Origin of the sequence: Acinetobacter sp. YH12142 (genome assembly GCF_013418435.1) — a bacterium.
Classification (GTDB): Bacteria; Pseudomonadota; Gammaproteobacteria; order Pseudomonadales; family Moraxellaceae; genus Acinetobacter; species Acinetobacter amyesii.
The window spans coordinates 288357-346027 of sequence record NZ_VPCB01000001.1 but is presented as its reverse complement, the minus strand read 5'-3'; the positions used below and the strand labels follow the sequence as shown (position 1 = coordinate 346027).

The following is a 57671-nucleotide window of genomic DNA, read 5'->3' as shown; positions in this document are numbered from 1 at the left end:
AGAGCGATATTCGGGAAATATTTATTTTGTTTTAATTAAGAGATTTTATGGATTATTACGGTAGATTTTTTTTATGGCATTTTTTTTAAATTGCCGAGAACACCATTTATTTCGTGAATGGTAAAATAATCCTCACGCAATAGTTGTTTATAGATTATACTGAACGGACTTCTAAGTAAGACATTTTTTGGATTACTCCACGGGTTGATTATATGGAATTACGACACTTACGCTACTTTATTACTGTCGCTGAAGAACTCAATTTCAGTAAAGCTGCGTTAAAACTTTATACTGCTCAACCTTCTTTAAGCCAACAAATTAAAGATCTTGAAGAAGATGTCGGCGTAAAACTGTTGCACCGTACTAAACGTAAAGTTGAGCTCACAGAAGAAGGTGCCGTATTTCTAGAACAAGCACGTTTGACACTAGCTCAAGCAGACAAGGCCGTGGCGATGGCACGTCAGGTTTCACAAGCCAAACAGCAGATGCTGCGCATTGGTTTTGTCCCTGTCGCAGAGATGAAAATCTTCCCTTATGTGCTGCCAAATTTACGTGTTCAGAACCCAGAACTCAAGATTGAATTACTCAGTTTAAATAACCGTGATCAGATGAAATTGCTGCAAAAAGGTGAACTGGACATCACTTTTACCCGCAATAACTTCCACAGCGACGAAATTGAAAGTCAGTTTGTACTGCGTGAACCGCTGATCTTTATTTTACCCAAAGATCACCCTTTAGCGAAGTACGAGCGCATTCCAGTTAAAGCATTGAATGGGATTGATTTTATCATTCCTGCACGTGAACAATCTGGCACGTTGCATGAAGCCATTTTGGACTTTGCTTCGACCCATGATATTCAATTTAATATCGTGCAAAAAGCCGACAATATCCTGTTTAACATTAACTCCATCGGCATGGGCTTAGGCTGCACGATCCTACCGGGATACATCGCGCCATTGACCATGAACAATACGGTGATTCGTCCTTTAGATGTCGAATTACCGTATCTAGACTTGTATGTAAGTTACCGAAAAACGGCGAGTTCTGTGGCTGTAGATAAATTCCTTGAACTGCTAACCAAAGTTTTTTATCTCGATATTAATCGCGAACAGCGTTAATTTTCGCCAAGTCATAATTTATAGATATAGCACCATTATTTTTAAAATGAATAATGGTGCTTTTTTTATGGCTAAAAAGTCGCTTTTTTAATCGTTTAAATGTTTTAATCGACGCATTTTATCTATCATGCATATCGACTTGATGGAAAATAACTTATAAATTTTAGTTTAGACATTGATAAAAATTGCTAAAAATTGCCGATTTACAACTTAAGTCTAATAAATAATTCCCCTTCCCCAACCATTCAGATAAGCTTATTTTATGCCTTTTTACTGATTTAGACCGTACACTGTCGACCCATTAATGAGAATAATACTCATTTAAAGTATTTCTTTCAAAAGATTTATATAAAAAAAAGGATGGCAAAACCATCCTTTTTTTGAATTTCATGTCAGTGACAAGAAATTACACACCACGCGCTTTTAAATAATCTTTAATCACGGTGTTGAATTCTTCTGCTTTTTCAACTTGTGACCAGTGACCACATTGGCTAAAGATATGCGCATCCGCATTTGGAACTGTGTTCAAAATATCCCACGTACGAGATACTGGAATCACCACGTCTTGTACACCGTGAATCAACAATACTGGCACAGTAATGTCTTTCATTTTTTCAAAGTCGAGTGGGAATTCGAAACGGTCACGGTCGCGTGCGCCAACAACATCCATCAAACGATTTGATGCATAGTCATTTGCAGCAGAAGCGAAACGTACTTTTACTAATTCATCAGTAATCAAGTCTTTGTTTACAACAAACATAGACAAGGTTTTCTTGATGCCTTCTTCGGTTAATACAGGGTTTGCATGTGCTTTAAGTGCTGCAGTTTGTTTAGCACCGCCTGTACCCATAGACACGATACCCAATACACGTTCTGGATAGTCCAAAGCCATTTGGAATGCTAACCAGCCACCGAGTGAGTTACCCACTAACCAAGTTTTTTCAATACCTAGGGCATCTAACGTACGTACAGCGTGATCAACCCAAGCACGGATACCATAAGCAGTATTCGGTGCAACAACAGTTTGACCATAGCCAATCGTATCGATAGCGATACAACGTGCTTGTTCACCAATTTGAGGTAGGTTCAACCACCAGTTAGCAGCAGCAGATACACCTGTACCTGAACCGTGTAAAAATAGAATTGGTGTGCCTTCACCCACTTCGTGGTAATGCGTTAATTCGCCTTCAGCAGTTTCAATCCATTTATCTTCTAAACCAAAGAATGAATCAGTTGTATAGTCAGGAATCTGAACAGTGCTCATACATGCTCCTCGTATTGCGTAGAGCTTATGTTTCAATCCATAACGGATTTAAACACAAGGGGGACTCTTTTGGATTTTGTGGTTTTTACAGTCTCATATTACCTGTTCAGCCACTGCTAACTGATACATATTTACGATCATAAACAACAAATAGACTATAATTTAAGTTATTGTTTTTAAATACATAACTCAAAAATATATCCATAAAGTCTTTGAGGTATTTCTTTTTTAAATAAACCAGCGAATAAAAAGGGAAGCAATGAATCCACTTCCCTTTTTTTTATCCTGAGAAATTAGAACTTATAGGTATAAGTTGTCGCGACACGGTACTCTTGCAAGTCAGATTTGTAATCGAAATCGGCATCGATATACATTGCCTGGAAGCCTAAGCCCTTCAACTTACCTTCAGGCACGGTGTAGTTCACGATTAAGTTCAATTCATCTGACTTCTGATCTTTAAGACCAGCAATTTCTGCATCTGAACCTGTGAAATAAACAGCAGTTGTATTTAAGCCTTTCACACCCATTTCTGAGAAATCATAGCCATAAGTAAAGCCCCATGATTTTTCATTTTTTGCAGTAAATGTTGCTATACCCCAGTTGACTAAGTACGGCTGCGGCACCCATCCACCCAGTGTTGGGAATGCATTATCACCAAACATTTGTTGATAACCCAAACCAAAGGTATGCGAACCGTAATTCACTTTCGCACCAACCGATAACGCTTGGTTATCAATTTCGCCATACAGTTTGTCACCCGAATCTGAGTTGTCAAAATAACGGATATGGCTATCCAGTTTGGCTTTGTCACCTAACTTAGTTTTATAGTTCGCGCCGACATATTGCTGTGTGTAAATGTCTTGAACATCGGCATACCAATAGCTACCACCAATTTCAGGTGTAAATTGATGGTCAATACCCGCAATATACATACCATCAGAAGTTGGCCCAAGATCATAATGACCTATGGTGCCATCTGGTAATCTTTTACCTGGAGCGAACATTGATAAATCACGGAATTGGTTGTCATAACGGTTATTGATCCCGTCAATGTATGCCAAAGTTAACTTAGTATCTTTAATCTCTTTCGATTCTAACCATGCACCGCTATAAGTCGTCATTAACTGACGTGATGGATCGAAAACCAACACTGGAGACACTGGTAATAACTCACCCACTTTCAACTCAGTTTCAGATACTTTGGCTTTAAAGGTCACGCCCACTTTACCAAAGTTATCTTTTGATTCTTTACCATCGTGCGGCAAGATCCAGTCTGGGTTTTTATCACGTGCATTAAGTTTAAATGCATGTTGAACCAAAAGGTCAGCACCCACTTGAATACCTGCACCAATATCTTGATACCCTGACTTGGCATCCAAAGTCACACCCTGTGACCATGAACCCCAGTTACCCGCCGGATTTTCTTTAATTTGACGGTCTAAGTAGAAGTTTTTAAATTTCAATTGTACTTGGCTGTCGTCAACAAAGTCCGCATAAGTTGCAGATGTTCCTAATGTTGCTGTCGCAGCAAGAATTGCTATCCATAAATTTTGACGACGCATGGCTTATTCCCAGTGATCAAATTAAGCTATGACATCATCATGCTCAACAATACCTTGGAAAAAAATCCGACTACAGTATTAAGGTTTATCAGGCTTTTGTACGACTTGAACTTTGGAAGCTATTTCTGGTTATTTTCCTTAGAGATTAAAACAATAACTCTTTTTTATCATTTAGAACAACTGATTAAATTAACCTCATGTTTTATTAACATAAAATTTAAAGTTTTTTATTTTTTGCAATTACATGCGCTGTATTAATTGCTTTTAAGTTTAAACAAAGTTTTTTACTGAGATTTATCCTTATTTGAGTTATAAAATTTAGCTATGACATGATATTTAATTTATATAATCATCAATAACTTAAAGTTAAATTTTACTACTATGGCTGCTCGAAATCAGCCATTGGTTCGTAAGACATTTCTTATTTCAATCCACTTTTCATGCCTCAAATCAATCTCAACGTAATCTCAAGCCCATCTCAAACCAACACAGCCACTTCAGACATAAAAAAAGCGCCCATTTCGGGCGCTTTTTGATTTAAAGCAAATTAAGCATTGGCTTCTTTTGCTTTAGACATGGTCAATGCCAAATCTTCGATCATATCTTCTTGACCACCAACAGTACCACGACGACCAAGCTCAAGAAGAATTTCACGCGCAGAAACGCCATATTTCGCTTCAGCACGTTTCGCGAATAACAAGAATGATGAGTAAACACCGGCATAACCTAAAGTTGCTGCATCACGGTCAGCACGGATCTGATGTGTCATCATTGGAATGATTAAATCTTCCGCAACATCTTGAACTTTAAACAAGTCCACACCTGTCTCCATTTGCATACGGTTGGCAACCGCAACAAACAATTCAAGTGGAGTATTACCTGCACCTGCACCTAAACCTGCAGAAGCTAAATCGACACGCGTTGCACCAGCTTGAACCGCTGAAACAGAGTTCGCAACACCCATACCTAAGTTATGGTGACCGTGGAAACCGATTTCGATCTCTGAAGCCAGGTTGGCACGTAAAATACCCACGCGGTCAGTCACGTCTTGAGGCAACATATAACCAGCAGAGTCAGTCACATAAATACAGTTTGCACCGTATGACACCATTTTGCTGGCTTCTTCCAAAAGTTTTTCAGGAGTTGCCATGTGCGCCATCATCAAGAAGCCCACAGTGTCCATGCCAAGTTTACGTGCAGCAGTAATGTGCTGTTCAGAAACGTCAGCTTCAGTTGAGTGCGTTGCAACACGAATGGTTGCTACACCAACATCATGTGCCATTTTCAAATGGTCAACCGTACCAATACCAGGAAGTAAAAGTGCAGATACTTTCGCCTGTTTCAGGTTTGGAATCACCGCTTTTAGGTATTCTTCATCGGTTGCTGCTGCAAAACCGTAGTTCACAGAGTTACCGCCTAAGCCGTCACCATGCGTAACTTCGATTAAAGGTACACCTGCATCATCCAAAGCAGTTGCAATGGCAACCATTTGTTCAGGTGTAGTTTGATGGCGCATAGGATGCATACCATCACGTAAAGTCATATCATTAATAATAATCTTAGACATTTTGGTATTCCTTAAGCTTCAGCAGTGTTTAATACGCGTTCTGCAAACATTTCTGCAGTACGTGCAGCTGCCGCAGTCATAATGTCGAGGTTACCTGCATATTTAGGAAGATAATCACCTAAACCTTCAACTTCTAAGAAGATTGAAACACGGTTACCGTCAAATACAGGACCATTTACAAGTTTGTAACCTGGTACATATTTTTGAACTTCAAGAATCATCGCATGTACAGATTCAGTGATTGCTGCTTGATCTGGTTCACCTTCAACAAGACAGTGAACAGTATCACGCATCATCAGTGGTGGCTCAGCAGGGTTAATGATGATGATCGCTTTACCTTGTTTCGCACCGCCCACTTTTTCAATAGCGCCAGCAGTCGTACGAGTAAATTCATCAATGTTTTTACGTGTACCTGGACCCACAGATTTTGTTGATACTGTTGCAATGATTTCGCCATATTCAACAGGCTGAACTCGTGAAATCGCAGCAACCATAGGAATCGTTGCCTGACCACCACATGTCACCATATTGACGTTCGGAACTTCACCGGCATCCAATAACGCTTCTAAGTTTACTGGTGGTACGCAGAATGGACCGATTGCAGCAGGTGTTAAGTCAATCATTAACACGCCAAGTTCATTCAATTTACGGCTGTTTTCAGCATGAACATAGGCAGAAGTTGCATCAAATGCGATTTTAATGTCGTCTTCAATTACGTGTGCAAGTAAACCATCTACGCCTTCAGCAGTGGTTTTTAAACCCATTTTAGCAGCGCGAGCCAAACCTTCAGACGTCGGGTCAATACCAACCATCCATACTGGTTCTAAAAATTCGCTGCGTTGAAGTTTGTAAAGCAAGTCAGTACCAATGTTCCCTGGACCGATCAATGCACATTTAATCTTTTTCATGAATGTGTACTCTTAAAAATTCCGTAAAACCCAAGCTTATTTCGCTGCAAATGCTGCAGTCACAGAACCAAAGCCTTCAATTTCAACTTTGAATTCATCACCAGGATTTGCCACAACCATTGGGCCTAAGGCACCGGTCAATACGATGTCACCTGCAAGCAATGGACGACCACGACGAACCATTTCGTCAGCCAACCACACTGCTGCATTTAATGGGTTAGAAAGACACGCTTTACCCACACCTTGTGAAACCACTTCTTCACCACGAGTCATGACCATTTTGCAATTTACAAGGTCAAGATCTGCAAGTTTTACAGGCTTAGAACCCAGCACAAAACCTGCTGAAGATGCGTTATCTGCCACAGTATCAATCAACGAGATTTTCCAGTTTTCGATACGGCTATCGACCACTTCAATTGCAGGCAGTGCATATTCTGTTGCACTAATAATGTCTGCATAGGTGTGTTTTTCTTTGGTCAAGTCTTGGTTAATCACCAAAGCAATTTCTGCTTCAACTTTTGGCTGAATCAATAAACCAGCAGGGATTTCTTCACCATCGCCATACGCCATGTCAGCAAACAACATACCGAAGTCAGGTTGATCAACGCCTAACTGCGCTTGTACAACTTTTGAAGTTAAGCCAATTTTACGACCTACAAGGCGACGACCTTCTGCCACCGCACGTTTGGTATTCACTTCTTGAACGGCATAAGCAATATCTACATCAGCACTTTCACCACCAAGTTGTGGACGGATCGGTGCAATCGCAGCCTGATTTACTTCCGCATCGCGTAATGCTTGCGCAACTGATTCAACAACAGCAGAATTCGACATCAATGTTTCCTTAAACTGCAAAAATTGGATGCACAACGTGTTTCATCCCGATCACCATCAAAATCAAAGTGATGAAAGTCATGTCAGGATTCGCCTAAAGCATTTCACTTGACATACTACACGTTATGTTTAGATGCATTTAGCATCGAGATTTTAGAAAGTGAATACCAATACTTATTTTATTTATGACTATAGCTATTAGCTATAAATTAATCATTATTTATTATTAATATTCAAAAACTTAAGTCAAAATAATTAAATAAAATGCACTATTTTTTTCGCCCTTAAATCTGAATCTCTACTAAAAAACTTGGCTTATACGACTAAAAGATAAGATTAAAAGATTATTTTAGCGTCAGGCCAACTTTTACGCATAGGTGTTCAATTTCATCTGATTTAGTTTAATAAATTGAAAATTTAAAAATAAATCAATAAACAACAATAAGATAAAACCAAAAATTCAAACAAAAAATCTATTCCAGCTTGTGGTAAAAGGCCAAATAGTTGCACTCAACTTTTTAAGGTAAATTTGCTAGAAGACTGCTTGTTATTGTAGAAAAATCTAGTGTTATTACTTTTTTAAATAATTGAATTTACTCATTTCATCAAGTAGAGCTTGCGTTACTATTCATTTGGTAACAAAAAAGGTGAAAACAAATTTCACCCTTTTTACTCGTTTGTATCTAAAACTATACAGCTAGACGTAATTTCACGTGTTCTAGTAGAAATTCAGTCAAATCACCTACGCTATGTGCAATATGTAAGGGTTGAAAATACTGGAGTGTTTCTACAGTATGCACTCCATAGCTCACGCCTACACGTGGCATCTGAATATTGAGGGCCATTTCTAAATCATACGACGTATCACCAACCATAATGGCTTGATCGGCACGTAGTCCTGTTTCCGCCAAAATTTCTGCCAACATTAATGGATCTGGCTTAGATTTGGTTTCACTGGCTGCACGTGTCGCACGAAACAACTCATGACTTTGCGTTTGAGCCAAGACACGGTCTAGACCTTTACGACTTTTTCCTGTTGCAACAGCCAATTGTAGACCGGCATCGCGTAATTCCTGCAACATATCCGCGACACCATCAAACCACATATCCCCTTTGGAATGGGCCACATAGTGATCGGCATAACTTTGCAAAATGTCGCTGTGCAATTCAGGAACCGTCGGAAATAACCGCTGTGCGACTTCCGGCAGACCTAAACCAATAATACTTTTCGCATCAGCATCGGTCAGCGGCTGTGAATATTGATCTGCTGCAAATTTTAAACTCGCTACAATTTGACCCACAGAATCAAATAAAGTGCCATCCCAATCGAAAATGACTAGTTTTACAGCTGAGTTCATACGTTTTCCTAGATTTGATTCAGTGTTTGGTAATTCAGATTCTGGAGTGCATCAATTTATTTACCTCACCCCGGCCCTCTCCTTAAAGGAGAGGGAGAAAGAAAACTTACGAAGCAGTCCTGCTCAGGGAGAGAAGTCTCGTATTTAAAACTTACTCGTCATCTTCCGAAGACTTCACCACTTTGTCAGCTTTTTGCGCGCGTAGCTGCGCCACAAGGCTTTGCATATCTTCTGGCAATGGCGCTTCAATGGTTTGGTAACCCGGAATTTCTAAACGCATAGCATGCAGACATAAACGACGTGGCTTTGGACCACGGTATTCAGTTTCATGACCATATTTTTCATCGCCCACCAATGGATGACCAATACTTAAACCATGTACACGGATCTGATGTGTACGGCCCGAAAGTGGAGACGCATACACCAATGTGGCATGCATAAAACGCTCTTTCACGTTCCACAGCGTCTTCGACTCTTTACCTTCTTTAGGTGATACACGAACACGACGCTCGCCATTTGCCAGTTCGTAACGATGCAAAGGCTGATCAATCAGCTGCTTATCCAAACTCACCACGCCTTTCACCACAGCAGCATAAGTTTTTTGGATTTTGTGCTCACGTAACATGTCTTGCAGGCTTTTTAACACACTACGTTTTTTCGAAATCATCACCAACCCAGAAGTGTCGCGGTCAATTCGGTGAATCAGCTCTAGGTATTTCTTCCCTGTTGCGGCACGTAAACCTTCGATCAAGCCATACGCCACACCACTACCGCCGTGAACAGCAATACCAGAAGGTTTGTTTACCACCATTAAGCCTTCATCTTCATACACCACACGGCTCAGTAAGCTTTGCGCGACTTTATCCGATACAGGAACCGCAGACTCATCTTTTTGCTCATAACGAATTGGAGCAACTCGAACTTGGTCACCAATATTGAGTTTGGTTTCCGCTTTGACGCGTTTTTTATTGACGCGGACTTGGCTTTCACGAATCAGACGATAAATGCGACTTTTAGGCACACCTTTCAGACGACTAAACAGGAAATTATCAATACGTTGACCCGCCTGATGCTCGTCCACTTCAAACCAGGTGACGCTTTGCCATTCTTGCGTAGAATTCATACAGTTACTGTAACCTAAAAAAATACTAAAATTGATTAAAAATTGATCATTTAAGCTATACTTTTCGCAAGAAACATAAGCTTAGCCCATAGGCAGATGATGCAAGGTTTGATATAGTCAGCGCACGGAAACCACCGTAACTGAGTAAAAGTTGATTCATTTCAGTATTTACTGTCATTGAGCTTTCAAGCAATTACTCATTTAGCTCGGAAAGGTCCCAAAAGAATTATGCCGACGCCGAAGGCTTATTATATCGGCAAAACTGCAAACTGTTGCGTTTAATTGTGCCGTAGGTACATAAAACAGTTTGCCCCAAAAAAATATGTGCCAACCAAGGTTGGTTTTTAAACGTAAACTGATACACATCAGACCAGTCGCTCCCTGGAAATCGTGTTCAGGCCACAACGTTTGATGCATTGGATCTGCACAGTTTGTAAAGGTACGATGATAATTCCGTATCAAGACGCTCTATCAGATATGAATGGATGCTCTTCGAGCAATGTGACAGTGAAAGTTACTCACATCCAATGCACCGTTTGTCCGCCAGTGAAACGCGTTCAGGTGACTTTAATCGTTTAAAAGATTGAAGCCGTATTGCCATCATCAATACGTGAATCAAAAATCGTTGCCCACCCAAAGAAGGTCGGTACACATGCACAGATGATGTTTTTCGATCTGTGCAACTTGATCCATGCTATCTGATGCTCGCTACGAGTCAGGCGATGTTCTTCTGTGTATCACTATTAGGTGTTACACCCATGAAACGTATGTTGATTAATGCAACACATGCCGAAGAAATTCGCGTTGCACTTGTCACTGGTCAGCGTCTTTACGATTTTGACTTAGAGAATCGTACCCGTGAACAAAAAAAATCGAATATCTATAAAGGTCATGTGACTCGCGTAGAGCCATCTTTAGAAGCTGTATTTGTTGAATACGGTGCAGGTCGTCAAGGCTTCTTGTCGATGCGCGAAATTGCTAACTCTTATTACAAAGCTGATCCTCGCCAAACTTCAAACATCCGCGAATTGATCACTGAAGGCACTGAGCTTTTAGTTCAAGTGGAAAAAGAAGAACGTGGTAATAAAGGTGCTGCCCTTTCTACATTTATCTCACTTGCTGGTCGTTATTTGGTCTTAATGCCAAACAACCCGAAAGGTGGCGGTATTAGCCGTCAAATTTCAGGTTCAGTTCGTGAAGAATTGAAAGAAATGTTGGCGTCTTTAAATGTCCCTCGTGGAATGAGCGTAATTGTACGTACTGCAGGTATTGGTCGTTCTCAAGAAGAACTGCAACTTGACCTTCAACACTTGCTTGACCTTTGGGCACAAATCCAAAGCACATCAAGTTCAGGTCCATCACCAATGTTGGTTCACCAAGAAGCTGGTGTGGTTACACGTGCGATTCGTGACTATTTACGTGATGATGTTGCTGAAATTCTGATTGACTCTGAGCAAGCGTATAACGAAGCGTATAACTTTGTTAAAGCAGTGATGCCACGTCAAATCGACAAATTAAAAACCTATACGTTAAATGAACCGTTATTCGCTCATTTTGGTATCGAAAGTCAAATCCAAACTGCCTATGAACGTGAAGTAAAACTTCCTTCTGGTGGTTCAATTGTGATTGACCAAACTGAAGCATTGGTTTCAATTGATATTAACTCTGCAAAATCAACACGTGGTAGCGACGTAGAAGATACAGCGCTCAATACCAACCTTGAAGCTGCTGAAGAAATCGCTCGCCAATTACGTTTACGTGATATCGGTGGTTTGGTTGTGATCGACTTCATCGACATGACCAAAGACCGTAACCAACGTATGGTTGAAGCTAAACTTCGTGAAGCAACACAAAGTGACCGTGCACGTATCCAATTCGGTCAATTGTCACGCTTTGGTTTGATGGAAATGAGCCGTCAACGCTTACGTCCATCGCTTGAAGAAGCCACTGGTTATGTGTGCCCACGCTGTCATGGTACAGGTATGGTACGTGACTTACGTTCTTTATCACTTTCAATTATGCGTAAAGTGGAAGAAATTGCGCTACGCGAACGCCATGGTGAAGTTCAAGTTGAAGTGCCTGTTGAAATTGCTGCATTCTTATTGAATGAAAAGCGTCACAGCCTTGTATATCTTGAACAAACTTCAAATGTTCGTGTGACTGTACTTCCACACCCTCACCTAGAAACACCACATTACGAAATTTCGTATAACCCTGAAGGTTTTGCACCTACTAGCTATGAACGCACTGAAGCGACACGTTCTAGCGAAAAAGAATTGGGTTACGAAGCATCTGAATGGCATTTAGGTGAAGAACAGGCCGCTGCTGCTCAGCAACAAGCACCTGTACAACAACAAGAAAAAGGCCACAAAAAGAATAAGCAACAACCCGTTGCTGCTCAACAAGCACCTGCACAAGTTGCCGCTCCTGCAGCATCATCTAGTCCATGTGCATGGTTAGAAAACTTATTTGTTCAAAAACAAGCTGCAACCGTTGACCAGTCGCGTACTGCAAACAATGCCGCTGCTGCAATTGAACAAATGGTAAATAGCGGTGCTGCAAGCCGTGGCCAGTTTGGTCAAATTACGCCTGCATCGGCAGCGCCTGTTGTTGTCGTAGACAATAATGCTTACCTTGCGCCTTCTTCTGTTGTGCACAAACAAGAACGTGACAGCCATTCAGAAAAAGCTGACCGTGAAGAAAAACGTCACAACAAAAAGCGTACTAAGCATAAAGAACCACGTGAACAAGAAGCTCAACCGCATCAAGTTCATGAAGAAGTGTTACAACCTTCACGTCAAGATCGTCAAGAGCAGCGCAATAACGAAGCACGTCAAAACGAACGCCAAGAGCAACGTTCTGAACGTCTAGAACCGCGCCAAGACAACCGTCAAGACCAACGTGAAAACCGTCGTAACTCACGCCGTCAACATAACAATGAACAAGTACAGCACGATGTTCAAAACAATGAACAACCGCAGTCTGTTCCACGTCGTGACCGCAACAACCAACAACGTCCAAATCGCCCAAATCGCCACCGCGATCAAAGCGTATTGAACGAGCAAGTGATTGCTCAGGAAGTTGCAACTGAGCAACAATCTGAAAACCGCAATCAACGTCAACCTAAAGTTGAAGTTGTTGATGCACCACGTCAAGACGTGATGCCAACAGCACTTGTAGTAAATGTTGATCAAGCTCAAAGCGAAATCGTAGCGCTAAATACTGCTCCAGCAGTTGAAAAACCTGTAGAAACCCCAGTGGTCGAAAAGGCCGCTGTCGTTGAAGCAGTAAAAGTGGAAAAACCTGCGACTGAAACAAAAGAAGCAGCGCATAAACCACAGCATGCGCAGCAAAAACCGTCTCGTGCAAGCAATGACCCTCGTCAGCGCCGCCGCGAACAGCGTGAAGCTCGTGCTCAACAAGCACAGGCTCCGAAAATTTCGCCATCTCAAGTGCCGACACTAGGTCAATACACTATAAGCAGCTTGATTAAGCATGTATACGGTGAAGACTGCTCAGTACTGATTGAGCAATTTGGCTTAATTCCAACATTCAACCGTGCATTGCAAAAATTCACGGAAGAATATGCCGCGACTTTGACTGCACCTGCAGCTGAAGCAGCTGTAGAGAAAAAGCCTGTCACTCGTGATGTTCAAGTTACAAAAGCTGCACCTGAAGCTGAACCAGCGCCAATGTTGGATTTGACACCACCAAAGCCTGTGTCAGATAAACGTGTTGCTAATGACCCACGTGAGCGTCGTCGCCTTGCTAAACTTGCCGCTGAACAAGCGAAACAAGACCAAGCAAAAGCACATGCTGAGGTGGAAGCTACGCCTGTCGCAGACACTGCTATTGAGGCGCCTGTAGTTGCAGAAGCTAAAGCTGCTACAGTTGAAGCCAATGTATCCGACGTTGCAGGTCAAACTGAAGCACCTGAACACGTTCAAGCTGAAGTACCGACACCCGTTCAAGCTGAACTCGATGTGAGTGCGCAGCCTGAAAAGACGGAAGAAGTGTCTGAAGCTCCTACTAAACCAGTAGAAGAAAAAGCTCAAGCCGTTGAAGCGGAAAAGAAAGTTGAGGTTCCTGTAGACGAGAACTCGGCCGCTGAAGGTGAAAAACCTGCACGCCCTCGTCGTCCTCGCGGTCGTCCACCGAAAAAAGCAAACACCGCAACTGAGCAGTAATTTGCTATTTTGCAGGTGAATAAAAAAATCCAGTCATTTCGGTGACTGGTTTTTTTTTGATACTTTTGTCAAATTAGGTTGATTGCACTAGATCTAAACGATTAAAAGACAATTGTAGAATTTGCTGCAAATTTCATTGCAAAGAAATAGACCGTATCGGATTACGAAAAATAAATAGGATTCACATGAGCCAAACTACACAACACGACCTTATTGGGATTGCTGATGTTGCAGCAAAAATTCCCGCGTTCATTAGCAAAGTACCCAACCTGTTGAGTGGTCTAAAGCAAGCCTATTTACGTACCCCAAATACTTCCGCAGGCTTAGGGATTGCATTTGAAAAAGCCGTAAAGCGTAATCCCAAAGGCTATGCGCTATATTTTGAAGAGCAAAAATATACCTATAACGAACTCAATGAATGGGCCAATCAAATTGGTCACTATTACCTAGCACTCGGTGCAAAAAAAGGTGATGTGATTGCGGTGATGATCGAGAACCGATCTGAACTCGTGGCAACCATCGTGGCACTAGCCAAAATTGGCGTCACCAGTGCCTTGGTCAACACCTCACAAGTTGGCAAAGTCCTGACACACAGCATCAACTTAGTAAACCCAATTGCGGTGATTGTGGGCGAAGAATGCCGTCAAGCCGTAGAAGAGATTCGTAATGATCTCAGTGTGGCTACAGATCGTTTACATTGGTTCGCAGATCAAGCCACTCGTGTAGATGCTGGTCAAGCACCGAAAGGCTTCTTAAACCTTGCAGAAGCGATTGATGAATTTCCAAAGTTCAACACACCCACCACTGCAAGTGTTAAAGGCAAAGACGGCCTATTTTATATCTACACCTCTGGGACAACAGGCTTACCTAAAGCGGTGATTTTCACCAACAGCCGTTGGACTTTGGCTTATGGAACTTATGGTCACGTTCTCAATCTAAATAAAGATGATGTGATGTATGTAACTTTGCCGCTCTATCACGCTACAGGCACTGTGGTTTGTTGGTGTGGGGTGATTGCAGGTAGCGCCACCCTTGCCCTGCGTCGCAAGTTTTCAACTTCTTCATTTTGGAAAGATGTACAAAAATTTGATGCATCAGCCATTGGCTATGTGGGTGAACTTTGCCGCTATTTGATGGATGCTCCACATTCAGACCTTGAAAAAGGCCATCGTGTGAAAAAAATGATTGGTAACGGCATGCGACCAAACATTTGGGATAAGTTTAAAGAACGCTTTGGGGTTGAAGAAGTCCTTGAACTTTATGCTTCAAGTGAAGGCAACGTCGGCTTTAGTAATGTGTTTAACTTTGACAACACTGTTGGTTTTTCACCAACGCCTTATGCGATTATTCAGTTTGATAAAGAAAAAAATGAAGCTGTACATGATGCTAAAGGTCGCTGCATTAAAGTTAAAAAAGGCGAAGTTGGCTTACTCATCGGTAAAATTACCCGTCGCTCACCTTTTGATGGCTATACCGACACGGAAAAAAACAAATCCGTCATTATGAAAGATGTATTTAAGCATGGTGATTCATACTTCAACACTGGTGACTTGGTTCGTGACATTGGCTTCCGCCATGCACAATTTGTCGACCGTCTAGGTGATACTTTCCGCTGGAAAGGTGAAAACGTTTCAACCACTGAAGTTGAAAACATGGTGAGTGAGTACGATAAAATTGCTGAAGCTGTGGTTTATGGCGTAGAAATTCCAGATACCAATGGCCGTGCAGGCATGGCTGCCATCACGCTCACCGATGGTGCCGAACTCAACGAACAAGATTGTAGTGAAATGGTTCTGCAATTTAAAAAATGCTTACCAGCTTATGCCGTGCCAGTATTTTTACGTGTACAGAAAAAAGTCGAAACCACAGGCACATTTAAATACCAAAAAAACAAGCTGAAAGAACAAGCTTTTGATCCTAAGCAAACTGATGAACGTTTATTGGTATTGCTGCCAAATGCAACTGCTTACTGTGATTTAACTCCTGAAATTTATGCCAATATTCAGGCATATAAATACCGTTTTTAAGCAAATAGCGCTCATTTTAGCGACAGATATCCGCTAAAATGAGCTACTTTGTTGTATTTATAATCAAACACAAGCAAGTTTATGAATTTTTACTTGCGCTTGAAGCAGATCTTGCTACAATACGCACCATCAAGCGAAATGGGTCGTTAGCTCAGTTGGTAGAGCAGTAGACTTTTAATCTATTGGTCCCGCGTTCGAGTCGCGGACGACCCACCATTTCCTTCGATACCACAAGATGGGTCGTTAGCTCAGTTGGTAGAGCAGTAGACTTTTAATCTATTGGTCCCGCGTTCGAGTCGCGGACGACCCACCATCTTTCTAAAATGCCAGTTTTAGATTACAATCTTGTGCATACCCCCTAAGGGTCGTTAGCTCAGTTGGTAGAGCAGTAGACTTTTAATCTATTGGTCCCGCGTTCGAGTCGCGGACGACCCACCATTCTTTCTTAGGGCTTCTTTCTTCCGGCAGTTGAAGAAAAAGAAACCTGCAGGTTCCGACCAAGACAAACCATTACCATTATTGGTTTTGATTCGCCATTCTCGAAATTTTGCTATAGCGATGTTGCGAAGTATCATTCTTGTCTTGCTAGATGAAGTATTTGACCTGAAAAATTTTAGATAACAAATATTCCCTAGTATTCAAAACTACGCGCTTCGTTTATCTTGCTAAAATTTTAAAATGCTCTTTTAAAATTTTCTCAGGGTTGTTAGCTCAGTTGGTAGAGCAGTAGACTCTTAATCTATTGGTCGTGGGTTCGAACCCCACACAACCCACCAATTCTGTTTAGTCTTAACTATGTCGTATTAATAATTCAATTTTTTATTTGCTAGTAACATTTGATCCACCAAGATATGCGAATTTCACGCCGACACTCAAACGCAATTTATAATTTTATTTACTTCATTCGCAGTATTTAATTTGGATCTTTCACCAAGGTATAGGCATGTTGCGGCTGAGGATAACCCTTGGAAAATAATTCCTGATTTCGGTCGACTTCACCTTGACGAATTTTGTCTAAATCCATGGTGATTTTATTTTCGTTAATCACGTGATAATAAAAATTCACGCCTTCTTTTCGATGAACCACCAGCTCGGTATGTGCTTCATTAACACTCCACGTATCCTTACGGTATTTCACATTAATGCCTGGCGTATTGGTTTTTTCAGCAAACACTTTACCAATTTGAATAATACTGCGGTGTACCGTGCCATCTGGCAATAAGTTAAGAATGAACTCCGCATCGCCTTCTGGGCATGGAATAAAACTGTCATCGCATTTTACTTTGGCATGAAAACGTCCAATAAAAATTTTGGCATGCTCAGGAACAGGAGCTGACTTTATGTCCTCGTCATTCGGCAATGTCGCCTGCCCTGCCACTTGGGTTAATTTTTTTCCATGATCTTGCTTCGCTTGAACTTCCGATGCGACAGTTGATGCTGAACTTTCACCCTTTTCCGCTGCGGGTTGATGCGTTGGACTACAACCAATAAAAGAGAGGCTGAACACTCCTGCAAACACTGAAAGATATGCAAATTTCATCAAAAAAGGTGAAGCCGATGTTTTCATATAATGTGCCAAGACCAATCATTCATTGGTTTTTTCAGTTCTTGCTGACTTAATATTGTAATCAAAAAATCAACGCTGTATACATATATTTGCGATATATGTTAATCATATCTCATTGTTATCGTTGTTATTTAATTAATACTCAAGCTATTTTAAAGGCAAACTAATCAAACTAATTCTTCAAATTACATAACTTTACTTATTTTTTTTTCTGCACCCTTTAAATCGTAAAGCTTGTCACCATTTCTATAATATGAATTTGGAAATATTCAAATTTATTCTTTTTTGAAGGAGACCTGAATGGCCAATGTTGGTTTATATCGCTCAAACCGCTCTAACATGATTGCTGGTGTGATGGGGGGGTATTGCTGAACGTTTTGGTTGGAACGCAAATTTACTGCGTATTATTTTTATCTTTGTATCATGCTTAAGCGCAGCCTTTCCCGGTATTTTGGTGTACTTGGTTTTATGGTTAGTCATGCCTAAAGCACAAGATAACTTTTTCCGTACCAATGGCTATTCAGACCCTATTCGTACTGTGAATGATGACAGACGTTAAAATCCTTTGACCCAGTTTGGTCGCTACGGTTTCTCCCCCAAGATTCCGTAGCTTTTTTTTGCCTACATATTGGCAAAACCATATTTAAGTCTAATGAATTTAAATCAAAGTTTAAGGCTTAAGATTTTGTTTGCTGATTTAGCTGTTGATATAAGGCAGCAATCATATCGGCACGGCTAATCATTCCCACCAACCGTTTTTGTTCGACGACTGGAATATAATTAAAAGATCTTTCCACAAAATAGGGCACCAAGTCTTCAATCGGCTGATCCGGCTGCACGGTCACCACTTTGGGATTCATAATTTGATAAACGTGATTTTCCCAACTGGCTTTGGGGTCTGCGGCACGTTTAAACCATTCCACTACATCATATAAAGCCAAATTTCCCACCAAGCGATCTAAATCACTCACCACAGGCAAACTCATCAAATTGACTTGTTTAAACTTTTCCAATGCTGACTGAATATCATCTTCTGCACGCAGGGTAATCACTTGCTGACTCATGATGTCACGACAATGAAACTGGCTTAGGCCACGACGACTGGCTAATTGCTGTGCTTCTAAAATAATTTTTTGTAAGTCATATTCACTAATATCAAGCAACTGACTTTGCTGTTCTAAGACTTGCTGAATATCCGCTGGCTGAATCGACACTTTTTGTGTCGGTGTTGGATCTGTCGTCCGAGTATTGACTTGTGCTTTTTGTGGATACTGCTTGCCTAGTAATCGGTTATAAATGATAGCAACCACCATCAAGAGGACCGAATTTAAAAGGACTGGATAAAAAAGAAAGGCATAGCCTAAATCATGGACTGCCTCTCCGCCCAATACCGCTGTAATCGCCACGGCTCCACTTGGTGGATGCAATGAGTCTGTGGTCATCATTAAGATAATCGCTAATGCAACCGCGATACTAAATGCTTCGGTTAAATTAGGAATAAACATCGCACACGTCACGCCAATCAAAGCCGCAAGACTATTACCGACCACCATATTCCACGGCTGTGCCAAAGGACTAGCAGGTACAGCAAAGAGCAGCACAGACGATGCGCCCATCGGGGCGATATACCATGCATTTAAGTCACCTAGCGCTAACCAACTAATCAGCGAAGAAATACTCAAGCCAAGCAAAGCACCTACCCCACATAGGATGCGATCTTTTAATGGTAAAACTTTAAAGTTGGGTTTAAGTGTATTAAGCCAAGCTGATTTTGCGTGAAACACGAGATGCCTGATTGATTATTCGAACAGATGGGCGATTATAAAACGAAGTCTCTTATAAGATGTATTTATTTTATACCTTTATCTTATAAAATTTTCTACTGAACAATATCTAATCCAAATTAAAGCCGAAAGAACTGAATAATGCTCACGAGTCAGTCACCTGCTCATCTCTCTTATTTCATTAACGTTTTACAACAAAACCTAGACAGGCTAGCTGTTTAAAATTCCCTATAGTCAAAAGACCTATAAAAATATTTGAAAAAAGGATGTTCTGAATGAATAAAAATATCTTCGCAATGTGTGCCCTCTGTGTGCTTGGCTTGGGTTTATCGGCCTGCTCCAAAGAACCTCAACAAGCCAATCCGCCAGCCAATGATAATACACCTCAAGAAATGGCCCCAACTGAAACTGCAAAAAATGGGGATAATCTTATTCGAGAACCAGCACCACAAGTTGAAGCACCAGCGCCTCAACCTACTTTAGCTGAAATCCCCATGAGTAAAGGCACTTTAGGTTTACAAAGCGTCAAGGTGATTGGAAAAATTTTAACTGTAAAAGTGATAGCTCAACCTAACCCTGCCCCAAATGGAAACACTGAATTTATGAGCACATCCATCAATTTGGAACAAACCAATTATATTGATGATGACACAGCCAAAAAAGTAGGACTGCTGCAAGATGATGCTGGCATTTGGATGGCAGCACCTTTAAATGCAACAAATAAAGCTATCCAAAAAGCCAGTTATGAACCTATTTTACTCACCTTTAAATTCCCTGCGCCGCCTGAAAGCACCAAGACCATTAGCATCAATTTAGGTAATGCAGGTTCTTTTGACGGCATACCGGTTGAACGCTAATGAGAACATTACTGTATAGCGCAAGTTTGAGCTTATTGATTGCAGGATGTGCAGATTCCAAAACTGATCCACCGCCTACTCAGACTGAACAGAACGTCACGGAAATAGACAACTCTCAGACTGTGCCAGAACAGCAGCCGAAGTCATATGAACCAAGTCAACCTCAGGCAGAAGCCAGTAATTTATCGGCTGTCGGTTCAGATTTAAGTGCCAATCATAATGAATTTAATATTCAGGTGAATTTAAGTTCGGATGTGCTGTTTGATTTTGGCAAAGCCAATTTAAAACCCGAAGCTGAACCTGAGTTGCAGCAAGCAGCCCAGACCTTAAAAAGCAAAGGTAAAGGCATTATTGCCATTGTTGGCCATACCGATAATATTGGTTCAGATGCCGCCAACCAAAAACTGTCGTTACAGCGGGCTGAAGCGGTGCGTGATTATTTTAAAGCGCAAGGTATTGATTTAAATTATCAAATCAGCGGAATGGGAGAAAGTCAGCCGCTTAAACCGAATACCCTATCTAATGGTGAGGACAATCCTGAAGGTCGTCAGAAAAATCGACGGGTTGAAATTGTAATTAATAAAACCAAAAGCTTATCTGAGTCATAAAGCCTTGATAAAAAATGAGTCTAAATGGCTCATTTTTTATTTTACGACTAAATTTTTAGTGGTGAATTTTGATTCTTTTTTTGAGAATATCTCTAAACGATAGACGCGCCAAAGTCATATAGCAAACGTTCATTGAGCGGCGATATTTTTTATTCGATTTTCGTATGCTGTACCAAGCCACCTAAGTTGCAAAAGACGTTATAAAAGACCGATTACCCTGTTGGTTATTTGGGATTTTTTTGAAAATGACAGGCTGAATTTTCTTAAAGATATTAATTTTATCTATCAAATTTAATCGATTACGCATCCAATACTTAATACATAGCGTGAGCTGCCCTGCACTTCTGTAACCTCATGCCGATACAAATCCGGTCTAAATAATTTAACTCTTGGTAAATCAATGATGCTTCGCTCACATATAAATTCACCACCTGCTTTCGATTTTTTAATCACGATATTCAACCTAAAATGCTGCCCATATTGTACAGAGTCTTGACGTGGTGGAATCATTGAACCCACAGGAAAACGAAGAAAATAGGCATCACATTTAAGTCCTAAATGGTTTTGTAATAACAACATTTTATCTGAACCCGAATGCTGTCTTCCTTTTTTCAATGCAACCATTTAAAACCCATAAGTCTTTGAATAATTTTATTATTCCTAAATTTTATTGTATTTTTATAGCATGATCATCGTTAACAACAGTATCACTGATGAAGCTTTCTTATTGCTACCATTCTTACCAATAAATACTCAGCTTCATTTAAAACCCGCAGTGCCTTTATTCTATCTGGCATTAAAAGCCCACTTGTTCACGCGAAACCTTTGCCACACACCCCCAAAATCCTTATAATTGAGCACAATTTTTATCTAATTTTAAGTGGATGACCATGAGTCGCGCCATATCGCATATTGATACCTTCCAAGGCTTAATTCTTGCCTTACAAAACTACTGGGCTGAACAAGGCTGTGTAATTCTTCAACCATACGATATGGAAATGGGTGCGGGTACATTCCACACTGCAACTTTCCTACGTGCCTTAGGCCCTGAAACTTGGAATGCTGCTTATGTTCAGCCATCTCGCCGTCCGAAAGATGGCCGTTATGGTGAGAACCCAAACCGCCTACAACACTACTACCAATTCCAAGTGGTGCTGAAACCAAACCCAGACAACATCCAACAGTTGTACTTAGATTCATTAAAAGCCATTGGTATTGATACCCTTGTTCACGACATTCGTTTCGTGGAAGACAACTGGGAATCTCCAACACTTGGCGCATGGGGCTTAGGTTGGGAAGTTTGGTTAAACGGCATGGAAGTGACTCAGTTCACTTACTTCCAACAAGTCGGTGGTGTTGAGTGCTACCCTGTGACAGGTGAAATCACTTACGGTCTAGAACGTCTAGCGATGTACCTCCAAGGTGTAGACTCTGTTTACGATTTGGTTTGGACCAAAGGTCAGTTTGGTACAGTGACCTATGGCGACGTGTTCCACCAAAACGAAGTTGAACAATCAACCTATAACTTCGAATATGCCAACGTTGAAAAAATGTTTGAACTCTTCGACTTCTATGAAGCGGAAGCGACTCGTTTAATGGAAGCGGAACTTCCACTTCCTGCTTACGAGCAAGTGATTAAAGCATCGCATAGCTTTAACTTGCTTGATGCACGTGGCGCAATTTCAGTAACTGAACGTCAACGTTATATTTTACGTGTACGTACATTGGCTCGTGCTATTGCACAAAGCTATGTCGCTGCGCGTGCGAAGCTTGGCTTCCCGATGGCAGAACCTGCTTTACGTGACGAAGTCCTTGCTCAACTCAAAGCTCAAGTTGAAGCGGAAGCAAAAGTAGAATCTAAGGAGAGCAAATAATGTCTAAACATACAGTATTGTTCGAATTAGGCTGCGAAGAACTTCCACCAAAAAGCTTAAAAAAATTACGTGATGCGCTACATGCAGAAACGGTAAAAGGTTTAAAAGACACAGGTCTAGCATTCGATTCAATCGAAGCTTATGCAGCACCACGCCGCCTTGCACTTAAAATTGTGAATGTCGATGCTGCGCAAGCCGACACACAAAAACGTTTTGATGGCCCTGCGAAACAAGCAGCGTTTGATGCCGAAGGCAAACCGACTAAAGCACTTGAAGGCTTTATGCGCGGTCAAGGCATCACGGTTGATCAAGTATCAACTTTCCAAGCAGGTAAAGTTGAAAAAGTGTGCTACTTAAAAGATGTAAAAGGTCAAAGCCTTGATGTTTTACTTCCACAAATTTTACAAGCCGCTTTAGACAACTTACCAATTGCAAAGCGCATGCGTTCTGCTGCAAGCCGTACTGAATTTGTACGTCCTGTTAAATGGGTTGTGTTGTTGAAAGACAGTGATGTGATTGAAGCAACGATTCAGGATCACCAAGCAGGTAACGTGACTTATGGTCACCGTTTCCATGCTCCTGAAGCAATTACACTTGCAAATGCCGATGCTTATCTTGATGCCCTTCGTACTGCAAAAGTGATTGCAAACTTTGAAGAGCGCCAAGCGATCATCGACCAACAAGTGAAAGCTTTGGCGGATGAAGTGAATGCCATTGCGATTGTCCCTAGCGACCTTCGTGACGAAGTAACTGCTTTGGTTGAATGGCCTGTTGCTCTTCGTGCAAGCTTCGAAGAACGTTTCCTTGCTGTTCCTCAAGAAGCACTCATCACGACGATGCAGGACAACCAAAAGTACTTCTGCTTAGTGAATAGCGACAATAAACTTCAACCTTACTTCATTACCGTGTCAAACATTGAGTCGAAAGATCCGTCTCAAATTATTGAAGGTAATGAAAAAGTTGTACGTCCGCGTTTGTCAGATGCTGAATTCTTCTTCTTACAAGACCAAAAGCAACCACTTGCATCTCGTAAAGAGAAACTTGCAAATATGGTATTCCAAGCTGAATTGGGTACCCTTTGGAACAAGTCTGAACGTATTGCTAAATTGGCTGTGGCTTTGTCGGCTATCACAGGTGCGAACCCTGCAGATGCTGAAAAAGCTGCACTCCTTGCAAAATGCGACTTAACTTCTGAACTTGTGGGTGAGTTCCCTGAGCTTCAAGGTATTGCGGGTACTTACTACGCACGTATTGAAGGCGAAAATGATGAAGTTGCTGAATCTTTAGGTGAACAATACTTACCTAAATTTGCAGGTGACGTTTTACCAAAAACCAAGACCGGTACAACGCTTGCGCTTGCTGACCGTTTAGATACATTGACAGGTATTTTTGGTATTGGTCAGGCGCCTACAGGTTCTAAAGACCCGTTTGCACTACGCCGTTCAGCCATTGGTATCTTGCGTCTTGTGACTGAAAATGATTTAGATGTTTCGATTGAAGATCTAATCAAACTTGCACTTGCTGCTTATGGCGATGTGATTAAAGATCACGATAAAACTTTGGCGGATGCAGTTGCATTCCTTGAAGGTCGTTACCGTGCGAAATACGAAGACCAAGGCGTGGCTGTAGATGTGATTCAAGCTGTTCAAGCACTTTCTCCAAAATCGCCACTTGATTTTGATAAACGTGTAAATGCGGTAAATCATTTCCGTGACTTACCTGAAGCTGCTGCGCTTGCTGCTGCAAACAAACGTGTTGCAAACATTCTTGCAAAAGAAGCTGCTCCTGAAGGAAATGTCGTTGAAGCAAACTTAGTTGAAGATGCTGAAAAAGCATTGTTCGCTGAACTTGCAAAAATCACACCTGTAGTTGAGCCATTATTTGCTGCGAAGGACTACACTGCTGCCCTTTCTGCACTTGCTGCACTTCGTGCGCCAGTCAATGCGTTCTTTGACGGTGTGATGGTGATGGCAGATGATGCAGACCTGAAAGCAAACCGTTTATGTATGCTTGCACAGTTGCGTGGCTTATTTACAGCAGTTGCGGATATTTCAGTGTTACAGCACTAATATGACAATCTATAGCGATTCTCCAATTGCTCTAGCAATTTTCGAGCTCTTCTCAGAGCTCGAAAATTGGATCCTAGAAAACCATTCTGATTTACCTCATGGTGCAGTCAAAGCATTTATTTTTGGTGGATGTGCTTTTCATATTCACACTAATGCTCGAGGTAGTAATGATATTGATGCACACATAGAAGCTATCAAAGAGTTAAAGAAAGATGAAATTTATTTATTCCTAGAAGGAAATGATATCGAATATTTAGATAACCATAATCTTGAAACCAATTTAGAATTTGACCGCGGATTCAATACTAGCTTAGCTTCTATTGATCCTGACTACGATGAACGTATAATTCCTCTCGTAACAGAACATGTGGTTGAGGTTTACTTAGTTTCTGGTCTAGACCTAGCCGTTTCCAAGTTAGCTCGTCTATCTGATCGCGATATAGAAGATATTAAAGAGCTATTTCTTAGAAATAAATTCACTCTTGAAGAATTTGAAAAATCAGCGAATAATGCTATGGATTACTATGCAACTCCGCAACAGTTAGAATCCAACATCAGATACATGATTTCGATCTTGTCAGAACTCAGAGATTAATTGTATGGATCAAGTAGAATTTGAAAATGCTTTGAAAAAACTATTAAAGCAGCCCCTAACCTCTGCCACATTTGAGGAGGTTCGACCTGTGGCTGAAGCATTACTGTATTCAGAATTTCTACCGTCCGTTACATTACATCTAAATAGACTAGAGAAACGCCGTCTTGTTTTCTTACTAGAAAAATTTAGACGCTATTCTTGTTCCAGCGTATCTAGAAGACAACAACTCAAATCCTTTTCGCAATCAATGAATGTTCAGCATACTTATAGAGTTCATGATGTCAGAACATTAGTTGATCCTTTAGCTAAAAAATATGGATTAAATGAGGATTTAAATCATCTAAAACCCCAATTGCTCAGCTTACAAACACGACATTATTCTCACGTTTAAATAAATCAATCAAAACCCTTTAAATAAAAATTACTCACTTAAGATTTGAAAATACAAAAACCTTTAGAGCAGTAAGCACAAAACAAGCTCAATATAAAAACAAAGAACCTCTCTCCGTCATCGAATACATCATGATTGCTATGCTCCCGCCAATCATAGCTGAATTTTTAATATTTTCAGGAGCTGAGCGCAACTTTTGATTTTATTTTTCTACCTATACAATCATCATTCTGGCATTACTATACATCCAATATAAAAAACAAAATCAGATAGATCTACCGATCCGTAAAATCGAATAGCATGAATATCTTAGACTAGAACCTTAAGCCTATAGCCAATAATTCACCAATTCCCTATACTCAATCCAACAACACTCAACAAGAATGAAACTTATGAAATTGAAAGCATTCCTTTTGACTGGTCTTGCGGGTCTAACACTTTCTGCATGTACATCTGCACCAACGATTCCACAACTTGAAACAGGTGTATTACAAGAGGTTCAAAACATTGATGTCTACCCAGATACCACAGATAACAAAGCAAAACTGACTAAATTTGTAGATAAATGCGTGATTGAATTTACAGGCAATTTAGAAGAAGCAAAATCGGTTGAACAATGGTCATTTAAAGGCTTAACCCTGATTTCAGGTGGTACAGCAACCTTTGCTAAAGACGGCACAAGTTCAGCACACAATTTTGATTTAAATGCTGCGGATGTACAAAAGAACTTCCTTGCATTACGCGGTCATTTTGCAAAAGATGCACTTACACAATGTGAATAAATGATAAAAACCATATCTCCAAATGGGGGTATGGTTTCATTTTTCCTTGAATCTTGAACTATAATCCGTTCAAACCCATTATTTTTTATGATGAAAATCGTAACTAGAACCACACCACAGCAACGCGCAAATCACATATAAGCCACTGTATTTTCATAAAATTACAATACTACGTTAACTTAACTAAGTTTCCACATTTCAAACTTCCGCGTATCTGAGCTGTTATCGCATTGTGTGACTTATCGCACAAAACCACTTTTTGCTTTTTTTTACTCTTAAGATGTCCTCTGCTCCAAAAGCGCAAATGCTGAGTGCAACAGCAGCGTTCAATAAAAGAGGACAAATGCAAAGATGAAACCTTTATTTAAAACAACACTGATCACCGCAGCATTATTCGCAACCACCCCACTATTTGCGAACACCGCAGTAGAAGCCAATGCGAAAGTTGAAACACAACAACCGTCTGTACTGCAAAATCTAAAACAAGACATTAATCAGTCTGCGCATACAGCCGGTGACAAAATTGAAAAAGGCGTCGATAAGACCAAAACATTCACCCAAGAAAAATGGCAAGACACCAAAGAATTCAGTGCTGACAAAAAGCAAGATGCAAAAAATAAATGGGCTGACCTAAAACAGTCTAAAGATGAAAAGTCAGATGCAGCGAAAGCCAAGATCGATGCCAAGGCTGAGCAAAATAAAGCTAAGCTTGATGAGCGCAAAGCACAGCTCGATAAAAAAGCTGCAAAAGACAAAGCAAAACTTGATGAACGTAAAAGCAATGTCGACAACAAAGTTGATCAAACCAAGAGCTATTTAGGTGAAAAAGCTCAGGAAGGTCGCCAATTTTCCAGTGAAAAATGGCAACAAACCAAAGCGAATTTCCAAAAAGGTCAAGAAGCCAATGTGAGTGGCAGTAGCAATGTGCAGTTGCAAACGCCTGTGGCACAAGCTGAAGTACATAGCTCACACGAGGCCAGCTTAGGCGCTCACAAATAAGTAAACTGGCTTTCATACCCTCTCCTCCAGAGAGTAGGCTCACCCTTCGGTGGGCCTTTTTTTGCCTTCATCAAAATACAACCGTGTACAAAGCTGTCATTTGCTGTATTGATTTTGCTACGGCAAGTTTTTTTCGCTGCAATTTTTCCTATAATGCATTAAAACCATTCATCAGATAGAAAATCTATAAAATTCAGAGGTGAAGCTGTGAAGATTTCATTAAAAGCAACGTTATGCATAAGCTTAATATTCATGACACCCATGCTTTGGGCACAAGAAAAAACAGCAGCGCAAAGTACTGAGCAACAAGCGAAAAAGCCTGTGAGCCCTTATGGCGACAATCCAAATTTATTGCATGTGTGGGCCTATAAAGCCCAAGAAGGCGTGGTCGGTGCTGCTAAAAATATTGGTGAAATGACTGAACGTGGAATTTCTAAAATTAAGCCTTCGGTTGACCAAGCTTGGGACAATACGAAAACAGCTACACAAAATACAGTACAACAGGTTGATCAGGGCGCACAGCAAGCCACCCAAAACGTCAATGAAAAATTGAAGCAAACCCGTGAAAATATCACAGGCAAAACCAGCCAACCTGCGCCCATCAGCCAACAGTCGTTGAGTGAACCGTCTTCAGGCAACACGATTAATACGGCTCCAAGCAACAATGCGGGACAAAATAACAATCAATATCCACAAAGTAGTTATCCATCGAGTTCGACGTCTACGACGTATCCAGTGACTGATTTATAATTTAACACCACATTTAAAAGCTCAACTTTGGTTGGGCTTTTTTAAAACCAAAATTGAATGCTGTTGGTCTTTGACCTATGCCTATAAAAACAATGAATTAATGAGAAAAAAATGCGAATTTTATTTGGTATCTTGCTTGGTATTCTGCTCTGCGTTGGCTCTTTGATTGGCTTACAACGTTTTCCACAATTGTTAAAAAGTTATCCACAGTTGCAGGCCATTTTTCCCCAATTGTACAATTCTCACCAATATAACCATGATGCCGAAGGTAAATTATTACAAACCTTAGAGATGCTAGATGACGAAGAATACAAATCGACTGAAGGCAATGAAGCGACACTGTATCAACTCGATGGTCAATGCAAAATAAACCTCTATGTTTTTGGTGAATCCAATCAATCCCTAACAAGTTTCTATTTTCACAATGATCAGATTTTACGTGCCTATGAGACAAATTTGATCTACCCAAATGGAGGCTTTAATCCTGTACCCAATACCAAAGATCCTTTTAAACTCGAAAAAAGTTATTTACGAATCATGATGCCAAACAGTATCAAGACTGAACTTGAATTTGAGCGGATCAAACATCACTTCAATGCTAAATTTTTGAAAAAATGCTGAAATTTAACTATTAAATTAAGCATTAATGCATTAAGCAGTAGGCTTGAGATATCCCCTACGTACAAACGATGCTGTACAAATTTGAATAAGCATCAACAGGCAAAATGGATAGTCAACCCAGACTGATAAACGATCAATATGCGCAACCTCTCCAAAGACAGAAAAATAGACCTGTCCCACAATAATAGGCACTACAACAAGCCATAGCCCCCAATACCAATAGAGATTCAAAAAATCAATAAGCGCTAAGACGAAATGCGCAATAAAAAATACCGAAACCAGCACAACTTGTAAGGTCGGCATGAATTTATGAACTTCAAAATCAGGATTCTGGAATAAATAATTTTCACTGATATTTAGTACATAACTGCACCATGCCCAAGTGATGCATGCGGTAAAAAGAATCAGCATGCAAAATATTCTTAAACTTTTTTTATTGGCAAGATCGACCTGCATAGACATTCCTATTTATACGGAGCTTTGTTCAAAAATAATATTCCTTAAACTCGATTTTAATTGACCTGTCGAATAACCATCCCCGCTTTAAAGGCCTCTACATTTTCCACCAATTGCTGCACAATGCGTTGTCGCGCATCGACGCTTCCCCATGCACTATGTGGGGTAATGATTAAATTTGGAATACTTGGGTCGAGCAACACATTGCCCTGCTTTGGTGGCTCAACCGTCAAGACATCGGTTGCTGCGCCTGCGATCCTCCCTAATTTTAATGCCTCAGCTAATGCCGATTCATTGACAACACCACCTCGTGCACAATTGATCACAAAGGCCGATGCTTTCATTTGAGCCAAGCTTTCATGATTGAGTAAATCACGAGTTTCCTCGGTTAAAGGACAATGCAAACTCAGAAAATCGACCTGCGCTAGCATCTCAGAAAATACCACTCGCTCAGCCGCCATGGGGCGATTCGGTAGCGCACCAATCATAATTTTCATGCCAAAAGCTTTAGCCAAATGTGCCACGGCTTGCCCCAATTCGCCATAGCCGACAATCCCCAAAGTCTTACCAGCCAACTCAATAATTGGAAAATCCAGTAAGCAGAACTGATCCGCTTTTTGCCAATCTCCCTGTTGGACCGCCCGATCATACTGTCGAAATGATGTCGCCAAGTTCAACATTAACATCAAGGTATGCTGTGCGACCGCAGCGGTGCCATAAGCTTGGCAATTACACACCACGATGTCTTGTTGCTGTGCGTGTACAAGGTCAACATTATTGGTGCCAGTAGCAGAAATCAAGATCAGTTTTAATTGCGGATTGAGCTGCATGTGCTCAGCATTGATGTGTACTTTATTGCTGATAATCACATCAGCCCCTTGTATGCGCTGAGCAACCTCTGCAGCCGTTGTTGCGGGATAGAGTATCAATTCATCAAACTGTGCTTCTAGTCCGCTAAAATCTAAGTCCTGTTTATCTAGAGACTGATAATCTAGAAATACCGCTTTCATGGCTGCTTCCCTTCTGGCCGATTATAAAGATTTGATTGTGAGTGATTAAAACCTGTGATGCACCAAAGTACAATCGAACAGCATATAAAAAACCCGCTATTTCGCGGGTTTATCGAGATGATGTTGCAGTGAATTTCGAATTTTGAGTATGACATAAATGGTCAGTATCGTAAGTAACAACATACTGCTGCTAAAAATCAGTATGCTTGAACTAACCCCCTGTACATAGGCTGAACCCATGGTCAGCACTAAGATGAATAATACAGCAAGCATCTGTGTTGAATGCATACTGATACCCCTCATATTCCTTATGATGTTTTGGGCAGTATGATTGTTTTTTATACTGCCTTTCTCTCATCATAATCTCTTCCTACAAATTAGCAAGCTTTGGATTTTCAACCCAATGTCGAGCTTAAATTTGTTCGGGTTGCACCACGAACTGACAAGATGCATCGGCATTTTCCACAAAGAAGACTTGACCAAATTCATCACTACTCAAACGCAGTTCTTTATAGTTCAGCGTGTAATAGCCCACATATTTCTGCATTAAAATCGGATGCATACCAGTCGCAAGCTCATCTTGAGCTAAGACCAATTTCATTACCTGACGGTCATTCATCACCACCATGTAACGCTCATCTTGGACTTGTACGTATACCAGGCCTGTGCCCTTCGGCTGCAAAGGAATCAAAAACTTGTGATTCAGCGCAATCACACCGGCTGCATAGCTTTCAATTTTTTGGCTAATCACGTTAAACACTAAACCATGATCAAACTGGTCGAGTAACAGGCTACGATTTTCCTGAGGTAAAAAGGTCGTGATTCCCAACTTTTGCAGATCTTGCTCACTGACTTGTTTGTTATTAAACAATACCCGTAATAAGGTCTGTTTTTGTTTGGCATCAAAAAATTGTGGATCAAGCTGAAACGAATTGCTTTTTAAAATTTCACCCAAGGCATCTCGATGGCGAGTCAGTAAATTTTCGATAACTTTTCGATAATAAAATTTGCTGTTTTTCTTAACCCGACGCATTTTTTGATAAAAATACGGCGCATCAAAAGGATGTCTCAAGAAATCATTTAACAGTTCAGAACTCGCCAACACTGCAATGGCATCATGCCCTGTAAACGGCAGATGTAACACATGCACATGCGGAATTAAAGCCTGTAGTTTTTCAAAGTGAGCGCGATCTTCTGGACAATAAGGATCATACACCACGATATATTCACGTGTAGTCGATACGTCTTCAGCAAGCACCCGCATATTGGCATGCAGATTAGGTTGAAAGAACATGCCATAGCGTGTATCGACAATGTCTTCAGGGTCTATGGAGTACTGCGGCACCATACTGACCACACGATGGAATCCAAATAAATTGGCATACTTAATGGCAGCATAGCCGCCCATGGAACCACCATAGGCAATACGCATCTCAAATTGTTCGAGGATCGGCTTGATGGCTTGATACATCGGTTGCATTGACGATGCTGGAAACCACGATTTTTGTTTCGGCATCACACCGATCACATTAAAATCATATTTTTGCAAAGACTTCTCGGCATTGATGCTCAAACCCTTGGCACGGGTAATCAAATCACCGAAGGAGAAAATAAGCTCACGAGAATTGCCAGGCTGAAAAATGACACGAATTTGATCATCTTCAAAAATGATGTGCTTTTCCATTGTGCTTTGCTCCAGTCCTTGTTGCGTCACGCTTTTCCTTCCTTGTTGCATTCAAAGTTTATCTTGTTCCGAATATGCTATTTTATAGAGGCCATACAGATTAAAAAGTGCAGAATATGACACATTCAATACATCCTGCCGCACAACAAGGCTTTAGCTCTGCAGCTGAACTCTATCAACAAGCCCGTCCTGACTACCCGATTGAAATCAGTGCGTGGCTACAACAACATTTAGCTTTAGCCCCTCAAGCCCATCTGGTGGACTTAGGCTCAGGTACAGGCAAATTTCTCGAGTATATTCGCCCACTCAGTGAAAATATCACCGCGATCGAACCTGTGCATGAAATGCTGCAACAATTGCAGAAAAAACATCCGCATATTGCAACTTTAGCCGCCCAAAGTGATCAGATTCCACTGCATGATCATTCTGTGGCAGCGGTATTTTGTGCCCAATCTTTTCATTGGTTTGCCACCCCTGAAACCCTCAATGAAATCAGTCGTATCTTAGTTCCCAATGGGGATCTTGTATTGATTTGGAACCAACGTGATATTCAAGTCAATTGGGTCAAACAACTCGCTGATGTCTTGAGTGAGCTCGAAGGTGACACACCACGTTATCATAGTGGGCAATGGCAAAAAGTGTTTGCACAGCAGCAAACATTTAAATTAATTGCCGAAACCACCTTTCAACAATTGCATCATGGTACAGTGGAACACGTGGTTTCCAAACGATTATTGTCCACCAGTTTTATTGCAGCATTAAGCCCGGATGAACAACAAAAACTGAAACAACAATTTGAAAATATCGTGGCTGAATCAACCCAAAAGACTGCACAGGATTTCATTGATTTCCCCTATATCACGCATGTCTATATCTTTAGAAAAACATATTAGGACACGATTATGCTCTTGCCAATCTCTTTAAAGAAACTCAGTGTCATCTTCCTCATGGGTACGGTGCTAGGACTCACTGCATGTGAAAAATCATCAAAAACGGTGGAACAAAATAGTGAAATCAGTTCCGATGATCAAATCATGAAAGAGCTGAATAGTGATCCTATTAAAAACTTTGCCAAGACCCCAGATGATCTACACGACTTAACGCTACTGACACAATATGACGAGAGCTTTAGTCAAATTAGCGATGAGATGGAAGATGAGCTGATGAAACTGCGTGAGGAAGGAAAACTCACCGATGAATTTGCTACACAGCGTAAGCGTGACAACATCCAGTCGGCGCTGAATATGCTCAAAGAACTCGAAATGAAAACTGAGCAAGGCCGTTATATTCAAGGCTTGATGTATCAGTACTGGGACAATCAATCACAAATTTATCGTGAGAAAAATCAAGCAGCCGATGGCGAGTTAAAAAATCCTAGTGATAGTGTCAAAGGTCTCGGTCAGTTTATTCATGCTCAAGAACAATTGGGACATTGGCAGGAACAATATCCTGAACTACAAAAAACTCGACAGCCTTAATCTTCCAACCCTGTTGCAATCTATTCACCCAAATTCAACTTGGATGAATGAGAGAGCGATACGAGCTTATTACTTAACATCAAGGGTGCAAACCTGCCCTTGATGTGATTGCTCAATCTTGATTTTCGCTATGGTCGTTCAGCATATTGTGGTAAATCACCTGCGATATCATCCCATTCTGCTTTGGATGCGACAAAGATATGACAGGTTGGTTTCTGCGTCAGAGGTGTATCTAAGGTGCCTATACGTAAGCGGTAATAATCAGGCGTTTCAGCCTTTATACTGATGATCGGCGAACCACACTCACTACAAAAACAGCGCTGTGTGGTAGCGGTAGACGCATACTGTTTCAGAAACTGCTCACCGGCTACAATTTTAAAATCTGCTTTAGCAATCGGGGCATTGGTCGCAAATGCTGTACCATTGGCTTTGCGGCACCGAGAACAATGGCATTGCATGATCTCACCGACCGGACCATTGATCTCATAACAAACCGCTCCACACAAGCAGCTTCCGGTATATTGTTCTTGTACGCGCATAGTGGTCTTTCTTAGAAGAATTTCATCTCAAAATATCACAACTCCTCAGCAAGATTGTGACAATTTGAAGCGCTTAGTTCTGCAAAGAAACCAGATAGTTTTGAACCCCTTCACCCGCTGCTCGACCGGTTGCAAGGCAGGCTGTTAGTAAATAGCCTCCAGTAGGCGCATCCCAATCCAACATTTCACCGCAAGCAAATACTGCAGGATTGCTCTTCAATTGTAAGCCATCATTTAGGACTGAACGCTTCACACCACCTGCGCAGCTAATCGCCTCATCTATCGGGCGAAATCCGTCAAGTTGAATATCTAAATGTTTAATTTTCGCTGCTAGTAAGGCCGGCTCATGCCAAAAAGATTTATCCACCAGTTCACGGACCAGCGCAGCTTTCGCCGCATCTAAACCGGCTTTACGCCAAACATTGGTTAAAGACTGCTTTTTCGAAGGCTGTAGTTTCTTTGCCAATTGCTCAACACTTTGATCTGGCAATAAGTCCAAAGTCAGCTGCATGGGCTGAGCAGATTTCACCTGTTGACGCAGTGCTCGAACTTGTTTGTAGATCAATCCACTTTCCAGCCCATAGTGTGAAATGATGATATCGCCTTGGGTCGGCTCGGCTTGATCGACCCATGCATTGACTCGCTTTAAGGGCTGTCCAAACACAGGCTGCATAAACTTCGACCAAGCGCGTTCCACGCCAGCATTACTGGCTTGAAAAGTTTCAATGCTCTCAGGCTGCAGCCATTTTTGCCATGCGCCATCACTGCCTAAACGTGACCAAGACACTGCGCCACATGCCATAATAATCGCATCAAAGCCAAGCACTTGACTTGATTCATCAACAAGGTTTTGAATCGTTAGCTGATTGGACTGTAAGTCCAAAACTTGATGTCGATAATGAAACTGCACCCCGTCTAGACTAAGACGTTTTAACCAGGCTCGCAGCAAAGGCGCAGCTTTCATTTCAATAGGAAAGACCCGACCTGATGAACCAATATAGGTTTCAATGCCCAGCCCCATCATCCACTGTTGAATCCATGCTGCATCCCACTGCTTAACCCATGGGCTCAGCCATTCCACTTGATCATAGCGCTGCACAAATTGTTCAACGGGTTCTGCATGCGAAATATTCAGCCCCGTCTTGCCAGCCATTAAAAATTTACGGGCTGCCGATGGTTTTTGCTCATAAACATGAATGTCATAGTCAAATTGGCTAAGCACTTCCGCCGCCATCAATCCCGCAGGACCTGCCCCAATGATTGCAATACGCTGAGTCATGCCCAATTATTCCGCAGATGCTTCGGTGGGTTGCTTGCCTTGTAGCGGCTGAAAATCATCAAAACGTGTGGTATAGCCAGCGGGTTTAGTCACCAATAATTGTTGGCACAACTCACCACGTTCTAGATATTTAATCTCAAAGTGTGTACGTGCTGAAGTCTCTGCAATGCGTTCTTTGACAAAAGGTAGCTTCCAAACATCGATTAACTGCTGCTGCGCTTCCTCAATATATTCAGGAATATTACTGGCCAAGGTAATCTGACCACCCGGCTGCAAACGCGACAATAAAAATTCAAAAAACGGCATATTTAACCAGCGCTGTGCAGGATTATGCGGTTCAGGGTTTGGATACAAAATAAAGAATTGCTGTACTTGCGCAGGATGTAAGGCATGTACTACCCAAGGCAATGCATCAGCATGAATTGGAGCTAAATTGCTTTGCCCTTCAAGTTGATGCTGCTTTTGCATTGCCACAAATTTTTCACGTGTCCGCTCAACAGCAATCAATTGAAATTCAGGGTGATTGGCTGAAAACAATAATGCATGTTTACCTTTACCAGCCCCAATTTCCACACAAATCGGCGTGGAATCAATCGGCTGAAAATCACGGGGAGCTCGCATACGCTGCGCTTGAAATTGACGAATAGGCATAAACAGATCAAACTAAACAGAACGGCATAAGTCTAACAACTGCGACTGTATTTGCCTAATTGAATCATCCGTTTTTGCTGGAGTTAAGCATGCCCACCACCATGAATTGTCCACGCTGCGGCGCATTGACGACTTGGGAAAATAATGAATATCGCCCGTTTTGCTCAGATCGTTGTAAATTGATTGATCTCGGTGCATGGGCCAATGATGAATATCGTCTGCCGACACAAGATGCACCTCAGGCCGATGGTGGCCGTGAAGAAGACCAATTCTAAGGACTCAAGTGCATAACCCTATTATTTAGGTAAATAAAACAGGAATCCGTTTGGATTCCTGTTTTGTTAATTTAAGTTTCTCAATCTAGTTGCTTAACCCGCTTTACCAGCAACGAAAGGATTATGTTGTTTTTCATAACCAATGGTACTCATTGGACCATGCCCTGAAATAAACTGCGTGTCATCCGGCAAGCTAAAACATTCACGCTGAATGGAGTCGAGTAATTGTTGATGGTTACCGCGTGGAAAATCTGTCCGGCCTATCGAGCCTTTAAATAACACATCCCCCGTCCAAAGCACGGCATATTTTGCGTTATAGAACATGACATGACCTGGTGTATGCCCCGGTGCAAAACGAACTTCAAACTCTTCTGCACCCAGCTTCAAGGTTTCGCCGCCTTCCAACCATTGGGTCACATGGACATTGTCAGGGATCGGGAAACCGTATTTCGCAGAAACCTCCTGAATCATGTCCAACCAAAACGCATCTTCTTTATGCGGGCCAATCACTGGAACATTCCAAGCTTGGGTTAATGCCCCAACCGCACCTGCATGGTCTAAATGGCCATGCGTTAACCACAAGGCTTTGACCGTTAAACCGAGCGCTTCAACTTCGGCTTTTAATTTTTCAGGCTCTCCCCCTGCATCAATCAAGACCGCTTCTTTCGACTCAGAGTCCCAAACAATGGAACAGTTTTGTTGAAATGCCGTAACGGGCACGATTTTAACTTGCAACATAGGGCGAAAACCTCAAGGCGATGAATGGGCTAATGTTTGCTTTAAGGCATCAAGATTAGCTTGAAGTAATAAATTGAGCAATGCGACATGATCATCCCGCGCGTTTAATGCAGGAATATAACCATATTCACCACCGCCTGCAGCTTGGAAAATTTCAGCATTTTGCAGCGCCAACTCTTCTAGCGTTTCCAAACAATCCGCTGAAAATGCAGGGCTCATAACCTGTACCGATTTCACGCCTTGTTTGCCCCATGCGTCCAAAGTGGCATCAGTATAAGGTTTCACCCATTCTTGCTTACCAAAGCGAGATTGGAAACTGATTTCATATTGATCTTCAGTTAAACCAAGCGCTTGCGCGACTAAATGTCCTGTTACACGGCAACGGTCAGCATAGGGATCACCCTTGTCTGCATAAGGCTGTGGAATGCCATGAAAAGACATCAATAACTTATCCGCGACCCCATGCTCCGCTTGATAATCACGCACACTTTGCGCTAAAGCTTGAATAAATAGCGGGTGCTGATAGTAATCACGAATAATACTCAAGCCCGGCAAATTGCGTTGCTGCGGAATCCATTGTGCGATCGCATCATATAGCGGTGCAGTCGATGTTGCTGAATATTGTGGGAATAGTGGAAACAGGACGATGTGGTCTTGTGGCTGCTGTGCCAATTGATCTAAAGCTGCTTGAATGCCTGGATTGCCATAGGTCATGGCAGGAACCACCTTCAGTTCAAATTCTGGATACGCTTGAGTTAAATGTGCTTTTACAGCGTCAACTTGCGCCAACAATATTTCACGCATAGGCGAATCATTGCCCCAAACCATTTCATAGGCATGCGCCACACGCTTTGGTCGAAATGGCAAAATGAACAAACGCAAAATCAATTGCCAAATCGGTTTTGGAATTTCAATCACCCGCTGATCTGACAAAAACTGTTGCAGAAAACGACGCACTGCGGGCACAGTTGGCGCATCAGGCGTGCCTAAGTTCGCCAGAATAATGGTGACTTTAGCTTTTTCGGCAGACAACATTACACTTTTTCCATCAATTTGAATGACGCTAATGTAGCAGCTTTTTATCTATTTTATAAAACAGATTAATATACAGTTTTAAATTGGAAAACCCGATCATTATCCAACAAATTACTTTCCAGTAGTTTTTGACCTTTCGAGGTCACTTGCCACAACATGCGTTGACGGTCATCACGTCCATTTGGAATGATCCAATCATTTTGACGCATTTGACTCTTGATACTATGCAAAGCCCGAATATTCACCTGAGCACGAGCAACCGCATGCGCACGAGGCATTTCAACGCGGGCATCTTCCAAACCTGTTTCGTTTAGAAATTCATTCATGCGTTTAGAGAAGAATTCTTCAGGGGTCGGATTGACAAAAGTTGAACCTAAAATCGAAAGTAACTGTGCCCACGTCATTTTTTTCTGAACTTTCAGCTCTTTAAAATTGCCGTCTTGATAGGCATGCATGCGATATTCAAAAGAGAACACTTCATGCATAGACACTTTCGGTAAGCTCAGGAATGGGTCGACTTCTCGTTTTCCTGATTCTGTTTCGAGTTGAACTAACTGGGCTTTTAAGCGATCAATTTCATCATGCAAAGCTTGGGTATTTTGCGGACGAACCCAACCTGAAACAGGATAGCGCTCTAGCATTTGCGGCATGTTCAATCGCACTGCCATTTCTAAATCACGCAAGGTTCGATAGCTAAAGACTTGATCCACTTCATTTTGCAATAGCTTACGAAAGTCTTTGAATTTTTCACGTAGCTCAGGCTTTTCATCATGCAAAGAAAGATCACGTGAATTTGGATCTTCATGCATAAACACAATGACCGGCTTTTGTTTCGTCACTGCATAAATATATTCAAGGTGCATATAACCCACACCTGAAACAGACTGCTCGCCATACTGACTACCCAGTAAGATCACCACATAATCACAGTCATCAATTTGACGACGCGCAAAAGCCGTACTTAATGGTGTGCGCTGTTCCAACCCCCAAGAGAAAAAACCCATCCCTACAAGCGTCTGAGCCAAAATGATCCGTTCTGGCTGCATTTCACTGCCAGATGTGGAAATGAATACTTGATAACGCTTATCGAGCATTAGAGATCCTCTTCCCGTTGCACGCTATATCCAGCACTCAAAAAAGTGGTTGCTGAAACATACAGCATGACTACCCCAAATAGATTTAAATTGTTTTATCTAAAATCGTTCAATCACAATGATTAAAATTCTAAACTTGCCGCCTGAATATTGCAGATTTTCCAAGTGATTTGATCATCTTGAATTAAGCGTGCTACCACAGGTGTTAAGTTTTCCGCATTATTTCCACTGACATAACATTCGATACGCAGTGAATCTTGGCGGTTATGCTCAAATAATAACTCATTTTTAATCAAAATTTGGGCTGTTTGTCGTGCAACCGCAAATCCTGAGTCAATTAATGTCAGCTTCTGACCAAAAATATACTGAATTGCCGATTTTAGGAAGGGGTAATGCGTACATCCAAGCACTAAATAATCTGCACCTGCATCTACAACTGGCTGTAATATCTCAGTTAATGTCTGCAGGCAAGGCTCAGTCATTTGCGCCCCCGCTTCAACAAAGGGCACCAATTCCAAAGAAGTCACTGACAAAACTTGCACCCCTGCAGGTTCAGCAAATCGCTGCATGACATCTTTGATTAATTTACCCCGAAAAGTCGCAGGCGTTGCGAGGACAGCCACAGTTTTACTTTTGGTCTGTAATACCGCAGGTTTTAAGGCTGGAACCAAGCCAATAATCGGAAAATTTTCACCGTAGTGTTCACGCAAATAATCCAAACTAAATGCCGATGCCGTATTGCATGCCACCACCGCGACTTTACACCCCTGACGGTATAACCACTCAATCGCATGTGCAGTCAGTTCACGGATGTCCTGATCTTGACGCGGGCCATAAGGGACATGTGCCGTATCTGCAAAATAAACAATCCGTTCATTCGGTAAATAACGTGCAATTTCCAACGCAACAGACAAACCACCAATACCTGAGTCAAATACCCCAATAGGCGCATCAGCAGTCGCTTTTGGCATGGGTACATTTAAGGGGTAAATGGGATGAATGGCGGTCATAGGGTCACTTTAATTTAGATTCAGAATGACAAGGTGGAAAGCTTAAACCTCAGGTGCCTAATTGCAAGTGCAAATCACCACTTTGTAACACTAAAATGGACTCCCCTTGCTCATTTTCAAGCAGCTCACCCATCTCGACTAAATGAAAAAATGCAGCACGTTGAATTAAGGCATTTATACCAAAACGAACATGCACATAAGGACGTAGTTCACCCTGATATTCACGCATAAAAATCGGATGTTCCTGATCAACAATAATCAGGTCTTGGGTGGTTGTGGTGAATTGAATATAGTTTTTAGCGTCAATCTCAACGTGATCCACCTGATTGACAAATAAAGGCTCATCTTCCACCTGTATTTCAATTTGTTCCACAGGGGTTTTTAAATAGAATTTCCCATCTTCTTTCCAAAGCACGGTTGAGAACAGATCAATGAGTGCTTGCCGCTTGATCAATTGACCATCGTGCCACCATTCTCCATTGGCTAAAACCTTCAAATCCATTGCACCACAATGCTTTGGATGCCATTGATCTAATGGAGGGATTGACCTTTTGTGACCGGACTGTCCATCTTTTAAGTATTGTGCAATGTTCATTAAATTTCTATCATCCCTATTAATGAATTTTTTCGTCGGGTTTTCGTTCAATTGCTGCTTCATCCGCCTAATAAATACCTTAGTGACGGAAAAATAATATGATTCAGCCAATTGGCTAGAACTCGGTTTAAAACTATACTAGCCCACAATATCAAAGACACGATAGAAAAATTGTGTCTGGGCATTAAGAACACTCATGGCAGCACCATTTAAATGAATTGAATGGATGCCACCTTCCGAAATATGAGGAGTCCTACATGGAACACATCGAACGTGAATCGATGGAGTTTGACGTAGTTATCGTCGGTGCAGGTCCTGCCGGCCTATCTGCTGCGATTAAAATTCGTCAACTTGCAATTGAAAATAACCTAAACGATCTGTCCGTTTGTGTCGTGGAAAAGGGCTCCGAAGTGGGTGCGCATATTCTATCGGGTGCTGTGCTTGAACCCCGCGCGATGAATGAATTGTTCCCAGATTGGAAAGAACAAGGCGCACCGTTAAATGTGCCTGTGACTGAAGATAAAACCTTCTTCTTATTGTCTGATGAAAAATCACAAGAAGCACCGCATTGGATGGTGCCTAAAACCATGCATAACGATGGCAACTATGTTATTTCGTTAGGTAACGTTGTTCGTTGGTTGGGCGCTAAAGCTGAAGAATTAGAAGTGTCTATTTTCCCAGGTTTTGCCGCTTCTGAAATCCTTTACCATGAAGACGGGACTGTGAAAGGTATTCAGACTGGCGACATGGGTATTGGTAAAGATGGCGAACCAACGCACAACTTTACCCCTGGCTATGAACTTCATGCGAAATACACATTATTTGCTGAAGGCTGTCGTGGTCATTTAGGTAAACGTCTGATTGCTCAGTTCAACTTAGATAAAGATGCTGATCCGCAACATTACGGTATTGGTATTAAAGAACTTTGGGAAATCGATCCTGCTAAGCACAAACCAGGTTTGGTGATGCACGGTGCAGGTTGGCCTTTAAGCGAAACAGGTTCTTCAGGTGGTTGGTGGTTATACCACGCTGAAAACAACCAAGTGACGTTGGGTATGATTGTTGACTTGTCATACACAAATCCACACATGTATCCATTTATGGAAATGCAGCGTTGGAAAACACATCCACTGATCAAGCAATATCTTGAAGGTGGTAAACGTATTTCTTATGGCGCACGTGCGGTTGTAAAAGGTGGTTTCAACTCATTACCTAAATTCACTTTCCCTGGTGGTAGCTTAATTGGTGATGACGCAGGTTTCCTAAACTTTGCGAAAATCAAAGGCTCTCATACAGCAATGAAATCAGGTATGCTGTGCGGTGAAGCTGTATTTGAAGCGATTGCTGCGGGTGTGGAAAAAGGTGGTGACCTTGCCATTGCACGTGTGACTGAAGGTGAAGACTTCTTCACTAAAGAGTTAACTGCGTATACTGACAAGTTTAACAACAGTTGGTTGAAAGAAGAGTTATATAACTCTCGTAACTTCGGCCCTGCTATGCATAAGTTTGGTCAATGGATGGGTGGTGCGTTCAACTTTGTTGATCAAAACATCTTTAAAGTGCCATTTACACTACATGACTTACAGCCCGACTTCAGCGCTTTAAAAACTGTCGATGCTGCGAACTTCAAACCGAATTATCCAAAACCAGATGGTAAAATTACATTTGACCGTTTGTCTTCAGTATTCGTATCAAATACGGTACATGAAGAAAATCAGCCTGCGCATTTAAAACTGACAGATGCTTCTATTCCTGTAAATGTGAACTTACCAAAATGGGATGAGCCTGCTCAGCGCTACTGCCCTGCTGGTGTTTATGAAATTATGGAAGAAAACGACGGTTCTAAGCGTTTCCAAATTAACGCGGCAAACTGTGTTCACTGTAAGACGTGTGATATTAAAGATCCATCTCAAAACATTACTTGGGTAACACCTGAGGGTGGTGGTGGTCCTAATTATCCTAATATGTAATCTCTTTTGAGATTGAAATAAACCCGCTTAATGCGGGTTTATTTTTTAATATACAATCACACTCTTTAAATAAATATTATTACAAAAAAAATAATTCCTATAAAAAATTAATTTCATAATTAGTTTATTTTAAATAATTATCAATGTGTCATTTTATATTCATTAGATTTAGATATTTTATAAATAATTAAAAGAAATAATTTCACTAAGCCTAAAAGGCTTTGTTGCATAAATATGTAAGCATCTGATTTAAATAAATTTAATTTTGGATCAAAAAATAATCAAAACCTTTAAAATCATATAGTTATGAAATCTTTGTGCAACAAAGCCCATCTATATTTAAGTATTATTTTTTTAAAACAAGTAATTTAATTTCACCAAAAATTTAAAATGATAGCTTTAAACCCAATATCTTTATTTAATAAACTTATAAGCCTATAAAATATTGAGTTTGCTTGAGACAACAAACCCGCTTAGGCGGGTTAATTTTAAATTATTATAAAAAAATCAACTACCTTCTTATTTCAAACGCTTGAAAGTTATTAGGATACTTCTGTTTTCTATATTGTTCAGATTTTACAATAAATATAACATCAAACAATCCCTCATAAGAATATATATACCTATAATTACTTAATCTTGAGTCAAAATCAATTTTCTTAAAATTTAAAGAATTATTATTTTCAAAAAAATTGTCATTAAAATTTGGGATAAATTTAGTATAAAATACATTTTTACTATGTAATTTAATAACACTCCATTCAGAATCACCAACATTTTTAATTAAATTAACTTGCAAGTCTGGAAAGTTCGGGATATTAAAATATACTCCTTGCTCCTTCTTAAAGTTATTATTTTTGTGGGCTAAAATTTCTAACTTACCAAGCATTAAATCTGATTTATTAAAATCTCCATTTTTTACACAAAAAATAATTCTTTCAATTAATAATTGGTAATTAATATTATTTTTTGAAATAAATTCATTATTCATATTCAATCCATTTATCGACTTATCATTAACACTATTATTTGCATAACAGCCGAAAAAACTAGTACTTACCCATACGATTACTAGTAAAAAAATACGCATTCCATATCCCTTACAAGTATGATTTGAAATTAATTTTCGTAATAGCCATTCTCAAACAAAGGATCAAGTTGACCATTTTCCAACTTCCACGATGATACACTGAAATCATGCTCACCATCAGCATCAAATAAATCGACACCTTTACCATCCTCGGGATATTCAGGATAAATGTAAGCATTATCTCCATATTTTTTATAAAATTGACTACACCACATATATGGATTTACCACCCTAAAAGGGGGAATTTTTCCATCAATTTCAATGTATCCTTTTCCATTTGGCAAGTCATCAATGACATCATCTAAAATATCTTCTGCTTCTTCAGCACAGGTATCATTCAAAATTACATTATAAGGTTTTCCTTTAAGCACTGCCGCTTCAACTTTTGCTACTTTTTGTTTAATTTTATGAAATTTTTTTTCCGTGATATTTATTTTAAATATTTGAACAACTTCATAAATTAAATAAGAAGTTGTACTTGGCCTTTTATTTACGTATCCATTTGCATAAATTTTTTCATTTCCGTCTATCTCTTCTTCACCTTTTTTATATTCTATATCTCCCAACTCTTCTGTTGGGCCAAAACTAAAAAAGGCCTCCACAACATTATTTTTGGTTATGTAAAAGAAAGCATGGCCATAATCACTACCCTCCCCTTGCAAAATTTGAACTTTTTCAACTTTATTTTTTAAAATACCTACTTTGCGTTCAACAAAAGCTATTTCTGCTAAATTTGCTTCAAATCCAACCAACAAAGAATAATTATCAATTTTAATTTCAGTTTCAGGCTTTCCTTCTTGTGTATCAACCATTTGACTCATTTAATTATTATCCTTTAAAAAATCTTCAGCATCTTGACCAACCAAAATTCTTAATTTTTCCTTCTGCTGAGTAAAAATACGTTTTGTCATTGCGTTAATGTCACTTATTCCAGCCAAGTATTCTCCATTTGGTTTTACAATCACATATTTTTCATTTGGCATTATTTTTTGAGTATGATCTATGACCTTAATTTGTTGACTGAAGCTTTTCAGTTCATTTGGCAAGGTTGTGATTGGAACATTTACTTGTTGAGGCCCCACAAACTGATGCTGCCCTGCCTTAACTTCAAACTTACCGCTAGTTGTCGGTAATACACCCGCACTACTAATTTCAATCTGACTACCACCAGCAACTAAAACAATTTTTTTGCTCGCTTTGATTTCAACTTTATCTTCCGTAGAAATAATTTGAATACCCTTTCGTGCAATCAGATCCGCCCCATCTCCTTGCGCTTGGATTTCAACTTTGCCTTTACCAGCATAAGCTCTTAAGCCTTCTTGTGCTGCAAATAGACTGATCTTGTTTTGTGCATGGGCAATCAAGGATTTTTGGCTACTGAGGTTGATGCTATCGCCTGCACTTTGGCTGATCTGCCCATCCGCTGAAAGATGAATATCTTCCTGACTACTCACAGCAATGGAGTTTGGTGCAGATAAAATCATTAAGGCTTGTTTAAAGGCATCAGCTTTTTCTTTACTGCCTTTTTCGATTTGGCCAAGGAAGTTTTTCAGATTATCTAAGACTTCAAGCGGGTCAGTTTGCTGGTTTTTCGCCACTTCACTTAAGGCTTTACTGCTGTTTAAGTTGGCTTCGATTTGTTCTTTCGCCGCTTGTGCGTCGAGGTGCATTGCTGCTGCTTGTTGTTGTGGGTGTGTACTAACAAGTAGCCCCTGTCCTGCACGCACTGCACCCCATTGGTCGGTTCTCAGTTCAAAGCCTTCGCCTCTTCCCTCACTTTCTGCGGTTTCTTTGGGATGACTGAGGTTCCCTAGGTTGAGCTGAGTGGCGCCATGGGTACTTTGTAATTGTGTTGAGATTTGTCCAGTCGTGTCATCAAAGCGAAGTTGTCCAAAGCCTTCACCTTGGACTTCCTTACTTTTTATTCCAGCCAGTTTTTTGGTCTCAGGTAGTTTGCCTTTACTATCAAATTGGGTTGGACTGCGCTTTGCTTCATGTATGCGCCCCACCACAAATGGTCGGTCGATATTGCCGTCAAAGAAATCGATGACCACGATTTCATTAATACGTGGTAAGAAACGTGCACCATAGCCTTCACCGGCCCATGGGGTAAGCACATCTACCCATGCAGAATCCGTATCATTGTCATTACTGCCTGCACCGCCATCATGGCTGTGGTCATCACCACGGGTAAATAAGAAGCGGACTTTGATACGCCCCCATTCATCGACATGTATTTCTTCACCGCTTGGCCCAACGACTTTGGCGCGTTGCGGATGGGTGCTTGGACGGTGTTCGAGTGGGTTATATTCAGGAACGGTCGCAATATTGCGGCGTTGCAATGTGAGCTGATTGGCCTGACGCTCGGCCTGTTCATGGATGGGTTTAATATTCCACTGGCTTTGTTCAATCAGTTGATTGACCTGTTCAGTGAGATCTTTGGGTAAGTTATTTTGGTTATAGAATTTCTTTTCTGTGATTAAAAATTGTTTGTCTGCACCACTGTGTTGATCAATTTCAGGGTGTTCATTCAGTTCAAACCAATAACCGACTTGTGTATCACGCACAGTCGATTGTGCATTGAATTTTTTCGATTGTAGCTCATGATAGCGCGTTAGGTTTTGATTCAATTTTTCAATTTGACTGTTGGATGAAGCGGTAGCTTGGTCTTCACCTTTTAAATCTTGCATCCATGCAGGGCTGATATGCCATGCTTGTTCGAGACTTAAGCTAGCATTGTCTTGGCTTTGGCTATGCTGATGTTTGCTTTGAACTGAACCTGCGCCTTCTTCTTGGCTGAGTCCATCGGCTTGCCAGCGCTGTACGTGTACCGCAGTCGGCTGAATGCTACGTTCACCAATCAAGCTGGTGATGCTGTCTTGTTTTTCAGTGGCGCTAGAACGATGAAAGCGGATACTACGACGGCTGAGTGCTTGATATTGGCTATTGTCATCAATCAGGCGGAGTTTTTGTTTTTCAATTGGCGCTGAGGAATGTGGTGCTTTCAGCTGCGCTTCATCGATGAGCCAATTGATGCCTTCACTGCGCCAAAGACGCGTTAAAAAGTCATAATCGCTTTCATTCGACTGCATGATGAAAGGTCGTACATCATAGTTCTGACTTAAACCGCTTAGATCTAGCGTTAGACTGGCAGCAAAGAGCGGACTTTTGCTTTGCCATTCTTTAAAGAGAGTTTCACTGACATCGCGAACAGATTTGTTCATAAACACACGGCTGTTCCTGCGTTTATGCCACAGCGATGTTGCATCTTCTAAAGTGAGTTTATACAGCGTGAGTGAACCGTCACTCTGGCCTTGGGTGGCTTCGGTAATAATACCCGTGGTGCGGAAGAGTTCGCCCTGATCGGTCACTTGATCAACGGCGACTTGTACGCCAATAAATTGTTTTAGTGGAATAAGTGCATTAGTAGATAGGCAAATCAAAGTCGCTTGCAGGCCTTGGTTTAAGACATGCTCCCCATCAATACGTTGAATAAAAAGCTCTTCATTCAACGCAGGATTGGAAAATTGCAAATGAATGGCACGTTTTTGGGCGGATAAGCCTAATTTTTCAAGTATAAGAGCAATCGAATTTAACATTTTAAAAGTCTGTTTTTTAAACTTTGTATAATTATGCTGCGAATGATATAGGCTAGCCATCAGACTTGACCAGCCTATTTTATTAATAAAAATGTAACATCTTAATAATTATTATTTTTTACAATCTCTTAAATTAACCTTTCTGAACCAAATAATGGAATTCTTTATTTCCATTTTCATCAAGACGTTCTTCTTGAAGCAAAAGCTCATGACCTAAATGCATACAAAATTTCGGAATATCCCAAGAGGTCGAATTATCTGTTGCAAAAACCTCAACAATATCACCCGATTTTGATTTACGAATGGCTTGATGCAACATCATCACAGGCTCAGGGCAACGTAAGCCACGGGTGTTTAATTGAATTGATGGGGGCACAGAAGGCTCAGACATTAGAAAACTCAGCATTAAAATCTAACGCTATTTTAGCATAATCCTAACGACCGAATGTTAGCTTGAAAAATGCAGATGATAACGTCTTAAAATGACTTGATCGCTCATCATCTAGATCAACATTAACAATAGACAACTGTATTTTCTACGGTATGATAAAATCATCATTTATTAGATATTAAGAGTCTTTAGGAAAGATCATGCAAGAGGAATCCGGCCCGTCGTGGGGCATGCGCGGCTTACGTAAATGGCTGGGCACTGCACCAGAAACCCGTGACGAACTGTTGAAATTGGTACAAGATTCACGTCGCTTCTTAGAACCCGATACAGTTGCCATGCTCGAAGGGGTACTCGACTTACCTGCAACTAAAATCCGCGAGGTCATGACCCCCCGTACTGCGATGATCAGCTTGCAAGAAGATGATGAGCTATTAGATATTTTGCATGTACTTGTTGAATCTGCACACTCACGTTTCCCAGTCTTTTCCTCAGACCAGCCAGACAATGTTGTCGGTATTTTGTTGGCCAAAGATTTGTTGCCATTTTTGACAGAACCGACCACCAAAGTCGATATTCGTGCATTAATGCGTCAACCCTTATTTGTACCCGAGAGCGCGCGTTCTGACCAAGTTTTACGTATGTTGAAAAATACCCAAACCCATATCGCTGTAGTGATTGATGAATATGGCACAACTTCAGGCTTAGTCACTTTAGAGGACATTCTTGAAGAAATTGTGGGTGAAATTGAAGATGAACACGACAAAGTCGATGAAGAAGCTCAATTTATCATTCCAGATGAAGACCCACTAAGTGCAAATACATGGTTGGTTCAAGCACTTACACCAATTGAACACTTTAACAATCTTTTAGATGCTGATTTTTCAGATGATGAAGTAGAAACTGTGGGCGGCTTACTGCTACAAGAAATGGGCTTGGTCAGTGATTTACAAGGTCAAGTGATTGAACTTGAAAACTGGGAGTTTACCATTTTGGAGGCAGATGCACGTACCATTCATCTGATCCGAGCTGTCCGTAAATGAGAACCTACTTTGATAAGCTGCTAAACCACTCACAACAAAAAAAACAGCTACCTTTCATCTATCCTTTGCTGATTGCATTATTTTCAGGTGCCATCTTCAGCTTGTCGCTGGCACCTTATCATTATTGGTGGTTGGCAATTTTATCTCCAGCCCTGTTGTATGCCTGCCTAAGTCAACGTGCACCTAAACAATCGTTTTTCATTGGTCTAGCTTATGGCTTCGGCTTATGGTTTGTCGGGGCTTTTTGGCTGTATACCTCGATCCATGTCTATGGTGATACCAATTCAGCACTCAGTGTTTTGATGATTGCCATTATGGCGATTGTGATGGGGCTGTTTACCGCAGTTCAGAGTTGGCTCTACCGCCGCTTCTTTCCAGAAACCCCACTGACCTTTGCGCCACTGTGGGTGTTTTTCGAGTGGAGTAAAACTTGGGTCTTTACCGGTTTTCCATGGCTTTTTGCAGGTTATGCATTTACTGAACGATTCCTCGATGGCTATGCGCCATTATTCGGGATCTTTGGGGTATCTTTTGCGGTCATTGTATTGGCCTGTGCCTTGGTTGAAATCCTGCGTAAACGCATCTTTTGGATTGTTCCCTCTGTCCTTGTTTTGCTCGGCGCATGGGGTGCAGCACAACTGCAATTTGTTCAGCCTAAAAATGAAAAACCGCTGAGTGTTTCCTTAATTCAAGGCAATATTCCACAAGATTTAAAATGGTTAACAGAATACCAAGCTCAAACCTTAATGAAATATGCATCATTAAGTCGGACAGAATGGGGCCGTGATGTCATTGTTTGGCCAGAATCCTCCATTCCAATGTTCCAAACCGATATTGAGCCGTTTTTGGATGCGATGAAAGTCCAAGCCAATAAAACAGGTACGGCTTGGGTGACAGGTATTCCCTATTGGGATTTGGCAGAATCACAGCAAAACCAACACCCTATGTATTACAACACCATCATGGCAACTGGTGATGAGTCTTTTGGCCTATACAAGAAGCAACGTCTAGTTCCCTTTGGTGAATACATTCCGCTTTCAGGGATGCTAAGTTGGGTACTGCCTGCCCTACAAAATGACCCGTCGATGAGTGGCTTTTCACGTGGTGCAAACAACCAAAAGCCTTTGAATGTTAAAGGTCATGATTTAGGTGCGGCGATTTGCTATGAAGTGGCTTATCCCAACTTAACCCGTCGTAATGCCAGTCAAAGTGACTACTTAGTGACTATTTCCAATGATGCATGGTTTACTGGAACAGCGAGCCCGCATCAGCACCTACAAATGGTTCAAATGCGTGCCAAAGAAAATGGCCGTTGGTTTATTCGTGCAACCAATACGGGGATTACCGCCTTTATTGATCATAATGGTCACATTGTGAAACAGGCACCGATGGATAAAGATGCAGTACTGCGTGGTGATTTACCTGCCATGCAAGGCGAAACGCTTTACACTCGCTTAAGTGATTGGCCTGTGTTGATTTTCTCATTCTTGCTATTGGTTCTCGGTTGGATTTATCGCCCGCGTAAAGTTGATATTTCTTTTAAATCACGCCGTTAATTCTGCTACAAAAGATCAAAAAACCGAGCTTTGGCTCGGTTTTTTATTGATAAACGTTCAACGTGCCAGCTCATCTTACTTTTTCAAAGCAACTTAGTGCCGAGGGGAATCTCTGCATCAGGCACACAAAGAGCAACATGCCCCTCTGCATTATGAAAACCTGTGACCAAACACTCTGACTGGATCGGCCCAATTTGTTTTTTTGGAAAATTCACGACGGCAACGACCAATTTTCCCACTAGATTTTCCGGCTGATACAGCTGTGTAATTTGTGCACTGGACTTTTTAATGCCCAGTTCCTCTCCAAAATCCACATGGAGAATGTACGCGGGTTTACGTGCTTGCTCAAAGACTTCAGCCTGCACAATTTTCCCTACACGTAATTCAACTTTCATAAAATCTTGCCAATCGATCTGTTGCATTTTTCCCTCTTTCTTTTCTTTGTTGTACTTCATCTGGCTATCTATGCATTATAAAAATTTCATTCAGGCTGACGATATGTGAAACAGACATTCGATGCGTCTAAACGGACAAAGTAAGGTCATCTTAGAACACGTATCACATTAATGTACGCTTTGATGTAGGCTAACTATTCATTAGCATGAGACATAAAAAAACTGGAGCAAGCTCCAGTTTGGAAGGTTAATTTTGGGGTTATAACTGCGTAACTAAATAGGAAAGCATGGCAGCTAAAGATACCATTGGAATATATCGATAAAGACGAACAACCATATGTTCGATGGCAGATGCATGTTCTTGTTTTAAATTTGCCACAGTCGCTTTTAATGCAGACCAAAAACTTAAAGCCAGTAATGAACTCATTAAGCTCATGGCAAAGAAGCCCACCATAATTTGGCTACTGCCCTCAGTGCTTTGCCATAAATACACAATGCCTTGACTGATCGGCAGAATACTTAAAATCAAAAGAACAGATTTCAGCATAGACCAATGAAATTGGTTAATTTCATCCGTTAATAATAATGCTTTCATGCTATCCTCCATGGCTAAAAAAGTACCATAAAAGATATTATGCGCGGTTTTATTTAAATGAAAAGCCTATATTTATTCATATTTTGCGATTATTGTAATCAATAAAATTGGGAATAATTCTTATTATAAATATCACATATTTTGCATTATGTAATTTAAATTAAATTCAATAACTTAATATTAATTTTATAATTAAGATTTATTATCACTTCACTCAATATTGAAACACCCTATTAAGTGAAGTGATTAATTCCATTAAAACTGAATTTATAATTATTCTCAGTTAGTGTTTATAGTAAATATCAGCATCATTTTCTTCACCACCAGACTGACCGTCCGCACCAAATGAATAAAGATCATAAGGACGGCCTTCAGAACCGGGAATCACATATTGAATGTCATTGTCCCAACTGTCTTTTGGATAGCCACCTTTGATGTAGCCACCTGGCAACCAGTTTTTAGCAGACTCAGGTTTAGTGACCAAAGCATTTAATCCGCCGTCTTGCATTGAAGGGAATTTACCATTGTCCATTTTGTATTGATCTAATGAGCCAGCGACACTTTTTAAAGTAATCGCCGTAGTATCGACTTTGGCTTTTTCACCACGGCCCATCACGTTCGGTACAATCAGCGCTGCCAAAACACCTAAAATGACAATGACCACCATCACTTCAATTAAAGTAAAACCTTGTTGCTTCATATTTTTTGTCTTCACTTGCATGTTACAAATCTCTGTTCACATCATTGTTCGAATGTCTTAAATCATATTATTCATATTCACGATTGGCAGCATCACAGCAATCACGATCACCAGTACAATGCTCGCCATAAATACCAACATCAGCGGTTCAAGCAACGCCAATAAAGTTGAAATTAAAGTCGTCACTTCTCGGTCTTGCATCGTCGACGCACGTTCGAGCATCCGATCTAATTCGCCTGAACTTTCACCACTTTTGATCATTTGTACCATCATCGGTGGGAAATAACCACTTCGCTCAAGCTGTGTTGCTAAATTACCACCTTCTGTTACTTTCTCTGCCGCAAGGTTGACCGAATCTCGAATCACCCAATTATTACTGACCGCTGCGCCAATTTTTAAAGCATCGACCAAAGGCACGCCAGACTTGGTTAAAATCGACAAGGTACTGGCAAAACGAGCGGCATTAATGCCTTTAGACAGTTTGGAAAATAACGGTAATTTCAAGGTCAATCGGTCAAAGGCATAATGTCCCGCCGCTGTTCTGAGGAATCGAACCAAGAGAAAAATCGAAACTACGCTACCGACCAATAAAAATGGCCAGGCCATTCGAATAAAATCACTGGCTTTCATTAAAGCGACCGTTATCCACGGCAAGGCATCTTTGCTTTGGTCAAAGGTTTTGACAATATCTGGGACCACATAGGTCATGAGTCCCATCACAATACCGAAAGACATTAACATCAGGATGATGGGATAAATCATCGCACCCTGCACTTTTTTTTGCATGGCGAAGCGGTTTTCGGTGTAATCAGCAAGTTGGTCGAGAATGAGATCGAGATGACCTGAACGCTCACCTGCTGCAATCGTGGCAATATACAGTTCAGGAAAGCGTCCCGCTTGTTGTAGTGCGTTGGCTAAAGAATGTCCTTCCAAAACTTTAGAACGCACCGACATCAACAGGTTTTGCACATGGGCTTTTTCGTTTTGTTTTCCCACAGCACGAATCGCTTCTTCTAATGGTATTGCAGCGGCAACCAAAACTGAAAGTTGGCGAGTCAATAAAGCCAAGTCATAGGCATTCAGCCCTTTTTGAAACCAGCGCTGCTGCGCGTGTTTGTCTTTTTGCTCTATCGGATCGACAGCAACTGGAATGAGTGACTGATCTCTGAGCTGTTGACGAATTTGACGCGCAGAATCACCCTCAAGTACACCCTTCTGCTGCTTCCCTGAAGCGTCTATGGCAGTAAACTGATATGCAGGCATTGTAATGCTCTAATTTTCCAAAATTTCTATCAGCGCAGTTGCGTCTGACCATCAAAATCATTCATATTCTTAGATATAAAATATGAGCTCACTCTAACACAACTCCTTTACGATCACGACGAAATTTAATCAGGAACTTATCCACGTTTTATGGCAAATTCAGCGAGCATTGCAACACCTATTTACCGCGTTCGAGTCGCCGTTCCGGTATATTTATACGACTGCTTCGATTACAGCTTAAGCCAAGAGCAATACCAACAAGCTGAAGTAGGTGCACGCGTTGCTGTATCTTTTGGTCGGCAAAATTTGACCGGCATCATCGTGGAAAAAATTGCACCCGATGCACCACTCAATTCAAGCTTTAAACTCAAGGCCATTACCGAACTACTTGATGATCGCGCCATTTTAGATGAGAAAGTTTTAAATTTATTGACATGGTCTGCACAGTATTACCAATTTCCGATTGGCGAAGTGATGCAAAGTGCCCTTCCAACGCTGTTACGCCAAGGGAAACCCTATAATTTATTGGCACGTACATGGAATCTCCTCGACCTCCATGCCGATGACAAAATTAAGCGCTCGGAACGACAGCAAGAAGCCTATAAAATTTTAAAATTACACCCAACTGGAACTGGGGAAAATTTACTCAATTTAGCAGGTGTGGAAACCGCGACACTCAAAGCATTAGAGAAAAAAGGCATCTGCCAATGTGTCTTGGCGGAACAGGACTTTAGCCCAATGCCCATAAGCATGGCGCAAATGCCGCTCACAGCGAATCCGGAGCAAAAGAAAGCCATTGATCGGGTGTTAAAAGCGCGGAATCAATATCAGGCATTTTTACTTGATGGTCTGACCGGCAGTGGTAAAACCGAAGTCTATTTACAAATCATGCAAGAGATTCTAAAGCAAGGCAAACAAGTCTTGGTTTTAGTGCCTGAAATTGGACTTACCCCACAGACCATCAGCCGTTTCCAATCACGCTTTCATTGCAATATTGCTCTACTACATTCGGGTTTGAACGATTCAAAACGTATGCAAGCTTGGCAAGCAGCGCAAACGGGCAAGGCGTCTATTATCTTAGGCACGCGTTCTGCGATTTATACCCCACTGCCGAATCTAGGTTTAATTGTGATTGATGAAGAGCATGATCTGTCCTTTAAACAACAAGAAGGCTTTCGCTATCACGCTCGGGATGTCGCACTTTACCGTGGGCATCTGGAACAATGCCCTGTCATTTTAGGTTCTGCCACGCCTAGTATCGAGTGCTATGCACTGGCGAAACAAGGCAAAATGACCGTACTGGAATTGAACCAACGTGCGGGCACTGCGGTCATGCCGAAAATGCACATCCTTGATCTGAAAGTGGCACAGAAACAGCATGGAATCAGCCAATTATTAATTGGTGAAATCCGTAAGCGCCTTGAAAAAAAAGAACAAGTGTTAGTGTTCTTAAACCGTCGTGGATATGCCCCGGTTTTAATTTGTGAAAGCTGTGCATGGCAGGCCAAATGTCCGCACTGTGATGCCAATTTCACGGTACACCGCACACCCTATCAACACCTACATTGTCACCACTGCGGCACCATTCACCGTATGCCAGAGCATTGTCCACAGTGTAATCACCAAGAACTGAAATCCGTGGGTATGGGTACAGCGAAGGTTGAAGAAAGCCTAAATGAGCTATTTCCGCAGCATGACGTTATACGGGTCGATCGTGATTCCACCAGTCGAGTCGGCAGTTGGCAAAAAATCTATGACAAGATTCAAAAAAGCGAACCTGCCATTTTACTCGGTACACAAATGCTGGCCAAAGGACATCATTTCCCTTACGTCACCTTGGTGGCGATTTTAGATATCGATTCAGGTCTACTGAGTGTGGACTTCCGTGCCATCGAGCGTACTGCACAGCTCATTGTACAAGTCACTGGGCGTGCCGGCCGTGGTGAACGTAAAGGCGATGTGTTTTTACAAACCCTAAGACCCGACCATCCGCTTTTGAATATCTTGGTCAATGAGGACTATCGAAAATTTGCCAAAGAAACCATGAAAGAACGGGAAATGGCACAAATGCCACCGTTTCGCTATGCCGCATTGGTGCGCTGTGAGTCCAAAAACCAAGAACTCAATACTGAATTTTTACAGCAACATGCCCAATTGCTGCGTCAGGACTCTGCTGGAATTATTGACATTTGGGGGCCGATTCCTGCCCCGATAGAGCGCAAAGCCGGACGTTATCAATCCCACATGGTTTTACTGTCTACAGATCGTGCGCGCTTACATTATTATCTGCGTTATTGGTGGCAAAACATCTTGCATAACAAGCCATCAAATATGAAATTGAGCCTCGATATAGACCCACAGGAACTCAGTTAAACGCGTACAATTCAGTCTGAAAAAACAGTCATACTGAATTGCAACTTTCGACCAAAAATACAACTCTAGGACGAGTAAATGTCACTACTGTTACAGATCACAATTTTCCTTGGCGCATCCTTATTGCTTGTCCCTTTGCTCAAGCGCTTTGGTATTGCAACGGTTTTGGGATATCTGTTCACTGGTATTTTGCTCGGCCCCGATGTCTTTAACATTGCCAGTGATCCCGAAGCGATCCAAGAGCTCGCTGAGTTTGGCGTGATCTTACTGATGTTCCTGATAGGCCTCGAACTCCGTCCACAGCGTCTATGGAGTATGCGTAGTTCTATTTTCGGCATGGGGAGTTTACAAGTCGGTCTGACCGGTCTTGTTTTAGCGCTAGGCAGTTTTTTTGCCTTACAACAAGGCATTGCAGCCAGTATCGTTATCGGTTTCGCTCTCGCTCTTTCTTCTACTGCCTTTGTCTTGCAGATGCTGAGTGAAAAGCAGCAATTGAACACCACCTATGGGCAGCAATCCTTTTCGATTTTGCTGTTTCAAGATATGGCTGCAATTCCGCTGATTGCAGTCATTCCCCTGCTCGCAGGGACAGAATCATCACATCACGGAATCGCCTATTTCGCTGCAATCATTGCGACTTTTTCAGGCTTATTTTTATTTAGTCGATACTTAATGCGACCGTTTTTCCGCTTCGTCGCGAAAAGTGGCGCGCATGAACTGATCACCGCTGTCGGCTTATTTATTGTGCTGGGTGTCGTGGTATTGATGGATGTACTCGGCATCAGTACCACACTCGGTGCATTTCTAACAGGCGTGCTACTAGCAGACTCAGAATTCCGCCATGAACTCGAAGCCAGTATTGCTCCGTTTAAAGGACTTTTACTTGGTTTGTTCTTTATGACCGTGGGCATGACCACGGAACTTTCATTATTCGTTGAAATGCCATGGTTCATTATCGGTGGTGCATTGGCACTGATGCTCATCAAAATGGCGTCACTTACCGCGATTGCGCGTTATCTTAAAAATTCATGGCGCAACAGTATTTTACTGGCGACCTGTTTGGCTCAAGGCGGTGAATTTGCCTTTGTGGTCTTTAGTGTGGCGAAAAGTGAAAATGTCGTACAGCAAGCCATTTTGGAGCCATTAACCCTCATCGTCACTTTGTCGATGGTGTTGACCCCTATGTTGTACTGGTTAATACAATCACAAATTTTGCCACGTTTTAATCCAAAAACCATCCCCGAATATGACGACATTCCGAATGAACATAATCCTGTGATTATTGCGGGCTTTGGACGTTTTGGACAAATCATTGCTCGTGTGGCGCATTTACAGCATTTGTCTTTTACCGCCATTGATAGCAACTTAGACAAAGTCGATTTCGTACGTAATTATGGTGGTCATCTATATTATGGCGATGCCACACAACCAGATATTTTACGCGCTGCGGGCATTGAACATGCCAAAGTGTTCGTCCTTGCCATAGATGATATTGAAGACTCGATGAACGTGGCGCGTCATATTCGCCTGAATTACCCTCAGTTAAAATTATTGGTCCGTGCGCGTGACCGTCATCAGGTGCATCTGCTGCGTGATTTGGGGATTGAGCATATTTGGCGTGAAACCTATTTATCGTCTTTAGGAATGGCCTATCACATGCTGTGCGACTTAGGCATCAGCGATGAAGATGCCTATAAAAGTATCGAATTGTTCCGTGATTATGATGAAAAACTGCTGACTCAACAGCAGCAAATCTATACCGATGAACAAAAAATTTATGAAACGCATCGTAACGCTTTAGCTGAACTGGAACATTTGTTTGAAAGCGATGCGCAAGCCCTTGAAAAACCTACAGGTGTTGATTTACAACGCAGTCTACAACGTCATCGTATTGATGTCACAAGAGATGATAATGAATGACTTGTGTTTTACAATATCGTCACCATTAAAGCAGGGTTATGGAGAATTTTATGTCAGATTTACGCCAACGCTTTTTTATTGAAGATAGCC

At 41.3% G+C, this 57671-nt stretch carries 52 protein-coding genes, 4 tRNA genes and 2 pseudogenes (1 of these 58 only partly in view); 27 read left to right on the top strand and 31 right to left on the bottom strand.

Going from position 1 to position 57671, the window contains the following annotated elements; genetic code table 11:
* The first annotated feature begins 212 nt into the window (after positions 1 to 212).
* On the top strand, positions 213 to 1118 hold the full coding sequence (hcaR, locus tag FTU77_RS01665; RefSeq protein ID WP_180002937.1) for a DNA-binding transcriptional regulator HcaR: 906 nt from the start codon (positions 213 to 215) through the stop codon (positions 1116 to 1118).
* 406 nt (positions 1119 to 1524) lie between these two features.
* On the opposite strand, the gene FTU77_RS01660 is transcribed toward hcaR, so the two are convergent.
* The 8 genes and pseudogenes from FTU77_RS01660 to FTU77_RS16125 form a co-directional block, all read right to left on the bottom strand.
* A complete protein-coding gene (locus FTU77_RS01660; RefSeq protein WP_168377928.1) occupies positions 1525 to 2382 on the bottom strand; it encodes an alpha/beta fold hydrolase in 858 nt (285 codons plus the stop codon).
* A 293-nt stretch (positions 2383 to 2675) separates the two neighbouring features.
* The gene (locus tag FTU77_RS01655) at positions 2676 to 3944 is read right to left on the bottom strand and encodes an OprD family outer membrane porin (protein WP_180054329.1); all 1269 of its coding nucleotides are present in this window, start codon (positions 3942 to 3944) and stop codon (positions 2676 to 2678) included.
* 547 nt (positions 3945 to 4491) lie between these two features.
* The gene (dmpG, locus tag FTU77_RS01650; protein ID WP_111884105.1) at positions 4492 to 5511 is read right to left on the bottom strand and encodes a 4-hydroxy-2-oxovalerate aldolase; all 1020 of its coding nucleotides are present in this window, start codon (positions 5509 to 5511) and stop codon (positions 4492 to 4494) included.
* A gap of 11 nt (positions 5512 to 5522) precedes the next feature.
* A complete protein-coding gene (locus FTU77_RS01645) occupies positions 5523 to 6419 on the bottom strand; it encodes an acetaldehyde dehydrogenase (acetylating) (RefSeq protein WP_078192779.1) in 897 nt (298 codons plus the stop codon).
* A gap of 36 nt (positions 6420 to 6455) precedes the next feature.
* On the bottom strand, positions 6456 to 7253 hold the full coding sequence (mhpD, locus tag FTU77_RS01640; RefSeq protein WP_078189749.1) for a 2-keto-4-pentenoate hydratase: 798 nt from the start codon (positions 7251 to 7253) through the stop codon (positions 6456 to 6458).
* A 689-nt stretch (positions 7254 to 7942) separates the two neighbouring features.
* On the bottom strand, positions 7943 to 8611 hold the full coding sequence (locus FTU77_RS01635) for an HAD-IA family hydrolase (RefSeq protein ID WP_180054327.1): 669 nt from the start codon (positions 8609 to 8611) through the stop codon (positions 7943 to 7945).
* 151 nt (positions 8612 to 8762) lie between these two features.
* Positions 8763 to 9734, bottom strand: coding sequence for an RluA family pseudouridine synthase (locus tag FTU77_RS01630; protein WP_078189751.1), 972 nt, complete (start codon positions 9732 to 9734; stop codon positions 8763 to 8765).
* 55 nt (positions 9735 to 9789) lie between these two features.
* Positions 9790 to 10098: pseudogene (locus FTU77_RS16125) on the bottom strand (hypothetical protein).
* Positions 10099 to 10492: 394 nt separating this feature from the next.
* Here FTU77_RS16125 and FTU77_RS01625 point away from each other — a divergent pair.
* The 6 genes from FTU77_RS01625 to FTU77_RS01600 all read left to right on the top strand — a co-directional run bounded on the left by FTU77_RS01625 (position 10493) and on the right by FTU77_RS01600 (position 16724).
* Positions 10493 to 13921, top strand: coding sequence for an Rne/Rng family ribonuclease (locus tag FTU77_RS01625; protein ID WP_180054325.1), 3429 nt, complete (start codon positions 10493 to 10495; stop codon positions 13919 to 13921).
* A 185-nt stretch (positions 13922 to 14106) separates the two neighbouring features.
* Positions 14107 to 15948: a long-chain-acyl-CoA synthetase gene (locus tag FTU77_RS01620; RefSeq protein WP_180034977.1), complete on the top strand. Its 1842-nt coding sequence runs from the start codon at positions 14107 to 14109 to the stop codon at positions 15946 to 15948.
* Between the two features lie 140 nt (positions 15949 to 16088).
* Positions 16089 to 16164 (top strand) — tRNA-Lys (locus tag FTU77_RS01615).
* Positions 16165 to 16185: 21 nt separating this feature from the next.
* Positions 16186 to 16261, top strand: a tRNA-Lys gene (locus tag FTU77_RS01610).
* A 49-nt stretch (positions 16262 to 16310) separates the two neighbouring features.
* Positions 16311 to 16386: transfer RNA gene (locus FTU77_RS01605), tRNA-Lys, on the top strand.
* Positions 16387 to 16648: 262 nt separating this feature from the next.
* Positions 16649 to 16724 (top strand) — tRNA-Lys (locus FTU77_RS01600).
* A gap of 137 nt (positions 16725 to 16861) precedes the next feature.
* Here FTU77_RS01600 and FTU77_RS01595 read toward each other — a convergent pair.
* Positions 16862 to 17515: a hypothetical protein gene (locus FTU77_RS01595; RefSeq protein WP_180054323.1), complete on the bottom strand. Its 654-nt coding sequence runs from the start codon at positions 17513 to 17515 to the stop codon at positions 16862 to 16864.
* A gap of 300 nt (positions 17516 to 17815) precedes the next feature.
* On the opposite strand from FTU77_RS01595, the pseudogene FTU77_RS01590 reads away from it, so the two are divergent.
* Positions 17816 to 18074: pseudogene (locus FTU77_RS01590) on the top strand (PspC domain-containing protein).
* A gap of 118 nt (positions 18075 to 18192) precedes the next feature.
* On the opposite strand, the gene FTU77_RS01585 reads toward FTU77_RS01590, so the two are convergent.
* Positions 18193 to 19299, bottom strand: a complete 1107-nt coding sequence (locus FTU77_RS01585) for an HPP family protein (RefSeq protein WP_180054320.1) — start codon at positions 19297 to 19299, stop codon at positions 18193 to 18195.
* Between the two features lie 275 nt (positions 19300 to 19574).
* Here FTU77_RS01585 and FTU77_RS01580 point away from each other — a divergent pair, with 275 nt between their 5' ends.
* Both FTU77_RS01580 and FTU77_RS01575 read left to right on the top strand, forming a co-directional pair.
* Positions 19575 to 20156 (top strand): hypothetical protein, encoded by a 582-nt coding sequence (locus tag FTU77_RS01580; RefSeq protein WP_180054318.1) that lies wholly within the window; start codon positions 19575 to 19577, stop codon positions 20154 to 20156.
* Entirely contained in the window at positions 20156 to 20764 is a 609-nt protein-coding gene (locus FTU77_RS01575) for an OmpA family protein (RefSeq protein ID WP_180054316.1), read from the top strand. Before FTU77_RS01580 ends, FTU77_RS01575 begins: the two co-directional genes overlap by 1 nt.
* Positions 20765 to 21055: 291 nt before the next feature.
* Here the strand turns inward: FTU77_RS01575 and FTU77_RS01570 are convergent, their stop codons facing one another.
* Positions 21056 to 21388 (bottom strand): 2OG-Fe(II) oxygenase, encoded by a 333-nt coding sequence (locus tag FTU77_RS01570; protein ID WP_180054314.1) that lies wholly within the window; start codon positions 21386 to 21388, stop codon positions 21056 to 21058.
* A gap of 266 nt (positions 21389 to 21654) precedes the next feature.
* Here FTU77_RS01570 and glyQ point away from each other — a divergent pair, with 266 nt between their 5' ends.
* From glyQ to FTU77_RS01530, 8 genes are all read left to right on the top strand, one after another.
* Entirely contained in the window at positions 21655 to 22638 is a 984-nt protein-coding gene (gene glyQ, locus FTU77_RS01565; protein WP_067666981.1) for a glycine--tRNA ligase subunit alpha, read from the top strand.
* The gene (glyS, locus tag FTU77_RS01560; protein ID WP_180054312.1) at positions 22638 to 24707 is read left to right on the top strand and encodes a glycine--tRNA ligase subunit beta; all 2070 of its coding nucleotides are present in this window, start codon (positions 22638 to 22640) and stop codon (positions 24705 to 24707) included. Before glyQ ends, glyS begins: the two co-directional genes overlap by 1 nt.
* A gap of 1 nt (position 24708) precedes the next feature.
* Entirely contained in the window at positions 24709 to 25302 is a 594-nt protein-coding gene (locus tag FTU77_RS01555; protein ID WP_180041344.1) for a DUF6036 family nucleotidyltransferase, read from the top strand.
* A 4-nt stretch (positions 25303 to 25306) separates the two neighbouring features.
* Entirely contained in the window at positions 25307 to 25693 is a 387-nt protein-coding gene (locus tag FTU77_RS01550; RefSeq protein ID WP_180041342.1) for a hypothetical protein, read from the top strand.
* Between the two features lie 392 nt (positions 25694 to 26085).
* Positions 26086 to 26475, top strand: coding sequence for a hypothetical protein (locus tag FTU77_RS01545; RefSeq protein WP_078189759.1), 390 nt, complete (start codon positions 26086 to 26088; stop codon positions 26473 to 26475).
* Positions 26476 to 26826: 351 nt separating this feature from the next.
* The gene (locus FTU77_RS01540; protein WP_180054310.1) at positions 26827 to 27474 is read left to right on the top strand and encodes a hypothetical protein; all 648 of its coding nucleotides are present in this window, start codon (positions 26827 to 26829) and stop codon (positions 27472 to 27474) included.
* Between the two features lie 252 nt (positions 27475 to 27726).
* On the top strand, positions 27727 to 28224 hold the full coding sequence (locus tag FTU77_RS01535) for a hypothetical protein (RefSeq protein WP_180054308.1): 498 nt from the start codon (positions 27727 to 27729) through the stop codon (positions 28222 to 28224).
* 111 nt (positions 28225 to 28335) lie between these two features.
* On the top strand, positions 28336 to 28845 hold the full coding sequence (locus tag FTU77_RS01530; RefSeq protein WP_180054306.1) for a hypothetical protein: 510 nt from the start codon (positions 28336 to 28338) through the stop codon (positions 28843 to 28845).
* A gap of 30 nt (positions 28846 to 28875) precedes the next feature.
* On the opposite strand, the gene FTU77_RS01525 is transcribed toward FTU77_RS01530, so the two are convergent.
* The 4 genes from FTU77_RS01525 to FTU77_RS01510 form a co-directional block, all read right to left on the bottom strand.
* On the bottom strand, positions 28876 to 29301 hold the full coding sequence (locus FTU77_RS01525) for a hypothetical protein (protein WP_180054304.1): 426 nt from the start codon (positions 29299 to 29301) through the stop codon (positions 28876 to 28878).
* Positions 29302 to 29357: 56 nt separating this feature from the next.
* Positions 29358 to 30311, bottom strand: coding sequence for a 2-hydroxyacid dehydrogenase (locus FTU77_RS01520; protein WP_180054302.1), 954 nt, complete (start codon positions 30309 to 30311; stop codon positions 29358 to 29360).
* A 96-nt stretch (positions 30312 to 30407) separates the two neighbouring features.
* A complete protein-coding gene (locus FTU77_RS01515) occupies positions 30408 to 30599 on the bottom strand; it encodes a hypothetical protein (RefSeq protein ID WP_180007108.1) in 192 nt (63 codons plus the stop codon).
* Positions 30600 to 30723: 124 nt separating this feature from the next.
* Positions 30724 to 31995 carry an alpha/beta fold hydrolase gene (locus FTU77_RS01510; RefSeq protein WP_180054360.1) on the bottom strand — a complete coding sequence of 424 codons (1272 nt, stop codon included), beginning with the start codon at positions 31993 to 31995 and terminating at the stop codon, positions 30724 to 30726.
* 116 nt (positions 31996 to 32111) lie between these two features.
* On the opposite strand from FTU77_RS01510, the gene FTU77_RS01505 reads away from it, so the two are divergent.
* Entirely contained in the window at positions 32112 to 32888 is a 777-nt protein-coding gene (locus FTU77_RS01505) for a class I SAM-dependent methyltransferase (RefSeq protein ID WP_180054300.1), read from the top strand.
* A gap of 9 nt (positions 32889 to 32897) precedes the next feature.
* On the top strand, positions 32898 to 33473 hold the full coding sequence (locus tag FTU77_RS01500) for a hypothetical protein (protein ID WP_168377944.1): 576 nt from the start codon (positions 32898 to 32900) through the stop codon (positions 33471 to 33473).
* Between the two features lie 128 nt (positions 33474 to 33601).
* Here FTU77_RS01500 and FTU77_RS01495 read toward each other — a convergent pair whose 3' ends face one another.
* The 3 genes from FTU77_RS01495 to FTU77_RS01485 form a co-directional block, all read right to left on the bottom strand.
* A complete protein-coding gene (locus tag FTU77_RS01495) occupies positions 33602 to 34012 on the bottom strand; it encodes a GFA family protein (RefSeq protein WP_180048801.1) in 411 nt (136 codons plus the stop codon).
* A 73-nt stretch (positions 34013 to 34085) separates the two neighbouring features.
* A complete protein-coding gene (locus FTU77_RS01490) occupies positions 34086 to 35291 on the bottom strand; it encodes a TIGR03862 family flavoprotein (RefSeq protein WP_180054298.1) in 1206 nt (401 codons plus the stop codon).
* A gap of 6 nt (positions 35292 to 35297) precedes the next feature.
* On the bottom strand, positions 35298 to 35948 hold the full coding sequence (locus FTU77_RS01485; protein WP_180002966.1) for an SAM-dependent methyltransferase: 651 nt from the start codon (positions 35946 to 35948) through the stop codon (positions 35298 to 35300).
* A gap of 83 nt (positions 35949 to 36031) precedes the next feature.
* Between FTU77_RS01485 and FTU77_RS01480 the strand changes: the two genes are divergently transcribed.
* Entirely contained in the window at positions 36032 to 36217 is a 186-nt protein-coding gene (locus FTU77_RS01480) for a DNA gyrase inhibitor YacG (RefSeq protein ID WP_078189771.1), read from the top strand.
* 93 nt (positions 36218 to 36310) lie between these two features.
* Here FTU77_RS01480 and FTU77_RS01475 read toward each other — a convergent pair whose 3' ends face one another.
* The 5 genes from FTU77_RS01475 to FTU77_RS01455 all read right to left on the bottom strand — a co-directional run bounded on the left by FTU77_RS01475 (position 36311) and on the right by FTU77_RS01455 (position 40752).
* Entirely contained in the window at positions 36311 to 36955 is a 645-nt protein-coding gene (locus FTU77_RS01475; protein WP_180054296.1) for an MBL fold metallo-hydrolase, read from the bottom strand.
* Positions 36956 to 36967: 12 nt separating this feature from the next.
* Positions 36968 to 37990, bottom strand: coding sequence for a ferrochelatase (gene hemH / locus FTU77_RS01470; protein ID WP_168377948.1), 1023 nt, complete (start codon positions 37988 to 37990; stop codon positions 36968 to 36970).
* A 65-nt stretch (positions 37991 to 38055) separates the two neighbouring features.
* Entirely contained in the window at positions 38056 to 39084 is a 1029-nt protein-coding gene (locus FTU77_RS01465) for a DUF4062 domain-containing protein (protein ID WP_180054294.1), read from the bottom strand.
* Positions 39085 to 39206: 122 nt separating this feature from the next.
* Positions 39207 to 40094 (bottom strand): glutamate racemase, encoded by an 888-nt coding sequence (gene murI / locus FTU77_RS01460; protein WP_168377950.1) that lies wholly within the window; start codon positions 40092 to 40094, stop codon positions 39207 to 39209.
* Between the two features lie 49 nt (positions 40095 to 40143).
* Complete coding sequence (locus FTU77_RS01455) at positions 40144 to 40752, bottom strand: DUF1285 domain-containing protein (protein WP_168377951.1); 609 nt, start codon at positions 40750 to 40752, stop codon at positions 40144 to 40146.
* 194 nt (positions 40753 to 40946) lie between these two features.
* Here FTU77_RS01455 and FTU77_RS01450 point away from each other — a divergent pair, with 194 nt between their 5' ends.
* Positions 40947 to 42659, top strand: a complete 1713-nt coding sequence (locus FTU77_RS01450) for an electron transfer flavoprotein-ubiquinone oxidoreductase (protein WP_180026642.1) — start codon at positions 40947 to 40949, stop codon at positions 42657 to 42659.
* Positions 42660 to 43170: 511 nt separating this feature from the next.
* On the opposite strand, the gene FTU77_RS01445 is transcribed toward FTU77_RS01450, so the two are convergent.
* The 4 genes from FTU77_RS01445 to tusA all read right to left on the bottom strand — a co-directional run bounded on the left by FTU77_RS01445 (position 43171) and on the right by tusA (position 47739).
* Entirely contained in the window at positions 43171 to 43650 is a 480-nt protein-coding gene (locus FTU77_RS01445; RefSeq protein WP_180054292.1) for a hypothetical protein, read from the bottom strand.
* A gap of 128 nt (positions 43651 to 43778) precedes the next feature.
* Entirely contained in the window at positions 43779 to 44570 is a 792-nt protein-coding gene (locus FTU77_RS01440; protein WP_180002896.1) for a hypothetical protein, read from the bottom strand.
* Positions 44571 to 47348: a type VI secretion system Vgr family protein gene (locus FTU77_RS01435; protein ID WP_180054290.1), complete on the bottom strand. Its 2778-nt coding sequence runs from the start codon at positions 47346 to 47348 to the stop codon at positions 44571 to 44573. It lies immediately after the preceding gene.
* A gap of 133 nt (positions 47349 to 47481) precedes the next feature.
* Complete coding sequence (tusA, locus tag FTU77_RS01430; protein WP_078189780.1) at positions 47482 to 47739, bottom strand: sulfurtransferase TusA; 258 nt, start codon at positions 47737 to 47739, stop codon at positions 47482 to 47484.
* 200 nt (positions 47740 to 47939) lie between these two features.
* Between tusA and FTU77_RS01425 the strand changes: the two genes are divergently transcribed.
* Entirely contained in the window at positions 47940 to 48779 is an 840-nt protein-coding gene (locus tag FTU77_RS01425; protein ID WP_078189781.1) for an HlyC/CorC family transporter, read from the top strand.
* Entirely contained in the window at positions 48776 to 50335 is a 1560-nt protein-coding gene (gene lnt, locus FTU77_RS01420) for an apolipoprotein N-acyltransferase (protein WP_180054288.1), read from the top strand. The genes FTU77_RS01425 and lnt overlap by 4 nt, the downstream gene beginning before the upstream one ends.
* A gap of 83 nt (positions 50336 to 50418) precedes the next feature.
* Here the strand turns inward: lnt and FTU77_RS01415 are convergent, their stop codons facing one another.
* The 4 genes from FTU77_RS01415 to gspF form a co-directional block, all read right to left on the bottom strand.
* Positions 50419 to 50757 carry a tRNA-binding protein gene (locus FTU77_RS01415; RefSeq protein WP_180054358.1) on the bottom strand — a complete coding sequence of 113 codons (339 nt, stop codon included), beginning with the start codon at positions 50755 to 50757 and terminating at the stop codon, positions 50419 to 50421.
* 232 nt (positions 50758 to 50989) lie between these two features.
* Positions 50990 to 51325: a hypothetical protein gene (locus tag FTU77_RS01410; RefSeq protein ID WP_180054286.1), complete on the bottom strand. Its 336-nt coding sequence runs from the start codon at positions 51323 to 51325 to the stop codon at positions 50990 to 50992.
* Positions 51326 to 51608: 283 nt separating this feature from the next.
* Positions 51609 to 52046, bottom strand: coding sequence for a type II secretion system major pseudopilin GspG (gene gspG, locus FTU77_RS01405; RefSeq protein WP_078189784.1), 438 nt, complete (start codon positions 52044 to 52046; stop codon positions 51609 to 51611).
* A 36-nt stretch (positions 52047 to 52082) separates the two neighbouring features.
* Positions 52083 to 53288, bottom strand: a complete 1206-nt coding sequence (gene gspF, locus FTU77_RS01400) for a type II secretion system inner membrane protein GspF (protein WP_078189785.1) — start codon at positions 53286 to 53288, stop codon at positions 52083 to 52085.
* A 150-nt stretch (positions 53289 to 53438) separates the two neighbouring features.
* Here gspF and FTU77_RS01395 point away from each other — a divergent pair, with 150 nt between their 5' ends.
* From FTU77_RS01395 to hslO, 3 genes are all read left to right on the top strand, one after another.
* Complete coding sequence (locus FTU77_RS01395; RefSeq protein WP_180054284.1) at positions 53439 to 55661, top strand: primosomal protein N'; 2223 nt, start codon at positions 53439 to 53441, stop codon at positions 55659 to 55661.
* 78 nt (positions 55662 to 55739) lie between these two features.
* Positions 55740 to 57581 carry a monovalent cation:proton antiporter-2 (CPA2) family protein gene (locus FTU77_RS01390; protein ID WP_180054282.1) on the top strand — a complete coding sequence of 614 codons (1842 nt, stop codon included), beginning with the start codon at positions 55740 to 55742 and terminating at the stop codon, positions 57579 to 57581.
* A gap of 50 nt (positions 57582 to 57631) precedes the next feature.
* A protein-coding gene (gene hslO / locus FTU77_RS01385) for an Hsp33 family molecular chaperone HslO (RefSeq protein ID WP_078189788.1) crosses the window boundary here: on the top strand, positions 57632 to 57671 show its 5' portion. Its footprint extends 836 nt past the window's final position; the window shows 40 of its 876 coding nt (coding positions 1-40); it begins with the start codon at positions 57632 to 57634; its stop codon lies off the right edge, out of view.

What these genes read in the sequence shown, in the direction of transcription:
- FTU77_RS01410 (WP_180054286.1), bottom strand. Translation starts at nt 51,325, where the DNA reads ATGAAAGCATTATTATTAACGGATGAAATTAACCAATTTCATTGGTCT.
- FTU77_RS01390 (WP_180054282.1), top strand. Translation starts at nt 55,740, where the DNA reads ATGTCACTACTGTTACAGATCACAATTTTCCTTGGCGCATCCTTATTG.
- FTU77_RS01480 (WP_078189771.1), top strand. Translation starts at nt 36,032, where the DNA reads ATGCCCACCACCATGAATTGTCCACGCTGCGGCGCATTGACGACTTGG.
- FTU77_RS01545 (WP_078189759.1), top strand. Translation starts at nt 26,086, where the DNA reads ATGAAATTGAAAGCATTCCTTTTGACTGGTCTTGCGGGTCTAACACTT.
- murI (WP_168377950.1), bottom strand. Translation starts at nt 40,094, where the DNA reads ATGACCGCCATTCATCCCATTTACCCCTTAAATGTACCCATGCCAAAA.
- FTU77_RS01500 (WP_168377944.1), top strand. Translation starts at nt 32,898, where the DNA reads ATGCTCTTGCCAATCTCTTTAAAGAAACTCAGTGTCATCTTCCTCATG.
- FTU77_RS01510 (WP_180054360.1), bottom strand. Translation starts at nt 31,995, where the DNA reads ATGGAAAAGCACATCATTTTTGAAGATGATCAAATTCGTGTCATTTTT.
- FTU77_RS01525 (WP_180054304.1), bottom strand. Translation starts at nt 29,301, where the DNA reads ATGCAGGTCGATCTTGCCAATAAAAAAAGTTTAAGAATATTTTGCATG.
- glyS (WP_180054312.1), top strand. Translation starts at nt 22,638, where the DNA reads ATGTCTAAACATACAGTATTGTTCGAATTAGGCTGCGAAGAACTTCCA.
- FTU77_RS01620 (WP_180034977.1), top strand. Translation starts at nt 14,107, where the DNA reads ATGAGCCAAACTACACAACACGACCTTATTGGGATTGCTGATGTTGCA.
- FTU77_RS01495 (WP_180048801.1), bottom strand. Translation starts at nt 34,012, where the DNA reads ATGCGCGTACAAGAACAATATACCGGAAGCTGCTTGTGTGGAGCGGTT.
- FTU77_RS01425 (WP_078189781.1), top strand. Translation starts at nt 47,940, where the DNA reads ATGCAAGAGGAATCCGGCCCGTCGTGGGGCATGCGCGGCTTACGTAAA.
- FTU77_RS01440 (WP_180002896.1), bottom strand. Translation starts at nt 44,570, where the DNA reads ATGAGTCAAATGGTTGATACACAAGAAGGAAAGCCTGAAACTGAAATT.
- FTU77_RS01595 (WP_180054323.1), bottom strand. Translation starts at nt 17,515, where the DNA reads ATGAAAACATCGGCTTCACCTTTTTTGATGAAATTTGCATATCTTTCA.
- FTU77_RS01490 (WP_180054298.1), bottom strand. Translation starts at nt 35,291, where the DNA reads ATGACTCAGCGTATTGCAATCATTGGGGCAGGTCCTGCGGGATTGATG.
- FTU77_RS01515 (WP_180007108.1), bottom strand. Translation starts at nt 30,599, where the DNA reads ATGCATTCAACACAGATGCTTGCTGTATTATTCATCTTAGTGCTGACC.
- FTU77_RS01630 (WP_078189751.1), bottom strand. Translation starts at nt 9,734, where the DNA reads ATGAATTCTACGCAAGAATGGCAAAGCGTCACCTGGTTTGAAGTGGAC.
- FTU77_RS01435 (WP_180054290.1), bottom strand. Translation starts at nt 47,348, where the DNA reads ATGTTAAATTCGATTGCTCTTATACTTGAAAAATTAGGCTTATCCGCC.
- lnt (WP_180054288.1), top strand. Translation starts at nt 48,776, where the DNA reads ATGAGAACCTACTTTGATAAGCTGCTAAACCACTCACAACAAAAAAAA.
- FTU77_RS01575 (WP_180054316.1), top strand. Translation starts at nt 20,156, where the DNA reads ATGAGAACATTACTGTATAGCGCAAGTTTGAGCTTATTGATTGCAGGA.
- FTU77_RS01520 (WP_180054302.1), bottom strand. Translation starts at nt 30,311, where the DNA reads ATGAAAGCGGTATTTCTAGATTATCAGTCTCTAGATAAACAGGACTTA.
- FTU77_RS01395 (WP_180054284.1), top strand. Translation starts at nt 53,439, where the DNA reads ATGGCAAATTCAGCGAGCATTGCAACACCTATTTACCGCGTTCGAGTC.
- FTU77_RS01450 (WP_180026642.1), top strand. Translation starts at nt 40,947, where the DNA reads ATGGAACACATCGAACGTGAATCGATGGAGTTTGACGTAGTTATCGTC.
- FTU77_RS01540 (WP_180054310.1), top strand. Translation starts at nt 26,827, where the DNA reads ATGAAACCTTTATTTAAAACAACACTGATCACCGCAGCATTATTCGCA.
- FTU77_RS01570 (WP_180054314.1), bottom strand. Translation starts at nt 21,388, where the DNA reads ATGGTTGCATTGAAAAAAGGAAGACAGCATTCGGGTTCAGATAAAATG.
- hcaR (WP_180002937.1), top strand. Translation starts at nt 213, where the DNA reads ATGGAATTACGACACTTACGCTACTTTATTACTGTCGCTGAAGAACTC.
- FTU77_RS01550 (WP_180041342.1), top strand. Translation starts at nt 25,307, where the DNA reads ATGGATCAAGTAGAATTTGAAAATGCTTTGAAAAAACTATTAAAGCAG.
- hemH (WP_168377948.1), bottom strand. Translation starts at nt 37,990, where the DNA reads ATGTTGTCTGCCGAAAAAGCTAAAGTCACCATTATTCTGGCGAACTTA.
- gspG (WP_078189784.1), bottom strand. Translation starts at nt 52,046, where the DNA reads ATGCAAGTGAAGACAAAAAATATGAAGCAACAAGGTTTTACTTTAATT.
- FTU77_RS01655 (WP_180054329.1), bottom strand. Translation starts at nt 3,944, where the DNA reads ATGCGTCGTCAAAATTTATGGATAGCAATTCTTGCTGCGACAGCAACA.
- gspF (WP_078189785.1), bottom strand. Translation starts at nt 53,288, where the DNA reads ATGCCTGCATATCAGTTTACTGCCATAGACGCTTCAGGGAAGCAGCAG.
- FTU77_RS01465 (WP_180054294.1), bottom strand. Translation starts at nt 39,084, where the DNA reads ATGCTCGATAAGCGTTATCAAGTATTCATTTCCACATCTGGCAGTGAA.
- FTU77_RS01455 (WP_168377951.1), bottom strand. Translation starts at nt 40,752, where the DNA reads ATGAAGCAGCAATTGAACGAAAACCCGACGAAAAAATTCATTAATAGG.
- FTU77_RS01625 (WP_180054325.1), top strand. Translation starts at nt 10,493, where the DNA reads ATGAAACGTATGTTGATTAATGCAACACATGCCGAAGAAATTCGCGTT.
- FTU77_RS01415 (WP_180054358.1), bottom strand. Translation starts at nt 50,757, where the DNA reads ATGCAACAGATCGATTGGCAAGATTTTATGAAAGTTGAATTACGTGTA.
- FTU77_RS01445 (WP_180054292.1), bottom strand. Translation starts at nt 43,650, where the DNA reads ATGAATAATGAATTTATTTCAAAAAATAATATTAATTACCAATTATTA.
- FTU77_RS01535 (WP_180054308.1), top strand. Translation starts at nt 27,727, where the DNA reads ATGACACCCATGCTTTGGGCACAAGAAAAAACAGCAGCGCAAAGTACT.
- FTU77_RS01580 (WP_180054318.1), top strand. Translation starts at nt 19,575, where the DNA reads ATGAATAAAAATATCTTCGCAATGTGTGCCCTCTGTGTGCTTGGCTTG.
- FTU77_RS01635 (WP_180054327.1), bottom strand. Translation starts at nt 8,611, where the DNA reads ATGAACTCAGCTGTAAAACTAGTCATTTTCGATTGGGATGGCACTTTA.
- FTU77_RS01505 (WP_180054300.1), top strand. Translation starts at nt 32,112, where the DNA reads ATGACACATTCAATACATCCTGCCGCACAACAAGGCTTTAGCTCTGCA.
- mhpD (WP_078189749.1), bottom strand. Translation starts at nt 7,253, where the DNA reads ATGTCGAATTCTGCTGTTGTTGAATCAGTTGCGCAAGCATTACGCGAT.
- tusA (WP_078189780.1), bottom strand. Translation starts at nt 47,739, where the DNA reads ATGTCTGAGCCTTCTGTGCCCCCATCAATTCAATTAAACACCCGTGGC.
- FTU77_RS01555 (WP_180041344.1), top strand. Translation starts at nt 24,709, where the DNA reads ATGACAATCTATAGCGATTCTCCAATTGCTCTAGCAATTTTCGAGCTC.
- FTU77_RS01530 (WP_180054306.1), top strand. Translation starts at nt 28,336, where the DNA reads ATGCGAATTTTATTTGGTATCTTGCTTGGTATTCTGCTCTGCGTTGGC.
- FTU77_RS01645 (WP_078192779.1), bottom strand. Translation starts at nt 6,419, where the DNA reads ATGAAAAAGATTAAATGTGCATTGATCGGTCCAGGGAACATTGGTACT.
- FTU77_RS01660 (WP_168377928.1), bottom strand. Translation starts at nt 2,382, where the DNA reads ATGAGCACTGTTCAGATTCCTGACTATACAACTGATTCATTCTTTGGT.
- dmpG (WP_111884105.1), bottom strand. Translation starts at nt 5,511, where the DNA reads ATGTCTAAGATTATTATTAATGATATGACTTTACGTGATGGTATGCAT.
- glyQ (WP_067666981.1), top strand. Translation starts at nt 21,655, where the DNA reads ATGAGTCGCGCCATATCGCATATTGATACCTTCCAAGGCTTAATTCTT.
- FTU77_RS01475 (WP_180054296.1), bottom strand. Translation starts at nt 36,955, where the DNA reads ATGTTGCAAGTTAAAATCGTGCCCGTTACGGCATTTCAACAAAACTGT.